Source organism: Arthrobacter sp. NA-172, from assembly GCF_043952055.1.
Lineage (GTDB): Bacteria > Actinomycetota > Actinomycetes > Actinomycetales > Micrococcaceae > Arthrobacter.
In genome coordinates, this window is sequence record NZ_JBINOT010000003.1 from 333,427 (window position 1) to 388,493 (window position 55,067).

Below are 55,067 nucleotides of genomic sequence, written 5' to 3' on the forward strand. Positions count from 1 at the left end.
GGGCAAGTTCCCGGGCGGTGCTTTCCTGCGGTGAGGCCACCGGGGCGGCCAGGGCCGTGGCGGCCTGAACGTATTCCGCGGCGAGCCTCGCCTTCAGTGCCGCGGTCCGGGCCTCCAGCCGGGCGACTTCGGCGAGGCCGTCCAGGCAATCATCGGCCAGACGCCGCAACGGATCGGACACCTGGAAAGAACCTGACTCCTCGAAGGAACCTGAATCTTGGACGGAATCTGTCGCTTCGAAGGAACCTGAATCTTGGGAGGAACCGGTCTCCTGCACCGAATCCAGGCCGGGCAGATCACAATGGTCCGCGCCGGTGCCTGTGAACGCGGCAAGCACAGCAACGGACGTAGCAACGGCCTCCACGGCCGCGCTGATTTCCGCACTCCAAGCTGTACTCCAGCCCGCGCTCCACGCTGTCCTTCGATCCATACCCACAGCATCGCAGGAGGCACCGACAATATTAGATCCAGGGGAATTTTGGGTCCAAAAGCATTCACTGCGCGGGCCTTCCCACATGATTCTTCGAATACGGCTGCGCGCATCTCCGCTGAGTCAACGGACCCTTGTCCATGCTCCGGCCCGGTGTTACTTTCAAGGAACCCTTGTAGAAGGTGGCCACGCGATGATCATCGATGGTGCGCAGTTGTTCGTCCGCTACGCTTACCCGCCGAATGCCCGGGGCAGTTGCGGGCCGCCGGACAGTGATGCGCTGCTCCACTACGGCCAATCCGGCGTGACCGATCAAGGACTGCGGCAACTCGCCAAGGGTTTCGCGGGGGCATGGCCTTACCTTGAGCTCATCGCGGGTGCCACGGGGATTGCTGATCCGCTCGATGCCCGCGTCGTTGAGGCGTACTGGGTGGGCAATAGTTTGTTGGATACCGTGGGGATGACGAACATTGGCAATTCCATGGAAGACCGGTTCCGTGCCCGGACCGGCCTGCAGTTTTCGCATCTGGTGGAAGGTGTCCTGGCTGGCGGAGTACCTCATCACAGCTTCCATGTGTTCGAGATTTATCCCTGGCTGGGACTGCTCCGTGACGAGCGCCGCTACGCAACCGCTCTGAACGTGCTCGACCGGTGCCGCATCCGGTGGGGTGAGGTCTTGGCCGTCACCGGCGACGAAGCCGTGGTCAGCTCGAGGCCGCTGGTATGGGACGGGGTGGCGCTCGGCGTCGGAGAGCCCGTGGTGGAGTCAGCAAAATTTGCCGTCAATGGAACCGGGTTCGTGGCTGGACTGAGCGTCGGCGACACCGTCTCGCTGCACTGGGATTGGGTGTGCGACCGGCTCACCCCGCACCAACTCCAGCAGCTGAAGCACTTTACGGTTCGCCACCTCAAGATCGCCAACACCGGCGTCGAACACCGTGGTGCGGCGATCGCGCTCGAACACTAGATGCTGAACGCAAACGGGTCCATAGTTCGGCCCAAAAAGAAAGGACTCGCCGTCCGGCGAGTCCTTTCCAAATTCATTTGTCCATAGGGGGAGGCTTTCGCCCGCAAGTCCTACAGCTCGTGTCACCCATAGTACGTTGTCCATATGACTTCCGCAAAGACGCCGGGTCTTGCAACCATGCAGGCAGTGCTATCTCAACCGCGCATGATGACATACGAGCGAGCGGCATGTAGCAACCCCGATCGAGCCGTCCGCTTGTATGAATGGAACGCGAAGATGGCGGCCGCGTTGATGTTCCCGATGCATTTTGCTGAAGTGTCAACGAGGAATGCAGTCTCTGAAGGAATCGAAGCTGTTTACGGTTCCAGTTGGCCGTGGAACCAGACATTCGAAAGGAGCCTGCCGGTGGCTCCGCGAGGGTTCAATGCACGTCAGGAGTTGGTTGACGTGCGAAGAAGACAGCCGACGACTGGCAAAGTCGTAGCCGAGTTGAAGTTCGTTTTCTGGCAGAAGATGTTCACAGGGCGGTTTGACGGCCGCCTCTGGAATCATCAGATTCTTGGCCTGTTTCCTCATTCCTCAGTCACGGACGCCGCCCAATTGCGGTCCCGAATCTACTCCGATCTCGAGGTAATCCGTCTCCTCCGCAACCGGATGGCCCATCACGAACCCATCTTTAGTCGGAACCTCAACGACGAGCTAACTCAAATATTGGATCTCGTCGAACTACGGTCTGTGACGTTGTCAGCCTGGGTGCGTGCGACAGAAGGAGCAACTGCACTGTTACCGACGAAACCGTAGTTCCCGCCATTGTTTCTCTAGGTAGTACTCACCCAGAACTGCACCCATGGAGAGGACCGGTGGGGTTGGGACTGCTTAGCCCGTCGAGCGGTAACGTTGGTCAAACGACGACGGCGGTTAACCCGCCCCACCCTCGCTTTCCCGTGGTTGGCCCATCAACTCCAGACCGCTCATAGCCCGCTCCGCGCCGTCGGCGTCGACTCGCTCCAGGGCGAACCCCATATGGATAAGGACCCAGGTGCCGGGCTCAAGGGGGCCTTCGTCCAAGAGCCCGATGTTGATTTTCCGTTGCACTCCGGCCACATCAACAAGGGCAAGCTGGTTGCCGTAGCCCTCAATGAGTTCGATGACCTGGCCCGGTATTCCTAGGCACATGATGGGTACTCCTTTAGGCCGTTACGGATGGGTTGTCGAGTGTGTGGCCGGTCAGAAGGGATACGACGGCGGCAACGGCCCCGGGCACCGCTGCGGTCACCGGATCCGACAAACCGATTCCCTCGCTCACATCTGCGGGCACACAGCCCACGACGTAAGTGGTCGGCAGCTCGCCGCCGAGCGTGCGAAGGCGCCCCAGCACAGCCGCGGGATTCATGCCGTGCGGGTCCAACGCGGCGTCGAGGTCCAAGTCTTCCTGCCGGATTCGCATCACCCTGAGGCTGCCCGCGGCCGCGTCAGCATCGGCGGATGGCACGGCGTCCACGAGGACCAGGACATCCACGCCGTCGAGCAAGTCATAGGCCAGATGCATCCCCCGGATGCCGTAGTCCACCACGCGGACGCCCGCCGACGAAGCACCAGCCGACGAAACATCAGCCGACGAAACGCCCGCCGCCAAGTCGCCCGCCGCCAAAACGCCCGACGCCGACAGTCGGGAATCACCCGCCAGGCGCCGGGCCACCTCGGGGCCGAAACCGTCGTCGCGCAGGAAAATGTTGCCCACGCCGGCTACCAAGACCCGGGCTGCGGCCTGCCCAAAACCTGCAGGCGATTCAATAGGCTCGACCCCGGAGTTCACATCCTCCGCACCTTCATGTATCGCTGGATATCCGGGATTGAACGCAGCCCGACGTACACGGCGCCGAGGCCCACAAGCGCCAACATCCAGACGGCGACCATTCCTATAGCCCTCATCACGGACCTTCCTTTCCCTCCTGCGTTTTGGGATCGTTGCCGGGCGGCAGCGGTTGACGCGGTCCAAGCGGTTCCAGCGGCTCCAGCGGTTCCAGCTCGTCCGGCGCGTAGTAGAAGGACCTGCCATAGCCTTCATGGAGGTCGGCCGCCGGGTCCTGTTCGAGCACCAAGCCAACGTGGGTGCTGCCGTCGACGTCAAAATGGACGCTGGTGACCCTGCCCGTCTGGCCCGCGAAGAACAGGTCTTGCGCATCGGCCCGCCTCCGGGGATTGACCCTCACCCGGCTGCCGCGCGCCACCGGAACGCCATTGATAACGACGGCGTCCGCGCTCGGCTGCACGCTTGCCTCCGCCTCCGGCGCCCACCAGGGAAGGTCCTCGCCAGCACCGGGAGTAAGTAACGTATCGACCGCTGGCCAGTCGAAGAGCGGTTCGTCAGGAGACGGCCCAGCCGCGGAAGCCGGAGAATCAAGCGAATCCAGCGAATCCAAGGAATGGGGATTGCGCAGGATCCCGTGGAGCTGCTGCAGTTCTTCAGGAGACATGGCTTCACAACGGTCGATGATCGCCGCCGCGCGCGGGTCCGTCGCCCTGGCCTCCGCTTTCTCTTCTTCGGTGAGCGTCAGCACCCGCAGGGTCAGGATTTCGTCGATTTCCGTGGAGTCGTAGAGGGCCACCGAACTCTCAGCCGCCACCGCGGGGTGGTCATACAGAATGATTGGCGAGACCAGTAGCACATCACGTTGCCCTTCCGGACCCGCAAGCACGGGCCAGCAACGGCGCTGGACGCACGATTGTGCAGCCAGCCGCGCCTCCTCTGGCGGCTCAAGCAGCGACACGAAATCTCCATCGCGGACGCCCAAAAGCAGGTGCGTTCCGATGAACGAACTGGCAATGGCTTCCTGCTTGCCTCTCGGCTCAGGCAGCGTGCCGGCCGTGTTCGCCGCGGTCACCCGCAACCGCACAAGACCGCTTCCGACGGCGTTTGCCTCCAGGCGCACTTCGCCCCGGAGCTCGTGGCGGCGACGCACCAGGCGCCCGGCCAACTGTGCGTCCGCCGTCGAGCCCTCGGCGCCGGCCCCCAAGCCCTCGACGTCGGTCCCGGAGGGAATCTCGACGGGCAGAACCATCGACCCGTCTCTGGCCGCCAAATCGGCGACGGAGAACGGCCCGAACGTGACCTCCTGCTCAATCGCCTCGTCCCAACTCAACCAACGCTTGGCCCCGAAACTGAGCTCATCCACAGGAGTGAACCCGCCGCCGTCGTCGGCTCTTTCCGCGGTGCGGGACTGAAGTTGCAGGAACCGAAGATGGATTTCCACTTCAGCCTGCGGGCCCGGGGCGAGGAGGCAATCGGCGAACATGTTTGGTTCTTCCCCCGTGCCGTCCAGAGCCGCTCCCGGCGGCCCCAGGATCCCGAACTGCCAGCGCGACTGGTTTTTCTGCGACGAAGCGCGGTACGGGTACAGCAAATAACCCTCGTAGAGGACGGCGCCCGCAACCGCGCGGGCAAGGCTCAGGCTCATATTCATGGCAACGGTTCTCCCGCCACCGCCGCGGTGTCGGAAAGCAACGACTCCACGGTTGCGTCCCAGGACGTCAATCCCCGCGCCGATTTGTATTGCGACAAGGCTGCCAGCACATCGCGGTCCAAGCGAATCCACCCCGCGTTGGGGAAATACAGGTTCACCAACTGACGCCAGACGGCCACCGGAAGCCGGTAAGAGGCCTCAAGATCCCAGGGCACTTGCTCCACCCCGAATCCGGTCTGTCCTTTGGTGAACACGGTGCCGGAGAAGAGGAACTCCAGGGGGATCTCGCCGTCGCGCAATGCATGGAGGTACTTCGCCGCAGCCACCTCGAAGTCAAAAGTGCAGGGAAGGGCGAGGTCGACGTCGGTGGCACCGGTGAAGCCCTGAACCATGATGCTGCACTGCAGCCAGAGGAACGACTTCAGCGTGGTGGGCCACCGGCCGCGCTCGCCGAACAGGTCAAGCAGGCCCGGTTCCTCCTCCGGGGCGTAGCCGCGGCGCTGGGGGAGGATGCGGACCTGGCAGCGCAGCGCGATGGCGTGCACGTCTGCCCCGCTGGACTCGGTCACCCGCAGCCTGGCCGTCAGCTGCGGAGCGGCGGCGTAGGGCTCGGGCTGAAGGTCGACGACGGCGAAGTTGAGTGCCGTCATGGTTGGCCTCCAGGCACTCCAAGCACTCCAGACGCACCGCGTACTCCCGGCACGGACACGCTGCCGCCGTCGTGCCCGCGGTTGTCCTCGTAGACGGGTTTGCTGCGGCGGCTGACTTTTTCGAAGAATTCGGTGAGCTGACCGCGGGCCTCTTGTCCGCCGTCGAACCCTCGCCAGACCCGACGCAAGTGTCCCACCAGCTCGTAACAGGCGTCCACCGGAACCAGATGGCAGTCGGCCTGGAGACGGTCGGGACCCGGGCCACGGATCAGGAGGGCCTCGGTGTCTGGAGCCGCCACGGATAGCGCGGGATTGCGCGCCAGTGCTGCGTCCCAAGCGACGAGGGGAAGCTCGGATTCCGTGGCGCCGGCTGGACCGGGGTAGAACGCGACTGTCCGGTCAAGCTTGGAACTCCGGAAGAAGAAGGCCAGGCCCACGGGAATCTCCAGCTCATCCCACTGGCCCGGACCGAGCTCGAAATCGGGGAAGGAGAGGTACCTGTCCGGAACGGAGCGGTAGCGCAAATGGGCGGTGCTATCGGTGAAGAGAAGGTAACAGGGCCGGCACGTGCACATCATGGCGTGGCTCTCGATATCCACCACATGCTGGTGCTCATCGGGGATGGGTTCCCCGCACATCTCGCAGCGCTCGCCAGCGGCCGGAGCCGGCCTGACAGAAGCGATCCTCCGCAACAAGGCAATCGGCAAGCCCTCCGCACCAGTCCCCGCCACGTCAGCCGCCTTGCCCGGAGGTTGCGGGAACCGCGATGGACATCACGCCGTCGCGGATCAGCAGCGGCAGGGGATCCAGGTGCAGGGCCTTGTCTTCAAGGCAAGCACCCGCCCTCCGGACGTCGAAGTGGCCACGGCAGGTGGGGCAGCGCAGCAGTCCGCCGCCGGTGGGTGCCGCGAGCGCGCGCTGGAGGGCCGCTCCAGTCATGGGACCCATGCATCGCGGGCAATAATCCCGGTATGCGTAGACGTCCTGGCCCGTCCGGCAGGCCAGGACCGGGTAGTCGCCCACCAGGAATCCCGCGACTTCGCCGGGCTCGAGGCCGGCGATCTCGGGTACCGGCTCCCACGAACCGGAGCCGTGCCGTCCGCCGCCCTGATGGTTGACCCGGACCAATAGTGCCTCCACAGGGATAAGTGCTGGCGTGGCGGCGTGCTTCTCCTCTTCGACCACTTCGATGGAGGTCACTTCGGGGGCTGTCGATTCGATCGCCTCCTCGACGGCGTACTTGAGCGTGACCGACGACGACGGGCAGCCCTGGCAGGTGCCGAGCAGCTTGAGCCGCACGACGCCCTCCGGGCTGATATCCAACAATTCCACGTCGCCGCCGTGGGACCCGAGGTAGGGCCTCACGCTGTCGAGCGCCGCCGCCACCCGTTGATCCAGGCCCTGGGGGTGCAACCCGTGGATGATCAGAAGCCCCGAGACGAGATCGTCCGCGGCGAGCGCACCCAACGTGTCGCCGTCGAGCTTTTCCCGGTCATCGAGGATTTCCAGAATCCGCTCAAGTCCTGCGCCGTAAAGATCAGTCACCTCCCGAACGAGGTCCTCGGCGCGTCCGCGGGCTACCGCTCCGCCGGCGCCGAGGGCGTCGAGGAGGGTGCTGATTCGCTCGCCCGCCTGCTGCGCCCGGTCCCCGCCGTGCATGGCGTCCTTACTCTCCGGTCAAGGTCTGGGTGGGGGAGTGCAGCTTGTCCAAGGTCTGTCCGTTGCCCAGATACATGTGGACACCGCAAGGCAGGCAGGGGTCGAAGCTGCGCACCGTCCGCATGATGTCGATTCCTTTGAAGTGCTCCCGGTCGTTTTCTTCGAAGATCGGTTGTCCTTGAACGGCATCCTCGTACGGTCCGGCGGTCCCTGAGGAATCCGTGGGGCTGGCATTCCAAGGAGTCGGCGGATACGGGTGATAGTTGGCGATCTTGCCGTCGCGGATCACCATGTGGTGGGACAGGACACCCCGGACCGCCTCGGTGAAACCGCAACTGATGACTTCGTCCGGGACCGTGAAGGATTCCCAGGTCTTGGTCCGGCCGGCCCGGATTTCCTCCAGTGCCTTTTCTGCAAAGTGCAGCGCCGCTGCGGCGGCATAGGCCTGGAAGTAGGTCCGGGCCCGGTTGCGTTCAATGGTGTTGCTCCATTGTGGAATGTTCCACTCGAAGGACACGGGACCCTTCAGTGCTGTCTTGGGCAGGTTGATTTGCACGCTCTTTCCAGTGGATTTGATGTAGCCGATATCCACCAGTCCGGCCAACGCCGTTGCCCAGAGGCGGGCCAACGGCCCACCGCCTGTGTCCAGTGCCAGGTTGTCCTGGCCGTCGAACCACCGCGGTGACATGACCCAGCTGTATTTTTCGGAGAGATCCCGTTTCTGCGGCCTCGGGTTAGTGTGCTGGTTCCACGGGTGGCGGCGGTCCACAGGGTTGCCCAGGGGATCGTGGGTGACGAACATTTCCTGATCTTCCCAGTCCTCGTAGTACGACGAACCAAGCATGATCCGGATGCCCAGGTTGATGCGTACCAGGTCTGTGGTGACCAGTTTTCCGTCTACGACGACTCCGGGGGTGACGAACATCTTCCGGCCCCACTGCGTCATGTCCTTGTATTCGAAATTGCAGTAATCCGGATCCTGGAGGGAGCCCCAGCAGCCTAGGAGGGTGCGGCGTAGGCCCACTTGTTCGTAGCCGGGAAGCGCTTCGTAGAAGAAATCGAACAGATCGTCATGCATAGGGACGACCTTTTTCATGAACTCGACGTAGCGCATGAGCCGTGTGATGTAGTCCGTCATCAGCTGGATGGTGGCCACCGTTCCCACACCGCCGGGGTACAGCGTTGAGGGGTGGACGTGGCGGCCTTCCATCAGGCAGAACATCTCGCGGGTGGCCCGGCTGACCTGCAGCGCCTCGCGATAAAACTCGCCGGTGAACGGGTTGAGGGAGCGCATGATGTCGGCGATAGTGCGGTAGCCGTGTTCGGCCTCGTGCGGTGCCCGCGTGTTCTCGGCCTTGGCCAACACGCCGGGGTTGGTTTCGGACACCATCTTTTCGCAGTAGTCCACGCCAACCAGGTTCTCCTGGAAGATGTTGTGGTCGAACATGTACTCGGCGGCTTCACCGAGGTTCACGATCCACTCACCCAGGTTCGGCGGCTTCACGCCATACGCCATGTTCTGGGCGTAGCAGGAACACGTGGCGTGGTTGTCGCCGCAGATTCCACAGATGCGGCTGGTGATGAAATGGGCGTCCCGGGGGTCCTTGCCCTTCATGAAGATCGAGTAGCCCCGGAAGATCGAGGACGTGCTCTTGCATTCCACAACCTGGTTGTTCGCGAAATCGATCTTGGTGTAGATGCCGAGGCTGCCGACGATCCTGGTGATGGGATCCCAGTTCATCTCCACCAGATTGTTGTTACCCGTTTCGCTCCCGGAATTCATGGGAATAGTGGAGGTCATTGTGCTTCGCCTGTCTGGAAGTTGGGATTTCTACCAAGTGCGCTTCGCGCCGGTAAGGAGTTCGCGTCCGGGCCTGCGCCACTTGGGCTCCTGGTCCAGGGTGTGGGTGGTGATGTGCCGGAGTGCCCTGATAGCGGTTCCATAGGGCTTGATGCTCGTGGTGGAAAGCTTGCCGCCTGGAGGTTCGTCCATGAAGGGCATGAACTTGTCCGGGAAGCCCGGCATGGTGCAGCCGATGCAGATGCCGCCGACATTCGGGCAGCCGCCGATTCCGTTAATCCAGCCGCGCTTGGGCACGTTGCACTTGACCACGGGGCCCCAGCATCCGAGTTTGACGATGCACTTGGGAGAGCCGTACTCGGTGGCGAAGTCGCCTTGTTCGTAGTAGCCGGCCCGGTCGCAGCCTTCATGGACCGTCTTGCCGAAGAGCCAGGTTGGCCGCAGCGCGTCATCCAACGGAATCATGGGGGCCTGTCCAGTGGCCTGGTACAGCAGGTAGGTGATTGTCTCGGAGAGGTTGTCCGGCTGGATGGGGCATCCCGGAACGCAGACGATCGGAATACCGGCTTTGGACTTCCAGTCGTAGCCCAGATAGTCAGGGACTCCCATGGCGCCTGTCGGGTTGCCCGCCATGGCATGGATGCCGCCGTACGTTGCGCATGTTCCTGCGGCGATGATCGCGGTGGCTTTCGGCGCGAGGCGGTCCAACCACTCACTCGTCGTTATTGGTTGGCCGGTATTGACGTCGTTTCCGAACCCGCACCAGTAGCCGCCGTCGTCGTGCAGTTTTTCATTGGGGATGGAACCCTCCACCACGAGGACAAAAGGCTCCAGCTCGCCGCGGTCAGCTTTGCGGAACCACTCAAGGAAATCATCGGCGCCTTCTTGGGGGCCGCACTCGAAATCGATCAGGGGCCAGTGCATGGCGATGCGCGGCAGGCCGGGCAGTGCGCCGAGCGCGATCTCCTCGACGCTCGGCTGGGTGGCGGCCGTCAGGGCGACCGAATCGCCGTCGCAACTGAGTCCGGCGTTGATCCACAACACGTGGATGAGGGCTTCTTCGGCCTTGAGGGAAGTTTCAGTAGGCATCGTTGCCTCTTTCAGCGCCCGAACCGGGCTCAATGTGCGTCTGATAGAGATTCGGTCAAAGAATCTGACCGGGATGTGGAGCGGTCGAGCCAGTCATACCAAGCGGCAAGGCCGTCACCCGTGGTGGCGGAGAGGACCAGGAATTCGGCGTGCGGGTTGACCTGCCGGATGCGCCGCAAGCAATCGACAACGTCGAACTCGACGTAAGGGAGCAGGTCCGATTTGTTGACGATCACCAGATCCGCCGCCATGAACATGTGGGGGTATTTCTGCGGTTTATCATCACCTTCCGTGACTGAAATGACGACGACTTTGGCGCTTTCACCAAGGTCAAAGAGGGCCGGGCACACCAGGTTGCCGACGTTCTCAACGAAGACCGTCGAGCCTGGCTGCGGATCGAGGGCATCGAGCCCGCGCTGGAGCATATCGGCGTCGAGATGGCAGCCGGCTCCCGTGTTGATCTGGATGACCGGACGGCCAACAGCCCGGATGCGGTCTGCGTCCAGGGATGTTTCCTGGTCCCCTTCGATGACGCCGGCCTGGAGCTGATCGCCAAGGTCCCTGAGTGTGCGGACCAGGAGCGTGGTCTTGCCGGCACCCGGGGAACTCATGACATTCAGCGCCCGTATTCCCCGGCCAGCCAGCCAGCCCCGGTTCCCGGCCGCCAGAAGGTCGTTCTTGGCGAGGAGGTTTTGCTCCAGCGTGATGGTTACGGGGTGGTGGTCGTGCTCGTGGGGGTGCTCATGCGGGTGGTCGTGGGGGTGCTCGTGCGGGTGCTCGTGCTCGATCGTGGGTTCAAGCCCATCAAGGGTGGAGACCCTGGTATTCGTCTCGTCGCCGCATCCGCATGTAGTACACATTCCTCAAGCCACCTCCACAGACAGCACCATGAGTTCACGTCCGCTCAGCACTTCGACGTCGGCGCTTCCGCATGGACAGAGCATGATCAGGTCAGTCAGTTCAAATTGCTCGCCGCATTTCTTGCAATGCGCCAAGCCTCGCGGTTCATCGATCCGCAGTTGCGCTCCGGCAAGCGGGGTATCGGCGGAAACAATGTCGAAGCAAAAGCGCATAGCGTCCGCTAGTACGCCGGAAAGCGGTCCGATTCGAAGATTCACAACGGTGACCGTCCGCTCTCCGGTACGGTCCAGAACGGCGTCAACAAGGCTCTGCGTGATTGAGAGTTCGTGCATGCTGGCACTCCTTGTTGCCAAGATAGGCTTGCTCCGGACAAAGCGCAACCACCTAACTTGACTCCGGCGTATACTTCCGCTAGATAGAGGGATTCACATGGAGAAATTCAATTTCGGGATTCTCCAGCGGGCAGTTAATCCGGCACCTCCATTGACGTGAAACATTGACGTGGGACCCGAGGCTCGAACCATGAAGCAAACGGCGGCTGCGCGCCCCTCCCGGATGGAGGGGTTCCGCCGCGGCCTGAGCGGACAGGAATGGGCCTCGATCGGCGGCATGGCCGTTTTTATCTTGCTCCTCCACGTCGCGGGGTGGGGTGTTTTGGCAGGCGTGACGGCACCCGGCAGCGCCCACGGTATTCCTGCAGGCGCGTTCGGGGTGGGCCTCGGGATCGCTGCGTATACCCTCGGACTGCGCCACGCCTTCGACGCCGACCACATTGCGGCGATCGACAACATCACTCGGAAACTCTGCAACGATGGCCGGCGGCGGATGTCCGTTGGATTCTGGTTTTCCCTGGGACATTCGAGCATTGTCTTCGCCATGTGCGCATTGTTGGCGGCCGGTATCCGAAACCTAGCGGACACCGCCACGGCAGGCGGCATGGAACTCCACTCCCTCATGGGCCTGCTTGGCACAACCGTTTCGGGGATCTTCCTTTACATCATCGGCATCGTGAATCTCGGTGTACTCCCTGGGGATCATCAAGTCGGTCCGACGCATGCGCCGCGGTGAGTACAGCGCCGTCGAACTTGAACAAGAATTGTCTGCCGGCGGTGGACTGTTGAACAGGGTGTACCGCCGGGTCACGCGGCTGATCAGCCGGCCTTGGCAGGTCTACGGTGTGGGATTGCTGTTCGGTCTGGGATTCGATACGGCCACGGAAGTCAGCCTGCTGATTCTGGCGGGTGGCGCCGCAGCCTCTGCTCTTCCGTGGTACGCGATCATGACGTTGCCCGTCCTGTTTGCCGCTGGAATGAGCTTGCTGGACTCGATCGACGGTGTTCTGATGAACTTCGCTTACGGGTGGGCGTTGTCGCGGCCGGTCCGCCGGGTCTATTACAACATCGTGATTACCGGATTGTCCGTCGCGGTGGCGTTGGGAATCGGTTCCGTCGAGCTGCTTTCGATCCTCGTTCAAAAGACAGGGATCAGCACGGGCCCGTTGGCCGCCGTCGGAGGCTTGGACCTCAACGCTGTCGGGTACGTGATCGTTGCACTGTTCGTTGTGACCTGGATTCTTGCGTTGGGCATCTGGAAATGGGCGCACATCGAAGAGCGTTGGTCCGGCAAGCCGCATAAGTGAGTGAGCGTTTAGGGTTGAGGGATGCCGTCGTTCCAGACCAAGTTGAAGATCACCGGGCTTAAGCCGGGCCATCCGCCGGAGTCAGTGATGGCGGCTGCGGTCGAGGCGTTGGAAACGCGGCACCACGTTGAGTCCAATCAGTTGGACATCGTTGGCGGGGTCCCGCAGATCAGCCTGCGCTTCCTTGTTGAGGCACGCGACTACCCGGGCGAGAACAGCGATGCCCGCACGTCGGCAGCAATGATGCGCGACGCCGTCGAACGCGTTGCGCTGACCGGGAACCTCTACGTGCTCCGCCGTATGCGGGGGAAATGGTCGCCGGTCTGAGGTTCCAGAGCGAAAACCGAAAACAGTCATAGGTGCGGCGGCTCGCTGGGCCCGTCGACGGGCGAGCGGTCGCCCCGGCGGCGTGTGACAATCACACCGACCACGACGCCGATCAGCAGCCCCACGCCGACGCCGATCAGTGAGCTCGCCCAGAACGGAAGCTTCGTCGTCGAGCCGGCAAAGTAGCCAAGCCCGGCTTGCCAAGTTGCCCACAATAGCCCGCCCAAGCCGGCGCACAGACTGAAGCCCCGTGAGGAAACCTCGGCGATCCCGGCGGCCGCGGACGCGGCAACGCGGCCACCCGGGATGAACCGTGCGCCGATGATCGCGCCGTAGGTGGACGAGCGGCCGGCTTTGGCGATAGTCCGGTGGATGCCCTGATGGACCCTCTGTCCCCAGACCCAGCGGTCCAGAACGTGCGACAGCCGGCGCTTGAAGAGCTGGAAGACGAGGAGGTCGCCCAGCCAAGAGGCGACGGCGGCCAACAAACCCACCAGCCAAAAGTTGACCTTGCCCTCCGCCGCCAGGGCGCCACCCGTGATGACCAGCATCTCGGAGGGGATGGGGGGGAAGATTGCGTCGCCCACCACCATGGGGACAATCCAGACATAGATCGCGGCTCCCCAGCCTTCGGCGGTGGTGATGTCCATGGGCACAAAGTACCCCACGTTGGTGCGTTCGCCGGAGTGTCGTGCAAGACTGGCGCCATGCAGCTGGAAATCCTCCAAGGCGACATCACTACACGCGACGTCGACGCGATTGTCAACGCAGCCAACTCATCTTTGATGGGCGGCGGCGGAGTCGACGGCGCCATCCACCGCGCCGCCGGTCGGGAGCTTCTGACGGCGTGCATGGAAGTCCGCGAGCAGCAGTATCCAGACGGCTTGCCGGTGGGCCAAGCCGTTGCCACACCCGGGTTCTCATTGCCTTCGCGATGGGTGATCCACACCGTTGGTCCCAACCGGCACGCCGGCCAGCGCGATCCTGAACTGCTGGCTTCGTGTTTCCGCGAGAGCCTTAAGGTGGCGGTATCGCTCGGGGCCAGGTCCGTTGCCTTCCCCGCGATCGGCGCGGGGGTCTACGGCTGGGATGCGCGCGAGGTCGCCACTGTAGCGCTCGACGCCGTCCGCCGGTTTGGCGCGGAAAAGTCCAGCGGGCTGGAACTCGTGGAATTTGTGCTGTTCAGCACGGAGACCACGGAAATCTTCCGAAGCGTGTTCGAGGCTTCTGCGGGCTGAGGAGTTTTGGCGCGAGGGTCAGGCCGGCTGCGCCTCAATCACCGTCTTCAGCTGTGCGAGCTGCCCGACCTCCGACTGCATGGTCTTCGTGATCATCGAGCTCATGAGCTTCATGAAGCCCTTTGGCTGAAGATCCAACGCGAAGCGCACCGTTGTGCTGCCGTCGTTCTCGTTCAGAGTGAAGGAACCTGTGGGTCGAGCGGGCCCGGCGGTCACCTGGAAATCGAGGCGCTTGCCCGGCTGGGCTGCGGTGATCTCGTAGTCGCCAGCGATCGTGCGGCCGCCGGGACCGGCCAAAGTCTGGGAGTAGACAGCTCCTTGGGTACCCGACTCGCCACTTGCGAGGGCGACACTCCGGACTGCCGGACGCCACAACTTATTGTTCAGCCCGTCGGCCAAAAAGGCGTAGACATCGTTTGCGGGGCGGTTGATCGAGACTTCGTTTTCAGCGTGAGCCATGTGGTTCCTTTTCGCGAGACCGAACACCGCCCGCAGTCGCGGAGCCGGCAAAATCGAGCATATACGCCCAGCTACCCTCACGCCCGCTCACATATGACGGACCCGTTTGCTGGGAAAGCGGTCGTCAGAGGCGGAGATGGAAGGAATTGGCGGCGATCCGGGGGCCGCTCAGGGCGTACGTGAAGGTGGTCTCTTCCCATGTGTGACTGGTGTTGAGTTTGAGGCTGAACTTCAGATCTCCGGCTTGTGCAGAGTTCGTGATGCAGCTGAGGTTGGCCGGATCGGCGGGTTTTGCCGTGCAGTTCCAACCGGCGGGGGCGGAAACTGACGTACCGTCAATCCAGGCGTTGTTATCGATTGAAAAGTCAGCTGTGGTTGTCCCGGGGCCGTCCGTACGGGACAGGGTGAAGATGACCTCTACGGTCGCCGTCGTCGGGTCTGTGCCGGAATCGGTCCTGCTCGCGGTACCGCTGACTTGGGCCAGTGTCGGGGCGGGCGTCGGGGTCGGTGTGGGCGAAGGTAACGGAGCCGCAGGAGTGTGTGGAACGGGACTCGGTACGGGCTGCGGGGTCAAGGCTTGTGCTGCGACGGGAGGTTTCTGGGTCGCCGGCGTAGCGTGCGCTGTTGGGCCGGCAGGAACCGGCAGCGGCGCGGGTGTCGTTGCGGTGGTCGCTGGGGGCGCGTGGGTAGCCGGGACTGATGATGGGAGTGCCGGTTGAGTGCTTTGGGTCACGATCGCGTGATAAGCGCCGGGGTCAGGGGCGCCGGATAAGGCAACCGCCAGGCCGATTGTTCCCGCTACCAGTCCCAGCCCGATGGCTACTGTCAGGGGCATCAACACGGCTGGGGAGATCCCGGCGAAACCTGAGGTAGTCGATGTTCCGGGGATTTGCCCCACGACGCCGAGTCCCGAGGCGCGCCCTGCCCAGGCAGCCAAGGGGACCCCGGTGATCAATGGCAGGAGCACGGCCCGCATGGCTCCTTGGACGTCATTGAGTTCGAGGAGGATGGCTGTGCACTTCGCGCAGCTGTCCAGGTGGTCCCGGACTTTTGCCTCAGCCGTTTTGGACAGACCACCGCGCACGTAGGATCCGAGCTGGGAGACGAACTCCGTGCAGTCATCCTCTGGGGTCTCTTTGACGTGCATTTGCAGGTATTGCCTGCGCAGTCCCTCCCGTGCCCGCATCCCAAGGCCGGAGACGGCATTGGGTTTGAGGCCCAGGATGGGAGCGACTTCGGCCGGTTTCATCCGTTCGACGTCCAGGTACCAGAGTGCCGATTGCCACCGTTCCGGCAATGCGCGGAACGCGCGGGCAATTGTTTGTGATTCGGAAGGCCTGGATCGCGGGATCGTCCGGTGTCATCTTGTGGTCGAGAATGGTCTCTTCGCTAGTAGGCAGGGTACGCCCGCTTTTGCGGTTCCTGTGGTGGGCAAGCCGAGTGACAGTTGACAACAAGTACGCTCGGAAAAACTGCTCTTGCCCTTTGCCCGCGGCCAGGCTTTGCAGCACCGACGCGAACGCTTCGGCGACGACGTCGTCTGCGTCGCTGGGGTTGTCGAGGTTCTTGCGGGCCACGGTGGAAGCGATGGAGGCGTGCCGGGCGTAGAGCCCGTCGTAGGCTTTCAAGCCACCTTCACGGACCATGGCGATGAGTTGACCGTCGCTGAGAGCACCGGTCTTTGAAGAAGCGGTATTAGGCGCCATTACCGATCCTGAAAGCGTTGAAGTTCTTGACCATAGCTATGTAGTGGACAATGCCTGCGAATCGTGACGCAGCTTCAATAACTATTCGCTCAGCTTGGGGACTCGGGGTCATGCCTTGCGCCGCCGTCGGTCCCAAAAGACGGCCGTCAGGAAAAAGGCCGCCAGGCCGCCGATGAAATACGCGACCCAGAACGGGAATCCGATGCTGGTTTGGTGTCCTGCGAGGGTTTCCTGTTCCGGCGCGTCTTTGGGGATGTCCGCGATACGGGTGGCGTGGACGAGGAGCCGGTGGGAGTTCACTCCGATGGGTGTGCACGTGATGAGGGTGATGAGGTCCTTGCCCAGAACGACTTTCAGGGAGGTGATGTCGTCCGGTTTCACGACCTCGATCTTGTCCACCCTGTAAAGGAACGTATGGTCCATCACCTCGGTGGAGAAGATATCGCCTATTTTGGCCTGGTGGAGTGGGTTGAAGAGTTCGGCGTTGGGGATTCCGGAATGTGATGTCAGGACACTGTGTGTGCCCGGACCCCCGACGGGCAGGGAAGATCCGTAGAGGTGGCCCACTCCCTTGGCCAGGACGTCGTCGCTGGTCCCGTGGAAAATCGGCAGGTCGATCTTGAGTGAGGGGTAGCGAAGTCTGCCGATCACGTCGTCGTTGGCAACATTCAGCTGGCTCTCGTAGTCCTTCAGCTGCCCCTCCAAGGCTGTGGTGGGGGTTTGGGCGGAGTAGGGGTCGCGAAGCTGGCCGGCGGGGATACGGGAGTTGTAATCGCGTGCCTTATCCAGAATTTTGGTCCGGGCGTTGGGTTCGAGTTGCTGGACGTCCTGGGCGTAGCCGGAAAGCTTGGTGTTGTGGTCAATGGAGCTGAACCAGTCCGCCGCCTGCGGGTAGAGGACCAGACCCCATCCAATGGCTGCGATGACCATCATCGTGACGAGCCTGCGGCCGGCCAGACCGGATCGGCTGCTGTTACGCGTTGGTGCAGTTCCGCGGGTCCGGCTCCGGCGCCGCGGCGAAGGGTCTTGTGAACTGGATTCGGAACCCCCCATGAGTTCGTCGAGGGTTTCAGCCATGGTGCGCTCTCTTGCTTGAAGGCGGAACGGGTATGGGGCACCCAGAGGAAGGATGCCCCATACCGCTCAGCAAAGGGTTCAGATCACAGGGACGTGGTCTTTTCGGCTTCGTTGCGCTTGCGGCGGCTCGTAACCATCAGAAGACCTGCACCAGCCAGGGCCAGGACGCCACCTGCGGTGAGCGCGAGGGTTCCGGGGCCGCCGGTGAGCGGCAGCTGGAATCCGGCGTTGTGCGGGACGTTGGTGACGGTGACAGTAACGACGGCGGGGTCGGAGCTGGTGACCGTGGTCTGGACCGGCTGGGCGAGCAGTTCATACCCGGCCGGGGCCTTGGTTTCCACGAGCCAGTACGCCTGGTAACCGGGCTGGCCCGGGCTCACGGCTGCGCCGTTGGCCCAGTTGGAGTAACGCAACCCGGAGATCACCAGGTTGCCGCTGGCATCGGTGGTCCAGGAACTGGTACCCGAGATCGTGATCGCGTTGGTGCCGGCCAAGGCATCAGCCTGGGTCGGGTAGACGGAGAACACGGCCCCTGCCAGGGCAGCCGAGGTCTTCGAGTCCTGTTTGTGCAGGACAATGTCGCCCCACTTGGTGATCACCGGGGGAGTCACGACGGGGCCGCCGGGCTGGCCCGGGGTGATGGTGAAGCTGGCGGCGTTCGGGTAGACGGCAGCCGTGTTCGAGATCTGGCCCACCGCGTTGACGATGGTGTTCACGGTCACCACAACCTTGGCTGTGGGGCTGGCGGCAAGGATGGCCCGGCCGCTGGCGGTGAAGTCGACCGTGAGCTTGTTCGTGGCCGCATCGAAGACGACGGTGTAGTCCGTGTTCAGTGTCAGGGCTGCACCGTTGGAAAGCGCCACGGTCGAGCTAGCGTAGCTCAGCTTGGTGTCGAGCTGATCAACGATCCGGTACCCGTCGATGGGGTTGACGTTGGGGATGTCACCGGTGATGGTCCACTGGACGTTGTCCCCGAGCTTGATCGCGGGGGCGTCCGTGACGGTCTTCGTCGCGCCGGTCACGGCGTTCTTCGGGTAGACGTTAACGCTGTACATCCAGTTGTTCTCGTTGACCGGGTCCGTCATGGGGAGCGTGACGAGGAACGGGGCAGACGGCGTGACACCGGCCGGGTAACCGGTCTCGGTGACGAGGTACAAGCCCAGGGGCAGGTTCGCCAGAGCGGCCGTTCCTGTCGCGTCCGTGGTCACGGCGGTACCGGCGGCAGCCTGCGCGGCGGCTTGTGCCGGGGTCAGGGCCGCCGCGGCAGTCCAGCCCGCATTGGTGGTGAGGTCAATGTTATTGACCTTCTGAACCGAGAACGTGACTCCGGCCATCGGTGTTAGGCCCGACAGCTGGGCAGGGGTCAGGGCCGTTCCGTTGTTGGGCAGGTTCGTTGGCGTGGCCGGGGTCTGGTATTTGTGGATGGTCAGCGTAGCGGTCTTGGTCGCGTCGATGTTTGCAATGTTCGCGGCATAGGCGCCCCCGGCCCCGAGGGCGAGCATGCTTGCTGAGGCGATTGCGGCCAGGGTGGCCAGTATGCCCCGTCTTACCTTCGATGATTTCATCGTTTTCCTTTTCTTAGTTGTCCCCAAGGAAATGCGCGGAGCTGCGCTCAGCAATCGCTTGGTTCGTGGGGTTCTGTCCGCTCGCCGGTGTGCGATGAGTGCGAGCGAAATCATGAGGAGGAGAATCCCGAGAACAGGAATCCCCCAGAGACCGGCGGTACCCGGTCCGCCGGCGGTGGGAAGCTTGACTGCCGCGGCGTCCAGGACCGTGATCGTCGATCCGCTGACGGTCACGGACGTTCCTGCGGTGGCCGGATCCAGGGTGATGGCGCCGTTGGCCGCAAGGGTGAATTTCACGCCCGTGGCCAGGAGCGAGTAGCCGTTCGGTGCCTTGGTCTCCAGCAGCCAGTAGGTTCCCGCGGCCAGGTTCTGGACCTCGATGAGCCCGGGGGATCCGGTCACCGGGCTGCTCACACCGGTCACCGTGGTCCCCATTTGCCCGGCGGCATCGTTGTGGATCTCGAAGGTCGAGCCGGTCAGCGGGGCGGTGGAACCCTGGGTTGGGCCCGGACCTGTCTTTTGCACGAACAGGTGCCCGGTGGTGGGGTGCGTGGTGACACAAGCAGGGTCCAGTGGTGCTGCGCTGCCGGTGACGCACCGTACCGGGGGAATGAGCCCGTTGCCGGTGGCCCCGTTCTTCAAGGTGACCAGCCACGCCGTGGAGTTCACGGTCACCGAATACGTCAGGACAGCCGTTCCGTTGCCCGGAAGCGTGAACGCCGGTGTGGCGAGCTTGCTGTTGGCGCCGGGATCCGCCACGGCAACCGGGGCGCCGCCGTTGATGCTCAGCTTCGCGGAGCCTGGCGTGAATACGGCGTTGTTGAGTACCTGGCTGAGGTCATCGGTGAGGATGACACCAGTGATGGCGTTGGGGGTGGAGTTGGTGGCGGTCACCGTGTAGGTGATGGTTCTGGCCGGGCCGGGATCGCCCGGGTTGATCGCGGTCCCGGACGCCGGGGACGCCGTCTTGGCCAGAGTCCACGAGCCCACGGGATTGACCGTGCACGTCGTGCTCCCGGCAGGGCAGGTGGCTGGCGGTGTTGTGATGGTCGCGGGCGTCAGGTAGTTCGCAACCGAAGCGTTGCCCAGGCTGCCGAGGTTCTTGACCTTCACCTGATAGCTCACAACGCTCTTCGCGCCCGCGGCGACCGTGCCCGTGATCCCGAGGGTCGGCGGTGCCGCACCCGCATTGTTGGCCACCACCAGGGCAGTCCCGCCCGTAGTGGTGGACGCGATGGAGCCGCCCACGAGGGTCGAGTCATCCAATACGTCCCCGAGCCAGTCGGTATAAGCCACGGGAGCCGGGGCGGTACCGGAAGTGTTGTCGAAGGTCAACGTGTACGTGAGCACCTGGCCCGGCTGGACCATGGTCCCGGCCACTGGATCCACACTCTTGGAAACCACCAGATTGGGCAAGAGTGCCGTGTTGACGAATCGGCAGGTCACTTCTGTGGAGACGGTGCCCGTGGAAATCGGAATGTCGGTGCTGTTGACGTTGAACGAGGTTCCTGTGCCGCTCTTGAAGGGTGCCGCGGTGAGGTCCGGTGTGTTCCAGCATTTCCAGGTGGTGGTGTAACCGCCGGTGGCCGTGGTCTGGCTTTCGGAGAAGGTGTAGTAGACCCCGGCCGTCTGGGCCAGCACGGCGGCAGGACCCACTTGGTTGGGCTGCAGCCCGGACGCACCGCCGGTAGTGGTGGTGGTTCCCAGGACGGCCCCATTGGCCGCGGTGTCACCTCGTTTGATGGACAGATTGAACTGATCGTTGGGACTGACCCTGCCTCCGGCGATGTCCTTCTGCAAAAGCACATGCGGTGGAGCCGGCTGGCACGAGGCCAGATCAATACCGCTGGCGTAGCCCAGTGCTGTCCTGGTCCCCAATGGCTGGAATGTGTTGGGGTCATAGACAGTGACGTTGGTACTCGTGCCGATGTTGTAGCTCTCAATGATGAGAGAACCATTGGAGTCGAAGGCGATGCCGTTGTAACCAGGATCATTGGTGGCATTGCCAACCAGGATGCTTCCGGAGGAGTTGGCCAGCGTGCCACCCGGAGTTGCACCCACGCCGGTAATGGTGAGGATCTGTGCCGTTCCCGGATATGCCGTTTGTGCGTTGTCGACCTGGGAAAGGATGGTGTAGAGATTGCCTTGGCTGTCAAACGCAAAGTCGCCGTTGCGTGTGGCCGGGACGGGGTCCCAGGAGTTCGTTGCGGGGTTGAAGTTGTAACCCAGATAGGCGTTCGAGGAAACCTGAAGGCCGTTGACCACAAGGGCCACAGACCCGGACACCGGATCGTAGCGCCAGATGTACAGGTTAACCGTCCACCGCTGCGGGTTGCTTCCGGCAACAGGAATGTCCTGGTAACCGCCGAAGTAGTACGCGCCGTCGGCCGGGTTGACCGCACCGGCCACTACACCGTCACCGACCAGCGAGGTATCGACATTTGTCTTGACAAGAACAGGGGCCCCGGGAGTGGTCGGTTTGGGATCGTAGGCATAGATGTTGACGGATGAAGGTCCCGTGGGTCCGTTGGAGAAAAGATCGGTGAAATACAGGATCCCCGTCTGGCTGCTCACGCCCAGCGCGTTCGCATTGTTGCGTATGGCAGTGGTGTTTGCCATCTGGTAGTCCAGCACCGGGTTGTTGCTGGAATTTACGTGATTACGGTAGATCCCACCGCTTCTACTGATCGCGTAGAAGGTGCCCGGTGCGCACACCTGACCGGTGGTCATCGCCATCGGCAACGCCATACCCTGATTCGCTGGGACGGACTGGGCGGTGGCACCCGCAGTGGATCCGGCCGCGTTCGCGGCCGCGGGCATCACAACCAGCTGCATCAGGAGGGCAACGATCGCCGCCACAGCGGGGACCGTCCAGGACCGGGCGCGGGACGCCGTCGTGGACAGCTTGGTTGAGGGATTCCTGGAGACCCCTGGGAAAGTCAGGACGGTCATCAGGAAGTGATCCTCATCCCATGCCCCGCAACGGTAAATCCGTCCGCTATCACCCGAAAACCTCACTAGTTAGAAACGACCGGGCCCGAAGCCGGGACCCTGCACCTGCCTAGTAAGTGGCTGCACGTTCCGGAACGTGACGACGGTCTTGGTAGGAAACTCTCAAATATTTTTCGGGGGCTCCGGAGACCGCAACGGGTACCGGATCAGGCCAAGGGTGTGATGGCGTCGTATTCGTCCCAGAGACTCCGCCCGGACGCGGTAACAGCCTCGACAGCCATGGCGCTGATGAGCTCCCCTGTGTGGCTGCGGTCGTTTTCGGTGACGACATAAGTGAAGGCACATTCCGCTTGCTCTCCGGCCGGCAGCGGGCCGAAACAAAGGACGGAAGGCCCGGTGGCGTAGCTCAGATCTTCCAGCCCGGAGTTGGTGAAAGACCGCGGTACCAGGGTGACGCTGGTGAGGTCCTCCCCGGTCTCGTTGATGATCCAGACGGAATAACTCAGAGTGTCGCCAGGTACTGCAGTGACCTTGTCCGCGAAGTGCAGCAGACGCAACCCGGTGCAGTGCTCCAGGCACGTCGAGAAGCCGCACGCGGTGGCTGAATCCGATGGATGCCACCGTGTGCCACGGGCCTGTTGCTCAATTTGTTTGTCCGGATCGCCTGGTATCTGCAACATCAAGACCTCGCTGGGGAAAAGCGTGTACAGCCATTGGTTTCTCACCGGTTCCGCTCTCCGGCGTCCCCGGGCAGGTACCTGGGTGGGGACATCTGTAGCAAGAGGTGCCTCCGGGGCCGGCAGGTAGACCTCGGAGGAGGCGAACCGCCGTGTACCGGTACCGGGGTCCCGTTCATCCGCCGGGGTCTGTCCTTGCAGATTGAGAACGGCATCAACGATGGCGGTAAGCCGTGGCGAATCCACGTCCACGCCTCCTGGGATGCCTGCCGACGAGGGGACCCGCTTCGAGGAAACGTCGTTAGCCGTCATCGTGACTGCCGCCATTCCGCGATGCTTCGGAGCCGGGCCATGAGGTCCATGGCTTCGCTATCAGTCGACGGGAGCGGCTGGTACCGAAGCTCGCAAGGTCCAAGGGCCCCGTTTCTCAGCGACTCGAACCGCTCCTTACATCTGGCCGCATCGGCAAGATTCGCCGGTGAACATTGAAAAAGAAAGTCCACCCGGTCCCGGCGATACATCTGAACCGCTGAATCGTCGGTGAATTCCTGGCCGCAGATCCGGCCGACCTCGGCTGAAAGGGTCCATGAGCCGTCCAGCCGTTTGTCCATGAGAGGAAACCGCATCGTCCCCAAAACGAGCTTGCCCGCTCCGTCCGCCGTCCGGAGCGCTTCATGGATCACGCGTTCAAAATGGGCCGGTGTTGCCAGCCCCGTTGCCACATCAGTGCAGGACGAAGGTTGTTCCTGCTCACCGGCCTCCACCCAGCCGACGGCGATTTCCTGCAGTGCGCGGTGATTATCAGGCAACCCGGAAACCGTAAAGAGAGACCGCAGATCGGCCATCGTTTCGCCAATGCCCACGCCATGGAAGGAACGTGATGCACCCAGACGCCGGGCCGCCCCGCCAGAGGAAACCCCGTTGAGCAAGGTGAGAGCCATTGCCTCGACTTCGGGCACGAACCAATCACGGGCAAACCGCCAGCCGTCGGCAAATGTCTGGTCCTGCCATCGGACCAGAAGCAAAGAAAGGCCGTTTCCAACGGGCATCTCAGGAGCTGTTTGAATCTTCATGCCTAATGTGTGGAGGCAGGACACGATTCATGACGGCAAGTGCCAAAAACGAGGGATGGTTGCCGGGCGCGGCCGCTCGGTCACGAGAGGGGGTATATGAAGGAGGGGTGGGGGAAGGTGGCTATACGTGAGCGGGGGCTATACGTGAGCGAGCGTCACAGCCGGGCTTCGCTCAGCTCGAGCCGGCTACGGTATTCCACGGCTTGTTTGCTGATGGGGTCAATGAATCGAATGCCTCGAGCCAGCAGTTGCAAGGGCTTCGAGTAGTCGTCCGGGGCCTTGTCCAGGAGTTCGGGGTAGAACGCGTCGTTCACGATTCCCAGCCCGAGTGATGCCATGTGCACCCGAAGCTGGTGGGTCTTTCCGGTGTGCGGCTCAAGCCGGTACAGCGCCTGCCGCGCCGCACCGCCGTCGTGAGTGCCGCCGTCGAACGTCCTCAACAGTTCAATGCGGGTCTCCGCGTTGGGTTCGCCGTCGATCACCTCAGCGAGAAGGTAGCTGCGGGACTTGGTCATGCGGTTGCGCACGACGGCGGGGAACTCGACGCGGGGAAAGCCCGCGGTGGGTGCCGCTGCCGAGACGCACTCGTACTCTTTCTGGACCTGGCGCTTCTCGAAGAGCACCTGGTACTTGCCGCGGGTCTCCGGGTTGGTCGAGAGCAACAGGACGCCGGCGGTCATGCGGTCGAGGCGGTGCATCGGGATCAGATCCGGGAGATTCAGCAGGTTCCTGAGCCGGACGAGCGCGGATTCCTGGATATAGGTTCCGCCCGGTGTGGTGGGCAGGAAGTGGGGTTTGTCCACCACGAGGAGGTGCTCGTTCCTGGTGCAGGATGTCGATATCTACCGGCATCCGGGTCTCCGGCGGGAGGGTGCGGTAGTACCAAATGAAGGTGTGGCGGTCCAAGGGGGTGTGGCGGTCAAGGGGTGCGCCGCCCTCGCCGACGATCTCGCCGGCGTCGAACCTGTCCTCGATGCCCTGGGGGTCGATATGGCCCCAGCGGTGCATCATGTAGTCCATCGCGGTGTCCCACGGCCCCTCGTCCGGGAGGCGCAGGCGGGTGGCATTGACGCCGTCGCGCACGGGAAGGGGGGATTGCATCACCGGTCTATTCTACCGGCCTAATAAGTGGCGCCCCCGGGGAGGATGACGGGCTTGGCGGGCGCTTGGTTGAAGTTGAAATCGTTCACCAGATCGCCCAGCTGGGGGTTGGTCTCCCGGACATCCGGGCGGGGATCAGGCCGTCCATCGGTAGCAGGGTCAAGGCGTTGGCCGTGGAGGAAGTCGTCTTCAATGAACTTGGCGTAGGCGTCGTGGCTGAGGGTCTGGTGGTCGATGTTGCCCTGTTTGGCGTAGGGGCTGATGACTATTCCCGGGACCCGAAGGCCGTAACCGTTTGCGTCTACGGTGGGCGGCGCGACGTGGTCGTAAAATCCTCCCCAGTCATCCCATGAGAGGAAGATCGCTGTGCTGTTCCAGTCCGGACCGGACATGACAGCGTTGATCAGTCCCGTCACGTAGGCCTGCCCGGTGCTGATCAGGGCGGGCGGGTGTTCGCTGACGGCTCCGGTGGGGTCGATCCAGCTCACGGCCGGCAACGTGCCTTTCTTGGCGGCATCGTAGAAGTTGCTCAAGGACTGGATGTTGCCCAGTTGTCCGTCCTGCTTCACCGTGTCGAAGTACGGGAGGGGATTCCAGATGCCCGGTGTCTTCGCGTTCTGGGCTACGGGAGCGCAAACCATGGCTGAGCCATCTTGGCAATCGGGTTCTGTGCCGTTGAAGACGTAGTAAGCCCAGGGCACGTTCTGTTTGTGCAGTAAGTAGGTCAGATCGGTCCAGGCATAGTCGGGTGGGGCCAGCTGTTTGGCCGCAGACAGCAGCTTTTGCTTGAGGGCCTGGGGGAGTACCGCTTTGTCGATCGCGACCTGGCAACTGGTGTACGAATCTGCCCCTGCGCAGTTTTGCGAAAAGAGGGTATGCAATTGCACGGCGATGTCCGGCGTGATCCCAGCTGCGTTGAGGGCGTCCTGGCAGGCCTTGTTTTGCAGGCCGGTGCGGCATTTCCCGATAAGTGTGGACTGAATCGAGGAGGTAAAGTCCGGCGGGCTGCCGGGATTTTGAAGGGCATTCACGCACGATTGGGGATCACCGGCCCGGCTGCATCTGGCGGACCATTCCGAGACCATGTACAGATGTTCCGGCAGGCTCCAGGATGCGTTGGGTTCAAACATGTGATCCTGCAAGGTGAAGTCCTTGGCGTACGCCCAATAGTTGGGCAGGTCGCGGGCGTCGTGGTAGCCCATCACATCGCTTTGGCGCCCGCCCGCACAGGAGGGCGCATTCGGCGCGCAGTTCGTGGAGGCTTTCTCGGCCTGGGCAATGAAGCCGTCCATCTTTCCGCCGTTAATGTCCGCCGTGGCGTTGTTCTGGCTGTGCGGTCCACCGGAATTCCGGTCCAAGGGGTTGTAATACGGTTTCACACAGGAAGCATTGGCCGGATCCGGAACGCACACCGTGGGGGAGCCATTCTGCATCGGTATCCCGTCCGCTCCCGGGAACGTCCCGAAATAGCTGTCGAACGAACGGTTCTCCTGCATGATGACGATGACATGTTGGATCTTCGAAATTCCCGTATTCGCTGAGGGGGCCGCCGTCGAGGTGACTCCGGCAGGGCTTGAGGACCGGTGCCAGGAGACGCCGATAATGGCCGTAAAGCCGAGAAGCGCGAGAAGCGCGAGGACCGCGAGAACCGATAGGACCGCCAGGCCCGGGCGCCGGACCGCCCAGGCACGCAACCGCCCCCTGCGACGCCGGGCCGGACGCTCAGGTCCCGACCGCATGGGCGGCGAATTGAACCTCATCTTGACACCTCACGAACGGTGATAACCGCAGGCTACTCCGTTGCTGACTGCGGCGGTACTGGACCAGCAGCAGTCCTCAGGGATAGTGCACCGACGAGAAAAAAGTTCTTGACAATAAAAGTTGTCGGTTGGCATAATCGAAGCATGTTGGACATCGAAGTGATCGAGGATCCCGCAGCGGCGGAAGCGTCGCTGGACCCGATCCGCACGCGAATTCTGCAGGAGCTGGCAGAGCCGGGTTCCGCCACTCAGCTGGCGGTCAAGGTGGGCCTGCCCCGGCAGAAGGTCAACTACCACCTCAAGGCTCTCGAGCGGCATGGGCTCGTGGAGCTTGTGGAGGAGCGGAAGAAGGGCAACGTCACCGAACGGGTTTTGCGCGCGACGGCGGCGTCCTACGTGATCTCGCCGGTGGCACTCGCGTCCGTGGCTCCGGACCCTCGGCGCTTCTCGGACCGTTTTTCCGCCTTTTGGCTGTTGGCCCTCGCGGCCCGGACGGTCCAGGAGATGGGCACGTTGATTGCCGGCGCGGCCGCAGCCAAGAAAAAGCTTGCAAGTTTCGCGATCGACGGCGAAATCACCTTCCGTTCGGCGGCGGACCGTGCGGCTTTTGCCGAGGAACTCGGCGTTGCGGTGACTCGGCTCGTCGACAAATACCACGACGGCGGAGCGGCCCTGGGCGGCACCGCGGCTGCCTCAAGCGGCGCATCGGTAGGCGGCGCACGCAAGCACAGACTCGTCGTCGTACTTCATCCCGCACTTAAGACAAACACTTCAGAAAAGGAACAGGACAATGACTAACAACCGTGAATTCGAAATCGTGGCTGATACCGAGCTGCCCGGCACGCCGGAGCGCGTCTGGGAGGCCGTGACTAAGGGAACGCAGGCCTGGATGTTCCCCACCGATCAGTGGCCGGCGGTGAAAACCGTGGACGAATACCCCAGCCACCTCGTGTCCCGGATGGATGGTCCGGACGGTTGGTTCAACCAGCTGGAGCACGTGCTGGAACCGCTCGACGGCGGCCGGGCCAAGCTGCATTACGTCCATAGCGGGATCTTCGCGGACAACTGGGACGAGCAGTACGACGGAGCCAGCAAGCACACCGAGTTCTACCTGCACACCCTCGGCCAGTACCTGCAGTATTTCGATGGCAAGCCCGTGGTCTTCACCGACATCCAGGGCCCGGCCGCTTCGCAGACGCCGGACGGCTTCGTCGCCTTGAAACGGGCCCTCGGCGTTGACGGTGTGGCGCAGGGTTCAATGGTGGAGGTTGATCTCGACGGCGTCGGGCGGCTGAGCGGAGAGATCGACTTCTCGAACGAACACTTCCTGGGCCTGCGGACGGCAGACACGCTCTATCGCTTCTTCGGCCGCAACTCCTTCGGGGCTCCGGTAGGCATGACCGTGCACGATTTCAGCGGCGCCGGCGACGCGGAACTGACGGCCAAGGCCTGGGGCGGTTTCCTCGAGAAGGTGTACGCCTAGCGTCGCTAGCCCCACCTAACCCTGCGCTTCACCCCACCCAACTAACTCGCAGTAGCTGTCGTTCTGAGCCCTCATAGCGACACCTACAGCGGGTTGTTTGGGTTAATGGGGGTGCGCGTTAGGCCCAGCCGCGGGTGACGGCGTCGAGTGCTTCTGAGTAGAAGGACTCCCAGTCGGTGGTCGGCGGGCCAAGCTCTGCGAGTTCGAGGCTTACCAGGCCATGGACCTGGCCCCAGATGGCGATCGACACAGTTTCTACCGGGACGGCGCGGATTGAGCCCACCGCTTGCGCCGCGGCGACCGCCTCGATGAGGGGGGCCATGGCGTCCGAGGCGACGGCCGGCGTCGGCGCGCAGTTGGCATAAGCCGCAAGTGCGCCTCCAAACATGAGCCGATAAAGAGCCGGATGGCTCAACGCCCACGCCCGGTAACTCATCCCTAGTGCCCGGAGTCCGCCGTCGGCGGCTGCGCGCTGGGAGTCTCCGAACGAGCGGAAACCGCTGTCGACGACGGCGGTAAGCAGCTGCGATTTCCCGCCGAAGAGGGAGTAAACCGCCGTGGTGGATGTCCCGGCTTCTGCTGCCAGCTCGCGCAGGGTTACTCGCGCCGGGCCAATACGGTCGACAAGATCAGCGGCTGTGTCGAGGAGCCGTTCCTTTAGCGAATCATCATGCAGTACGGGTCTTGCCATGTGATCCATTGTTTCATAACCTTGTTTCGTAACGTCGTTACAAAACAAGCCAACAGGAAAAAGTAGGAGCAGTCATGGTTCAGGAAGTCTTCCCGGGGCGCTTCACGGCGGAACCGGGGCGCGATTCAGTGACCGTATTTCTCATCGGAATGCGAGCCAACCGTTGGTGGAAGATCGGCAAAGTGGCTCGCGTGGCCTCGGCCATGCCCACCATGCTGCGCCACCTTGCAGCGCATCCCGAGTCCGGAATGCTCGGGTGCGAACAGTGGTTCGGGCGCACCACCATGATGCTCAGCTACTGGGAGAGCCCGGAGCATCTGCGGCGTTTCGCGGCGGACCGGGATTCGCCCCATTTGGCGCCTTGGCGGCGATTTATGAAAGAGGTCGCCGGGGGCGGTGACATCGGCGTGTGGCACGAGACTTACCAGGTGCCGACGTCGGGCATTGAAGTGGTCTATAACGGAATGCCGCTTTTTGGCCTGGCCAAAGCCACGTCGCATGTTCCCGTCGGCCCCGGCAGCAACACTGCCAAGCAGCGAATGAGCGCCGCGCGGCCCACCTAACTGACAGTTGTTATAGGCCCCTAAACGAATGCGAGCCAGTTGGGTGGGGCGGGCGCTTGGGCTAGGCGACCGCGGCTGGTTCATTCGGTGCCTTCAGGGTTCTCCGCAGCTGGGGTGAGGCGTCGAGCCTCGACTGGGCGTCCCGCAATGCGAGCACCGCTGTCTCAAGTTGGGCTGGCGCGAGGGTGTACGGGACGCGCATGAAGTGCTCGAAAGCCCCGCCGACTCCGAAACGAGGGCCGGCCGCCAGCCGCAAACCGAAATCCGGGGCGACGACGGTGAGCGCAGTACTCGACGCGGTGGGCATCCTGCACCATGCTGTGAGCCCGCCGCGCGGACGTTCCACGTGCCACTCCGGAAGGTGCTCGGCCAGTAGTCCAAGGAGCGCTTCCCTGTTTCGCCGCAATTCATCAAGCCGGACCTGCAGCGGCTCAGTGAAGGCGCGAACCAGTCTCGCTGCAGCCAACTGTTCGACGACGGGTCCGCCTAGATCCATGGTGGTCCGGGCTTGAACGAAGCGGCTGATCAAGTCTTCTTCGGCCCGAATCCATCCGGTCCGGAGACCCGCCCAGTGCGATTTGCTGAGCGAACCTATGGTCACCACTGCAGGACTAAAGGCCGCGAGCGGCGAGGTGTTGACGGCGTCGAGGTTTAACTCCCGCAGTGTCTCGTCCACAACGAGGACAGTGCCGGTCCCTGCCGCCTCGCGGACCAAGCGGCGGCGCTGAAGATTGGACATGATCCGCCCCGTGGGGTTGTGGAAGTCCGGCACGAGGTAGGCCATCCCGGGGCGTTGGTGGCGCATCGCCGCCACCATGCTGTCGATATCCCACCCGGCGCCCGCGGCCGGGTCCTCGCCAAGTTCCTCGCCAAGTTCCTCGCCAGATTCCTCGCCAAATCGAGTGTCACGTCGAGTGCCACGTTCCGTGTTAGGCGGCATCGGCACCGGAACGGTCCGCGAACCCGAGGCGCGGATGGCATCGAGCGCGTTGGGGTAGGTGGGGTGTTCAACGAGGACCTTTTGTTGCCGCCCGGCCAGGGTTCTCAGGATGATGTTCAGTGCGTGCTGGGCCCCCGACGTCACCAGAATCTGCGCGGCGGTGGTGGGTATGCCGGCTGCCGTATAGCGGTCCGCGATAGCTTCCCGGAGGGACGGAAGGCCGATGGCGTCATATCCAAACCCGGGCAACAATGCCGGCAGGTCAGTCAACGCATCCGCAAAAGCCCGGTGCACCACCTCGCCCGTGGCGGGCAGCGAGGCATAAGCAAGGTCAAGAATCCCGTCTGGAACAGCGAGGCCCGGTCCGCTGACGGGAACCGTTCGGTGCGGAATGCCCGTCCGGCCCCGGCTACCCTGCCCGCCGCTCAAGAACCCTTGTTCGCGCAGGCTCGCGTAGGCGGCCGTGACGGTGGTCCGGCTGACACCCAAAGTGGCGGAAAGTGCGCGTTCGCTGGGCAGTGCGACGTCCAGCGGGATGCGTCCGTCCATCACCAAAAGGCGTACGACGTCGGCAAGCTCGCGATAGGCGGGAGCGGCACCAGTGTTCCAGGGGCCGAGGAGACGCGCCATGGCCGTGGTGTTCAGGGATCCGGGCATAAGACCAGTATTGCAAACTGGCTATGGAAAGCAATGCCAGTTTGTTGGAGCATGGTTTCATGATGACCCGCAGAATCACCCAGCTCTTGATCGGCCTCGCAATGTATGGGGTCTCCCTGGCCATGTTCATCCGGGCTGGCCTTGGCTTGGACCCTTGGGACGTGTTCCACCAGGGCGTCGCGAGCAAGATCGGGTGGAGCATCGGCACGGTGGTGGTAGTGGTCAGCTTCCTCGTTCTGCTCCTCTGGATCCCGCTGCGGCAGATGCCCGGCGTCGGAACCCTGGCCAACGCCGTGCTGGTAGGTGTCTTCGCGGACATCGGCCTGGCCCTGATCCCTGCGTTTTCGCACTTGGGTGGCCAGATCGGCATGCTCGCCGGTGCCGTGATACTCAACGGCATTGCCTCCGCTTGCTACATCGGCGCCCGCCTCGGTCCGGGTGCCCGCGACGGGTTGATGACAGGTCTTGCGCGTCGCACGGGCTGGTCGGTGCGCGTGTCCCGCACGTTGATCGAGGTGGTCGTGCTGGCCGTTGGGTGGCTGCTGGGCGGTTCCGTCGGCGTGGGAACTGTTGTCTACGCCCTGGCCATCGGGCCCCTCGTTCAGCTGTTGTTGCCGATGTTCACGGTGCCGCAGAGGGCTCCCCAGAGTTCCGTGGAAGTGGTGCCCGCCGCTCCGTGACGCGGATTTTTCCTGGCGCTGCGGATAATCCCTGACGCCTCCGAATTCCCTGTGCGTCAGGTATTTTGCGCGTCGCCAGGAGGATGTCGCCAGGAGGATAGGGCGTCGCCAGGAGGGTAGCGCGTCGTCAGGAGGCGGGCTGGCACATCGGGCAGAAGTAGATGTCGCGGTCTTCCAATCCCGACGCCGGCCCCAGCACCTCCCGGCGAATGGGCGTACCGCAGCGAAAGCACGGCTGGTGCTCGCGGCGGTAGACCCAGTAGCCGGGCCGGGGAATCCCCCGAACACCGGGGAAAGGCGTACCCCGCGTGGTCCGTGGGCCGGGTCCCAGATTGGCCTCGAGCAGGACTTTGGCTTCCGCAAGCATCCCAGCTAGATCCGGGACGGCCGATACCGGTGTGGCTGGATGTATTCCGGCCAGGAAACAAGCCTCGCAACGGTAGATGTTGCCGATACCAGCGACGTTTCGCTGGTCCAAGAGGGCGACGCCGATCGCCTCATCGGGGCTGGATTCCAGCCGTCGTACGGCCTCGCCGGCATCCCAATCCGGCCCAAGCAGGTCCGGGCCGAGATGCCCTACCGCGCGGTGTTCCTCTGGTGTCGGGAGCACTTCAAGGATCCCCAAAGAGAAGCCGACGACGTCGGTGGCCGCCGTGCGCAGAACGCACCTCGCCGTGTGGCCGGGTTTCCTCCACCGACCACCGGGGGCATAGACCTGCCAGCTTCCCTCCATTTTCAAGTGTGAATGGATAGTCAGGGCGCGCCTGCCTGATGCACGCCGGCCCGGTCCGGGTCCGTCCGTTGCCGGCTCAGCCCCGGCCGCCGGCTCACCAGTGGCCGCAGCCGCCGGTTCCCCAGTGGCCACGGCCGCCGGCTCCCCAGTGGCCGCAGCCGCCGGTTCCCCAGCTCCCGTATCAGCCCCGGCCTCCACCGGTTCCAGCAAACGCATCAGCAAATGCTTTCCCCGTGGAACCACTTCGGAGACGGTCCAGCCCGCCAGGTTCAGTGTGGCGAACCGCGGCACGCGGAAGTCCGAGGAGACAAGTGTCTGGCCTCCGAGGGCCTTGTTCAGTTCCGCCGCAGCCCGCCAGATCGAGTCGCCCTCAGGCACGGATCCTCAATCCCTTGGGGGTGGAATAGGCCCCGGCTGCCGCAAGCGCATAGGCCACGGGCGTATCCAGAAGGTCGTGGCCGTTGACCTTTTCCATGATTAGTTTGTCCACGGCTCCCCGGCGCACCACGCCCACGAGGGCCGCAGCGGCAGCCGCCAGGACGGCGTCGTCATGGCTGAAGGTCAGTAGGGTCTTCCCGCCGCGCTCAACGTACAGAACCAAGGCGCCGTCGACGATCACCACCAACGCGCCGGCCTTGCGCCCCGGACGGTGACCCGATCCGGCGTCGACTGCCAACGCCGGCCACGGGAGGGCAGCACCATACGGGTTGGCGGGATCCGTGGCGGCAAGGGCCAAGGCGACAGGCTCGGCCTTGGCGAGCTGGGCGTCCTCGGTGAAAGAGCGCAATCGGTCCACTGTGGCGGGCACCGCGAATTGGGCGGCTCCGAGGTGCTCGATGAAGTAACCCCGGCGGCAACGCCCGGCTTCTTCGAGGCGCGCAAGGACCTTGTACATCAGCCCGAACCCGCCCACGATGTTCTCGGCCATGACCGACCCCCGCGTCACCACGCCGTACCTGTCGAGAAGCAGTTCAGCAGTGCCACGGGCATGGATGGTGGGATCGAGCTCGGGCGCGGGGAGTGCCGACCAACGCCCAACAGCCAGCGGCGGAGTGGGTGCCGTGCCGGCGGCCGAGCCGTAGCGTCCGCCGCTCAGTCCCGGAGATCCCATGAGGCCGGTGCCGTGAGAGCGGCCGAGCCTGCTCATACGCAGGGACCTGGCACGCGGCGGCCGGGCCGGCTGCTTGTGCGCTGTGCGGCCGCCGGAAATCATCGCCCGAACAGGGGCGAAAGTGTCTCCTGTGATGCGCCCGGCCCAAACGAGGTCCCACATGGCGGCCACCACGGCATCGTCGCTGAGCACCGCATCCATGCCGCCAGCAACCTCGGTGAGTTGCCGGAAGAAATAGGCGCCCCCGCCGGACTGCAAATATTCCAGGAGGCGGAGCTGGGCGTCGCCGGGCTCGAACTCAGGATCCGGGTTGAGCGTCAGCTCCGCGGCTTCGGCCACATGGAGGCTGATCCAACCGTCGTTCCCCGGCAGCGAACCGGCTCCGGACCACAGGACTTCGCCGGCGGCCATGAGCTCGTCCAACATTGCTGGTTGATAGTCGGAAATCCGGCCGGCGAGCACTAAGGGCTCCCATGCCGACGCCGGAACGGGCACGCCGGAGAGCTGATCGATGGCCGTCATGATGCCATCCAGCCCACGTAGTGCCGGGGCGCCGCGGGAACGGCCGGCCGCGGGCACGGACACGTTTTGCCAAGCGGGTAGGAACCGTCCGTAGGCGGCAGCGTCCACCGGCTCCACTTCGGCGCGCAGAGCTGCCAGGGAACGACGCCGGAGCTTGCGCAGCACTTCGGCGTCGCACCACTCGCTGCCCGGGGGAACAACAAGGACCGCCGGCGCTGGCACCAAGGGTTCCGCATCCGGCGCTGTGGGGTGCGGGCGGAACTCGCCCTCCACAACCCGGCCGTCCGCCGCCAGGCGTTTCAGCGCAGTGCTCACGACGGCGACGCCTAGTCCCAGCCTCGCTGCAGATTCCTCTGCGGTGAAGGGCCCGTGGGTCCGTGCGTAGCGGGACACGAGATCCCCGAGCGGATCAAGGACCGGTTCGATGAATGCCAGTGGCACGCCCATGGGCAACGGAACACCGATGGCATCCCGGAGCCGGGCCGCGTCCTCGATGGCCGCGAATCGTTCCACGCCGCTCAGGGTCACGGTGAGGGCGCGATTTGCCTTCCTTAATGCGGCCAGGTGCTGTGCGGCCAAATGCGCTCCCGCCGGCAGCGCCACCGGATCCGTGGAGACCTCCAGGCCTTCTTCGGTCTGCAGGCGCGCAGCCACTTCCTCCACGCTCAAGGGGCCCAGCAAGCGCAGCAAGTCCGCGACGCCTTCCATACCGCGGACCCGGCGGTCAGGGGCCAGCCTTTGAAGCTCAAGCTCGGTGGCCTCAATGACCTTGGCGTCCAGGAGTTCGCGCAGTTCCACCGTGCCCAAGAGCTCGTTCAGGAGGGTGGAGTCGAGGGCCAAAGCCGCGGCCCTGCGCTCGGCGAGCGGGGAATCGCCTTCGTAAAGGTACTGCGCCACATAGCCAAAGAGCAGCGACTTAGCGAAGGGGGAGGGCTGCTGCGTAGTGGTCTGTACCAAGCGGAGTTCGCGGCGCTCGATCGAAGCGGCTATGTCCTTCAACGCGGGAAGGTCGTAGACATCTTGCAGACACTCGCGCACTGTTTCGAGAACAATCGGGAAGGAGGGGTACTTCTTGGCGACGTCCAGCAATTGCGCCGACCGCTGCCGTTGCTGCCACAGAGGCTGTCTTTTCGCCGGGTTCTGCCGCGGCAACAACAAGGCGCGCGCAGCGCACTCACGGAAGCGGGAGGCGAACAAGGCACTCCCGCCCACCTCCGCCGTCACGATCTGCTCGAGTTCGTCCGGGTCAAAGAGGAAAAGCTCGGCTCCGGGCGGCTCGTCTTCCATCATTGGTACGCGAAGCACAATGCCGTCGTCGGCGGCCATGGCGGAACCGTCCAGCCCGTAGCGCTGCTGGAGCCGCTGCCCGACGGCGAGTGCCCAAGGCGCGTGAACCGGCATGCCGAAGGGGCTGTGCAGCACTACGCGCCAGTCGCCCAGCTCGTCATGGAACCGTTCGACCACGAGGGTCCTGTCATTTGGTACGACTTCCGTGGCCAGTTTTTGCTCGCCCAGATACTGGAGCAGGTTGCTGGCGGCGAAGTCGTCTAATCCACTGGCCTTGCAGCGTTCGAGGGCTGGCCCTTGGTCCGACGCTGAAAGCTCGCGCACGAATGCTCCGAGCGCGCGGCCAAGGTCGACTGGCCGGCCGAGGGAATCGCCCTTCCAGAAAGGAAGTTTTCCGGGCTGGCCGAAAGCTGGCGAGACCAAAACACGGTCGTGCGTGATGTCCTCGATTTTCCAACTGGTGGCGCCCAGCGCGAAGACATCACCCACGCGCGACTCGTAGACCATTTCTTCGTCGAGCTCGCCGACGCGGCGGCCACCTTTGGCAGCCCGCGACGCCGGACTGGGAGCCTGCCCGGACGCATCGCCGGCAGAGCCACTGCCCCCGGAAGAACCAGTGCCTTCGGTTTCGGTGCCGATGATGTAGACGCCGAAGAGTCCGCGGTCCGGGATGGTTCCGCCCGAGGTCACGGCAAGGCGTTGCGCTCCCGGACGGCCTTCGATGGTGCCGGCGTTCCGGTCCCACACGATGCGCGGCCTGAGCTCGGCGAATTCGTCCGAAGGATACCGCCCGGCCAGGAGATCCAAGGTGGCTTCGAACGCGGAGCGGGGGAGGGTGGCGAACGGGGCGGAACGGCGTACGGTGGCGAACCATTCCTCCACATCGATGCTGCCCAGCGCAGTAGCGGCGACCGTCTGCTGGGCCAGGATGTCCAAGGGGTTGGCCGGAACATGAAGGCGCTCAATTTTGCCGCTCAACATCCGCTCCACCGTGATGGCGGTGTGGACCAAATCTGCCCGGTGCTTAGGGAAGAGCACACCTTCGGATATCTCACCCACTTGGTGGCCGGCGCGGCCCACCCGCTGCAGGCCGCTGGCCACCGACGGCGGGGACTCGACTTGGACTACCAGGTCCACGGCACCCATGTCGATGCCAAGTTCCAAGGAAGACGTGGCCACGACGCAACGCAGCCGGCCGGATTTGAGGTCGTCCTCGATGAGGGCCCGCTGGTCCTTGGACACAGAGCCGTGGTGCGCCCGGGCCAGGACCGGATCGGCACCGCTGGTGCTTCCGGCCTGGGCCATCATGTGCGCGGGCGTCGCCGTCGAGGACGGGAGCCCAGAGGACGGCAGCCCCGGCGACGGCAATCCAGACGATGGCACCCCAGGCGTCGGCACCCCAGGCGACGGCAGCCCCGGTGACCGCGCCCCGAAGTCTTCCGGAACCGAATCCAACCCCGCACCGGAGAACACCTCCACCGCCATCAGTTGGCGCTCCGCGTAGATCTCGTTCAGCCGGGCCGTGAGCCGCTCCGCGAGCCGCCGCGAGTTCGCGAAGACGATGGTGGACTGTTTCGACAGGACAAGATCAACGATCTTCTCCTCAACATGCGGCCAGATGGATGCTTGTGGTTGCAGTCCGGAGGCCGGGCCGGAATCGAAGGCGCCGGCTGCCCCGGCCAAATCCGACATGTCCTCCACAGGGACACTGACGCTCAGGTTCCAATTCTTGCCGGACGGCGGTGCGACGATTTCCACTGGCGCCGAGCCGGCGAGGAACTGCGCCACGAGTTCGCGCGGCTCCACCGTTGCCGAGAGCCCGATCCGTTGCGCAGGTTTGGGGAGCAATGCGTCGAGCCGTTCCAATGACACCGCAAGGTGGCCGCCACGCTTGGTACCCGCAACTGCGTGGACCTCGTCCACGATCACGGTGTCTACCTCGCTGAGCGTCTCGCGGGCCTTCGATGTCAGCATCAGGAACAAGGATTCGGGCGTGGTGATGAGGATGTCCGGCGGGTGGCTGAGCAGCGCGCGTCGGTCCGCCGTCGTCGTATCCCCGGAACGGACGCCGACGCTGACCAAGGGTGCAGGCAACCCGAGCCGTTTTGCGGTCTGCGTGATTCCGATCAGCGGCGAGCGGAGGTTCCGTTCGACGTCGACGCCGAGTGCTTTGAGCGGTGAGATATACAGGATGCGGGTCTTGCGCTTCGGGATCTTGGCCCGAGCGCGGCTGGAGGAGCCTTCAAGTCCAGGCAAAGCCTCATCCGAAGCATCCGGAGATACCGACAAGAGCCGGTCCAGGGCCCAGAGGAACGCGGCGAGCGTCTTGCCCGAACCGGTGGGCGCCACCACCAGGGCATGCGAGCCCGACGAAATGGCCTTCCACGCGCCGTCCTGGGCCGGAGTTGGCGCAGTGAAAGCGCCGAGGAACCACTCGCGCGTGGCGCGGCTGAACCGGTCCATGGCCGAGTTGCCTGAACCATCCGGCGGCGCCTGCTCCTGCATTCCTCCATCATGCCTCAAGGCACTGACAGGATAAGCAGGATCAGGCGCGGGAGCCCCTCTTACCCTGCCTGGAAGGCCTGGATGCTCAGGAGGTTGATGGCGGAGTTGCTGCAGGCGTCGTGTTGCTGCGGGATGAACAGCGAGGCAGTATCCTCGGGCGGGTAGACGCGGAAACCCGCGGCAGGAACGCGCGTGCAGTCGGGGTAGTTGCCGGCCTGGGTGTAGCGAAGCTGGGCGACGCCGGCTTGCCCCGGGTTCAGGACTACCTCGGCCACCGCCACGGTGTCGTCGCGTGCGGCGGCTGCGCCGATCGGGTCGCTGCTGGGTCCCGCGGCGAGGGAGACGCCAGGGAAGCCCTTAAGGAGGCAAGGTTGCGTGCCGGAGTTGGTGAGGATGAGCTTCTCGTAGAGGCTGCCCGCCGCGCCGCCGCCCGTGGAATCGGCAGACGCAGTCAAAGTGGCCGCCTTGCAAAGGGCGACCCCGGCCGACGTCGTGGTCCCGGTGCTCGAGGACGTGGGGCTACTGCTCGCGCTAGGCGTGCTCGATGAAGGGGAGGCCGAGGCTGAGGCCGAGGACGTCACGCTCGGAGTGGTGGTGCCCTGGGTCTGGACCTGGCTTTGGTAACAGCCCGAGAGCAGGAATACCGAGGCTGCTGCCATCGTGAGCAGGAGACCGTTGACTCGCATATTCGTCATGCCCACAGCTTTTCGTCGTCATTTGCCGGAGTCAACTGCGGCGCGGCAGCCGCGCCGTATTGGCGTCCGGATCGTAATGTTCCGGACGCCAATCCGCGGAGCTGTTACTCGGACACCGTTACCTTGGTAGAGCGGCGGCGGAAGAAGGCTGCGCCACCCAGCCCCAGCCCCGCCACCCCGGCGATCAGGCCGGCCCAGCTGCGCACCTGCGAACCGTCGTCGGTCACGGAAGCTGCTTGCTCCGTGGAGATCGAAGCAGCGGTGTGGCCATCAGTCGCCGCGGCATTCGCGGCCGTAACGGACACCGACGGAGCAGGAGCCTTCAGCGAGTGCGCGTCCTGTCCGTCCTTGGGGATTTCAGCCCAGTTTGTCTGCCCCTGCTCGCAGTTCTGGAGTGTGGGGAAGTAGAGAGTCTTGCCAGCGGTGTCAGGCAGCTTCACGGACAGGACCAGCGCGTCGCGCAAATGCGGATCCAGCGGGGCCTTGGCCGTGTAGACGACCTGGCTGGTCCGCTTGGTGATGGATGTGCCGTCGGCCAGCTTTTTCGGTTCAGGCAGGGTCTGCGTGACCTTTTCGACTGTCCAGTTGGGATTCACCGTAGGCGTGGCGTCCGTCAGTTCCTCGGGCAGGTTGATGGTCAGCTTGGTGGTGCCGGAGGTGTCGCAACCGTGCGGGACGCCGAACGTCAGCAGGGCGTACGAGTTGGCCGTGGTCTTGTCCGGGTTGACGGAGACGTGCGCAGATGCCCCTGCGAGGCCGGCCATCATCAGTGCGGCGGTGCCGCCGGCGATTGCGGTAGCGGCGAGGGTACGGCGGAGTGAGGACTTGTTCATGGTTGTGCCTTTCAACGGGCGCGCGGAAGCGCCAAAGTGCGGGGATGTGCCCGTCACCAGTTGAAGGCGGTGCCGGGCGGAGTCAGGAGGGTACGACGACGGCGGGCGGGCCGCGTCTGCTGTCTTGCCTGAGGTTCCGCCAGGGTCGGGGGATGAATACGGCAGGTGCGCTGAACGCAACAGCCGAGCTGCCGGCGTCGGGCCTGAAGATCAGCCGAATGAGCTGCAAAAGGGGACGGAGCCAGGCCGCGAGCTGCCACAGCGCCTGCTCGCCCTTGGCCAGGAGCAATGCCGAAGCGGCGGTGGCGAGGGCGTGCCCGGCCAGCATCACCCAGCTGAGGGGAGTGTCGACCTCGTGAAAATGCACTGTTTCAGCACCCAGCGGCGGGGAAAGGTGCTCGGCCGCCAGGTGGTGTGCCGGCGACCCCGGAGCCGGAACGGTGAGTGGACCGAAAGCCGTGAATGCTTCGTGCAGGGCCATCTGGCCGGCTCCCAGAAGCGCGGCAATGATGGCGAAACCGAGCTTGAAACGGGTGGCAAGTGTGGTGACGAGTCCGGTCAATGCGAGGACGGCCAACAGGATCGGCGCGACGGGCAGCGTGCCGCCGGAGAGGACGTGGGCCCCAGCCGCGAGGGCAACAATGGCGACCGCCAGGACCCCCGAACGCATGGCATGGAAGGGTGTCCGGGCATGCGATGCGCGCACGGTTTCCTCCCTCGGTAGCGTTCCAGCGGGCAGTTGGCGGTCCAGTTCCGGCCGCTCAACCCCCGTGATTCTACCGGTTGTTCGTGGCCGGGCGGCTATCGGATGGGTCAGGGTGACGAGACTGCCTTCCTCAGCGTCTAACGGACAATTCACGTCGAAACGCGAAGGTGAATTGTCCGTTAGCCGGGGTGAGCCGGACCCTAAGCAGTCGCCGTCGAGCCGCCTGTGGACGGCTTGTCCGCCGGTTCCGGCGTCGCCTGCGAAAACGTGCGTGCCGCCCGCGAACCCGCGATGGTACTTGCCCCGATGCTGATGAGGGCACCGAGGATCATGGCGGCGGCTTCTCCGGGTTCCAGCAGATGCAATTGGGAGCCGATGGTCGCAGCCGCGACGGGTACTCCCAACTGGGATGCGGCGAGGACCGCGAGCGGCAGGGGCTGGCCGAGGATCCGCAGGCTTCCATGCACCAGCACGGTTCCAAGGCCAAGGCAGATGCCGAGGAGGATCATCTGTGGGCTGCCCGCAAGGGTCCGCAGGTCGAGCGACGCACCAAGCCAGACGAAGAACACCGGACCCAGGAAACCGTCGCTCACGGCGAAGAGCTGGTGCGCCAGCCGCCTCGGCTCGCCCACCGCCGAGACCACCAGGCCGAAGGAGAACCCTGCCAGCATGATGGAGACGTGGCCCAGGACGGCGAGTCCGGAGAGCGCGAAGAGCAAGGCCAGTTGGATCCGCAGCTCCAACGCGAACTTCCGGACTTCGGAAATGTCATGCAACCGTCCGCGGTTGCCGCTGTTCTCCAGCCAGCGAAGCACGAGGAACAGGACCGCCGCGCAAACCGCCACGACGGCTGCCCCCACGGCTGCCCGGCCGGCATTGGGAGGGTCAACGGCTAACGGAAGCGCCACGATACAGGCGATGTCAGCGATTGCCACCTGCGCCGTCGTCGTCAGGACCTTCGGTCCTGTCAGCCGGAGCGAGTCCACGATCGGCAAGACCAAGGCGGCCGAGGAGGAAGCGAGCAGGACGATATAAAGGGGAGCATGTCCAGTGCCGAAGGCAAAGGCGATGACGATTCCGACGACGGCGGCCAGCACCGCCGCGACGCCGGCTCGCAGGGCGCCGCTACCCAGTGCCGGACGGATTGCTTTGTCCCGCACTGGAACATGCGTCCCGGCGACGAACATGATGAGGGCGAACCCGACGTCGGCCACGAAGGTGAAGGTGGGATCCGAGGAGTCCACCAGGCCCAGGCCAGTGCGTCCGATGGTGATACCGGCCAGCAACTGGCCCAGCACCACGGGAATGTGCCACTTTCGTGGCAGCGCGAGCAGCGGCCCGAGGAGCGCGACCGCTGCGATCAGCGAAAGCTGAAAGAACGACACGCGTTCCTCCTTCTACCGGCGTTGCGGTGGGTAGGCTTTGGTTACCGGGGCGCGTCAGCCAGTTTGAGCGGAATGTCGGTGTTTTCGTCGGTGTAATAGCTGGCGCACACCCGGTGGTAGCCATCGGCCACCTGCGCGGGAATGCCGCGGGCCAGGTCGCCCTTGACTATCAGGATGGGCGAAAGTTTCTTGCCGTCCTTGATCTTCTTCAAGTCCGAGGCCACGTGGGCGTTGTCCTCGGGCAGCAGCGGGAGCCCTGCGGCCCGGAGGATGTCCTTGGCCTTGCGGTGCTGGATGGGCGCATCCTTGAGCGAGGCGACCACGGAGGTGACGACGTCGTCGGACTCCAACAGGGACAGGTAGTCAGCCGCGCTCGGATAGTCCTGGTCTTCAGGTTGCGCCAACCAGCGGACTTCGTCCTTGTTGTCATCAGGCATGCGTCGTACTCCTTGGCCAGCGGTATCGGCTTGCAAACGTGGGCGGCGAGGGGCGGGGGACTTTGGACAGGTCCGTACCGGGCCGCCGTCGCCGTAATTCAAGAGCGAGGCTTTCCTGACCGCGGGCCATTGCCCAATGATGGTTCGCGGAAAAGGCGGGCTTGAGCAGCCAGCTTAGCCGCCGGAGCATCGGTTTCGAGGCACTGACCCGCCAGTGGTACGTGATGACCGTTTCCGGCCCATCTTGTTCGAAAATCCAGCGCCCGACGCCGTTCAGGTCACCGCTCGCTGAAATCGCGAATCCTCGCTCCGTGATGGGCTCGGTGACAGTGAATCTCCAGCGCAGCGTGTACGGCATCCAGCCCTTGGTGAGGAGGAAGAACGCCTTTCCGGTGCCGTCCGGGGTGCCGGGATCCAGCGGAACGACCCTCAGGTATACGGAGGGCCACCATCGGGCCAGGGTCCCGGCATCGCCCAAAATATCCATGACCTCATGAGGGGTTCCCGCGACGCGCCAGACGGTCTGGAATTCGTAGTCGGTTGTGCTCTTGGAAGTGCCGCCCATAGCTGCCTCCACGGCGCGGATGGATAGTGGATTCACAGTACTCACGCCGTTGCATGCGGTCAACGGCGCGGGCGTCTTACTCCCGGACCGTGACGGTCAGCCGCTGGATGTCATTGTTTCCCATGCCGTGATAATTCCAATCCGGGGCCTCGGGCTGCGTCTGGCCGGTGGAGTCCGTGGCACGGCATGCCAGCTCGTGGGATCCGGGCGTTGCGATCCAGGTGAACGTCCACCCGCGCCACGCATGCCGGCTGGCTGGCGCTTGGAGTTGGGCCTGCTCCCACACACCGTCCACGCAGACTTCAACGCTGTCCACGGTTCCGTTCCCGGACCAGGCCCGGCCGCTGAGCTGGACCGGCCCCGCGTCAACAGTGCGGTTCCGCGTGAAGAAATCGGGAACGCCGGGAGGAGCCATGAGGGCGCGGACTTTGACCCGCTGGACGGGTTCGCCGGGATCGTCCGCATCTTGGCTGTATCGGTAAGAATGGAGCTGCTGGAAACCGTCGAAGCTGTGGTCGATTGCCTCGATCGATTGCAGCCATTTGACGCTTGTCATGCCGTACCAGCCGGGGACCAGCAGCCGGACCGGGTAGCCATGCTGCGGTGGCAGGGCTTGGCCGTTGACCTCGTAGGCGAGCAGGACGTCGTCGGACATTGCTTCTGCCAGCGTCAAGCTGCGCGCGTACTGATGCTCTACGCCGCCCTGAATCCCGCGGTCCGCCCCCGTGAAGACGAGCTCGACGGCGTCGGGTGACACCTCGGCGTCGATGAGCAAGGGAGCGAGCGGGGTGCCGGTCCACTCGGCAGTGCCAACTCCACCTTGGTCCCAGGGCTGGCTCACGGGCCTCGGATCCAGCCGCGAGCGGCCGTTGCCGGCGCACTCCATTGTGACGGCCTGGGTGCGGCGCTCGCGGTGCTGGAGGTCATGCAGGGTGTATTCGTGCGGATGGTCCACAAGTCCGCCGATATTAAGCCGCCACGAGACGGGGTCGATTTGGGGGACGTCGAAATGGACCAGAAGATAGTGCATGCCCAGCGGTGTGATGGGCCATCGAAGCATCTCCAGGGGCATGGCGTGGTTGCGCGAAGCGAGCTGCAATTCTTCGCGGGTGATGGGACCGGTGGTCGGTGTGGCGGGTGCGGTTGCGGTGGTAACGGCGGCGCCCTCCGCCGTCCGGCCGGTATTGACGCTCATGATCCCAGTATGGGCGCGAGGGGCGGCGGTGTCACTGAGGTTTGACTTCTAGGAACGCCCCGGTCGACCCCTCGGTCGGCGCGGCGGGCGCCTTCCCGGCCGACGCCGTCGGGCGCCGCTGTTCGGGTACGGGGAGTATTCTTCAGTTGCGTTAATCTTCGGGATTCGCCTCAGTCTGACGATCGCCGTCTGCCCTGAGTGCCGGGCAGCCTCAGTGACGAAAGAAGGATTACCCGCATGAAGATCCGAGCCCCACGGCTGGACGTGAGTGGTGTCTCCCTTGTGTGGGCCCTGATATTCGGGCTTTGGCAACCCTTTGTGTTGTGGCGGGGGATCGCCGCAGCCGTCTTCCTGATCATTGCGGTATGGGGCTTTGTCAGCTGGTACCGACGTCGTCCAACGCGGAGCCGCTAGCAGTTAGCGGGTTCCTCAGTATCTGAGTAGGCCCCTGAGATTGCTCGGGCGGGAACACAACGGTGAACCCTGAACCAACCCACAACCCTCTCGCGCAAAATCCGCTCGCAACTACAATGGGAAATATGCCGGACATTGAGCGGTGGCCTACGGGGCGCTTGTTGTCGACAGCGGCCCGGCTGGTGGAACATGCTTGGGATGAGAGTCTCAGGTCGATCGGACTTACCCATGCCGGTGTCATAGCCCTGGAGGTCATTGCGGCCACCGGCCCCATCACCCAGACTGCGCTGGCGCAGATCGTGCGCGTCCAGGCCCAGACCATGGGCCAGACTCTCAACAGGCTCGAAGCCCACGGCCACGTCACCCGCCGTCGAAGTTCAGAGGACCGCAGGGTCCATATCGTTTCGCTGAGCGATGCCGGCAGGCAAGCGCTTGAGCTGGCGGTCGAATCGGAGCAAGAGGTCCTCGCCCAATTGTCCATCGATACCTCGATGTTCCGTCAGGAATTGAAAGTACTCGTGCGGGCGCTGGCAAACCGAGAAGCGCCCGAGGGAGTCACTTACGCGTCCGCAGGGCGCGAAGACTAGTCGCCGCGCGGAGATGAAAAGTCGACGGCGGCCCAGCCTCCATGACCGCCCAACTCGCCGCGGGTCGTCCCTCCGCCTCGCGCAGCCAGCTCGTCCATCACCGCGTCGTACCAGGACTTGACGCCGAATCCGGGTTTCCCTGCGTCGAGAAGCCGGAAGAGTGCGTCAGCCAAAAAGGTGAGCTCGGCTTTCGACAACCTTGCGAGCCCTTCGACTGGATCCATCTCGCCTTCCAAGCACGAGGCCAGCAGCGCGTTCATAGCCCGGCCCCGGGCTTGGCGGCAGCCGACAAGGAATTCGTGTAGGGAGTTTGCAACTCGCGCTTTAGGCGAACTGCAGTCACAGCACCGATCATGGGGTCACTCCATGGAAAGAGTTCCAAGGGCCAGCTGCATAACCCATAACGATGCTACCTATGTTGTGGGTTATGCAGCAAGCATCTCTAGAAGCCTTTTCCGTGCCGGCGGACCTTCCACGCGATCAGGGCCAGGGCAGCGGCGGCGCTTACAATGCACGTGCCTGCGAGCGGGGCGGAGGATTATTCGTGGCCTTGTTTTCCGGGAGTTACTCGGACGGAGTGTACCGCTGCTCTGGCTCAAAGATGGCGTCAGCGCCGGCGTCGAGCTCGATGTATTTGACCCCTTCTGAGGCAGCCCCTTCTGAGGCGGCAAACACGACGACAATGCTGCCGTCCGCTGGAACGCGGTCCGGGGAGGTTCGCATTCTGGCCTTGACTTTGTGTTGACCGGCCGGCGAATCGTAAGTGACGGTGACGTTAAGCTCAGGGGTATTTCCAAGCCAGAAGGAGATCTCGCCGAGACGGAGCCGCCCGCTGTATCGACGCCCTTCCCGGCGGAGCAGTTCGATGGTTGACTGCCGCTCATGCGCGTGGCGAAGTGCACCCGGCAGGCGGGTTGCCACGGTGAGCGCCCAGAGTGCGCCAAGCGACGCCACAATCGCCGAAATGGCGAACGCTTCGGTGCCCACCATGCCGTCAATCGTCTGTCGGATCACCCTGGGCGGGTCGGAGGCCACGGCGGCAGCGGTCGCGATGCCGCTGCCGGCAGTGATGCCGGCAAGGAGTGGGGCCGAGCAGAACAACGAGGCTGCCCGGCACTGTCCGAGCCGCTCCCGTGCTCGCTCGTAAAGGTCCACCGCGATGTGGAGGGCCGCATAGCCGGCCAAGACGAAACAGACAATCGTCAACCATCCTTCGCCGACATTAACCATGCAGCTCGAGGACGACGCGGCAGTGGCGCTGCACAACCAGGAGGAGCCGAACAAGGTCAACGCACTCCAAACCGCGAAGCACAACACCGCCGACGCCAAGAGCCGAGCTGGGACGCTCCCCGGAGGCTCGTTAGGGGCGAGCCCCGTGATTCGAGCGCCCTTGTCGCCAACCGAAAAGACCGGCCGGTGGTCCCACCAGTCCCTCGAATCGACGTCCCGCCTTGTCACCGCATCTGTCATTTCTGCGTCTCCAGCCAGTAGGCCGAGCCATCCGCCGTGCGGCTTAACAAGCCGGAGTCCACGAGGTACCGCCGGAGCATTGGCACGTCTCCGGTAAACCGGGCGAGGCGGTCGTTCAGCTCCCGCTCTGCCACGCGCTCGCTGGCGATCAGTATGCGCCCGGCGATCCAAGCGAGCAGCTGGAGTCGCTCCGTCTCCCGGGCGGGATAGCGATCGATCCGCCCGTCCGCGGTCAGGAAGCGCTCGACGCCGGACGGGCTGGGTCCTGAGGATAGGCTCTCCAGCGCGTCCCGGAAGACATTCTCGCGAATGCGGTAGCGAACGCTGCCTGCGGTCTCGATTGTCTCGACAAGCCCCGCCTGGTTCAGGAGCGTGAGCGCCCGTGCGAGTTTTGCTGGCGCGAGCGAACTGCCCGGAGTTCCGCCAATGCTGATCTCAGCGAACACACTCCGGGCTTGGGCGTTTGCTAGTGCCGCGAGGAGGCGTCGCGCATCCGGCGTTGTCGATGAATCGCTCCTCATGGGCCCAGCATAGGCGCAAACGGGGATCCCCTGCCCCTCGCAGTTCGCTCCTGGGGGCGGCCCGCCGTCGTGACCTTCTTTGGTTTTGGAAAGCGCTTGCGACACGGCGAGTCGCGTCATTCAGGAGCATTAATGGGTCAAACAAGGTCAGGACGGCACTTGCCTTGCTGTCAGCCCGCCCTGCAGCCAGGAGCACTTCACCCAAACGGGGGGTTGACGATGGGGACGGTGGGGCGGCTCATGACAGCCCGCCGGATCCGTTGGGTTGGCTGTTCGACCGCCGCGCAGCTGAGGAAGCCGAGGGGCCACGCCGCCGCGAGCGCGAGTGCAGCAAACCCGAGCACCGGAACGTGTGCTGGCACGTGGGCTGCGGCGAGGAGCTGTTGGATTGGCCATCCGTAGACGTAGATACCGTAGGAGATGTCGTAGCGAGACCCGACGGTGGACGCGCTGCCGACTGTACCGATCGACAGGATGAGGTACGCGAACGGCAGCGGGGCGAGGGCAGTACCGTAGCCCGTGGTGAGAGCGCCCCAGACGGCCAGTGCAGCGAGCAAGCTTGGCACGGCACCGACGCGGATCCTGTGCCTCTGGGTGGCAAGGAGGGATCCTGCCATGAAGATTGCAAGCAACGGGAGGACGAATTCGGTTCGGTTCGGCCCAAAGCCGCCTGCGAGGAGCTTTCCGAGCACTGCGCCCGTGCATGCTGCAAAGGCCATGAATATTGCAGTGGCCGTCCCTCGCCTGCTCCCTGGAATCCTGCGGAGCAGGAACACGATTGCAGCGACGACGACGTAGCAAAGCCCTTCCCAGGCGAGAGTCCACAGGGGACCGTTCCAGTCAACGCCGTCGTTGTTGCCCCAGAGGGACGTCCCGATGGCGGGTGTGTCCATGACACCGATGCTGAGCGTCAATGCCGCGCCGAGGAACGCCAGAGCTCCGCGCAGGTCGTAGGTCCCGTGTGTCAGGAGAGCGCCAACCGGTGCTGCCACGAAGGCAACCGTCAGCGCAGCGATCGCGAGCGCCGGATAGATACGGGTGAGGCGGGCGGCGGCGTACTCCAGCACTGTGTCCGAGCGTTCCGCGCTGACGGTGATGAGATAGCCGGAGATGGCGAAGAATCCCATGACCCCTGCGGTGCCGAGCTTGATCCCGTAAAGCGAGGGTTCCGGGCCGTAGCCGCCCAGCCACCACGAGTGGGAGACAATCACGGCAGCGGCAAAGACCAAGCGCAGGGCGTTCAGCGAGTTTCGTCCGGAGCCCAGCGCGCCGCCCAGCGTGCGGGCGCCAAGCATGGCCACGCGCTGACCGCCTCCGGCGCTCGTTGGGGTCTTCATGACCCGGTCATCACTTTTCTCGGGCGCCAAGGAATGTTCGAGCAACCTTCCTGGGTGTGAGGTGGCTAACATTTTGATTAAATCTACACGAGTAGATTCTTGGCGACAAGGGGGAGTGGAGGAGCTCAGTCGGATAGTGAGGGCTGCTTATGCAGCCGAGTCCTACGCCGAGCGGTCGCCTTCCTTGGTGTCCGCTTGGGGATCCTCACGCGGGACGACTCTACGAGCCCAATGGCCGACGACGTCGGGGTTGCTTTGCTCGAGCGGCGTGCGGTGCTTTTTCAGGGCCGTTCTTCATAGCCAAGCGACGGACAGGGGGACTTCTCCTGAAACGTGGACATGGATCACGTGTATCAATGCTTATTCACTTATCCATTGCTATGGCCGTGACTACGGCGCCGACCTCGTGCGTGCCGTCCTTGAGGTATGGCACGAACCTGGTTGTCGCTGACGGTAGAACTGCTCGGCGGTCGTCGCGAGGAGCTGTGGCCGTGGCCCGGGCGCATCTTCGCGGTCGGACCGTCGCACACCTTCATGGATCTCGCTAAGGCCATCAACGATGCCTTCGGCCGATGGGACCGCTCATATCTGTCAATGTTTACCCTGGCCGACGGCCGGTTAATCACCGACGAAGAGACGGGAGCCGAGATGGCCGGATCGATCGACGGGCCGATCCACTTTCGTGAGCACTCCTCTCACTGTCCGCTGAGGGATCGGCCAGCGAACAGACTGTGGCGCCTCGCCACTGGAGCTAATCGCTCCGCCTTGGTAGCTTCAACGCATGGCCATCAAACTTGAGAACGTGGGTATCGCAGTTCGCGACATCGAAGCAGCGATCGCCTTTTTCACCGATCTCGGTCTCACAGTCATCGGCCGTGACACGGTCAGCGGCGAATGGACCGATACTGCCGTTGGACTGGATGGAAACCACGCAAAGATAGCTATGCTCCAGACCCCAGACGGTCATGGTCGACTTGAGCTCTTCGAATACATCCATCCCGAGGCGATCGAGTCGAGCCCGACGCGTCCCAACGACATTGGCATGCACCGCGTGGCCTTCTCGGTAGATGACATCGATAAGGCCCTCGAGGTAGCTGCAAAGCACGGATGCTATCCGTTACGCGGTGTGGCGACCTACGCCGACGTCTACAAACTCACGTACCTCCGCGGTCCCAGCGGGATCCTCGTGATGCTCGCCGAGGAACTGAAGAAAGACTGACGCTCGAATCGGCCCGTCAGCACCAATGCGCAATTGGAGTTAGTGCTCCGCTTCTGCGGCAGCCTTCTTGGCGTTTTTCTCTGCGTCCTTCTCGGCGCGCAAAGCCTCGGTGTCGTGCTGTTCCTCGGCTTTTTCCTTATGGATGACCTCTGCGAAGAGCTTTTCCATCTCCTTGGCCACGCCGGCGGCTGAAGCCGGGTTCTGGCCGGTCACCAGCCGGTCGTCAACCACCACCTTCTCCTGAAAGACATCAGCGAAGACGTGGGTGGCTCCTTGTTCCTCAAGTCGGTCTGCCAAAAAGAACGGGATGACCTTGTCCTTCCCCACGGCAACCTCCTCGTCGTTGGTGAAGGCGGCCACTTTCCGGCCCTCGACGAGGCGAAGCCCGTTGTCCAATTCCACGTTCAACAGGCCGGCCGGACCGTGGCACACCGCCCCAACCAGTGCCGCCGGCGTTGTAGACGCTGGCCACGAGGTTCTGCAAGCCTTCGTTGTCCGGGAAGTCCCACATGGTGCCGTGGCCGCCCACGAGGTAGACGGCGTCGTACTGGTCAGGATCGACGACGTCGACGCGGGCAGTGTTGTAGAGACCGGCGCGAGTGGCCTCATCCTTCGTGAAGGCAACCTGGATGGGATCTGCTGAGTCCACCTCGTCGCGCGGGGGCTGGCCGCCCTGGATCGACGCGAAGTCGACGAAATGCCCGGAATCTTTGAAGACCTTCCAGGGATGGGCAGCCTCGGCCACGTTGTAACCCGTCTTCTCTCCCGTATCGCCGATCTCGGAAACGCTGGTCAATACCATGAGAATTTTCTTCATGACTTGCTCCTTTCGTCCAGCTTCCACCCTACGCCCAGGCCCATTTGGCGCCGGAGGGCTTATCCGGTACCCGTCCTCATGGACGTGATTCAAATGGCTGCCCCCGACCGTTGTCTGTTCCAAAGGGGGGAGCCTAGAATCGGGCTACCACCCCTCTCGGGGAAATCTCCAGAACCCTTCCTCATCGCATGAACTGGGCGTGCGGACGGGTTCGTGTTCTGGGCTCAAGCAGAACGGGAATCAATCATTTCCAAATATTTGTTCCAAGGAAACTACGTGGGCCAAGGAATCAAGGGCCTGATGGAGGAAGGCGGATCCAAGCGACGGGACGCGGTCGTCAAGGCCTTGGAGTCCGTTGGGGGATCACTGGATTCCATCTACTATGCGTTCGGCGAGACGGATGTCCTGGGGATTTTTGACATACCCGATCAGCCAAGCGCCGTCGCACTTTCGCTGTTGATCAACTCCACCGGAACCGTGAACCTGCGCCTCACACCACTCTTGACGCCTGAAGATCTTGACACCGCGGCAAGCAAAACACCTTCCTACAGGGCGCCCGGACAGTAACGAGGCAGCGTCGGGACGTGAAGCGTTACAGTGATTGCCAACGGCAAGCACTTCAGGAGATGACATGTCCCTCGTTCGCGTGCATAACTTCTCGGTCTCCCTCGACGGCTTCGGCACCGGCGAGGGCCAGCAACTCGACGCTCCGTTCGGTCATGCAGGGTCACGGCTAATGGAGTGGGCTATCGAGACGCGCACGTTTCGCGAGATGGGAATCCACACGGAGTCGGCGGGATCTTTCGGCGTCGACGAGGCGTTCGCCAGCAAATGGGGGCCCGGGATCGGCGTGGAGATCATGGGGCGCAACAAGTTCGGGCCTCAGCGCGGTCCGTGGGAGGACGAGGAGTGGAAAGGATGGTGGGGTGATAACCCTGTCTTCCACACGCCCGTCGTTGTTCTGACACACCATCCCCGACCGGTACTCGAAATGGAAGGCGGAACAACCTTTCATTTTGTTGACGCCGACCCCGTCTCGGCGCTCAAGCAGGCTCGCGCCCTGGCCGGGGACCTCGACGTCCGGATCGGTGGCGGCGTCAGGACGATTCGACAATTCCTCGAGGCCGATCTGATCGACCACATGCACATCGTCGTCGTACCGATCGTCCTGGGCCGGGGCGAACGGCTCTGGGATGGACTCGAAGGACTCGAACAGCGCTTCCACATCGAAGCGGCTCCCTCTCCGTCCGGAGTCCTCCACCTGATCTTCTCCCGTCGCGCAGCGGGGTAGGCCGGCTCGGCGCGATCGCCCATGAACGATCGCGCCGTGAGAGACCTTGCTAAATCGAGGCCCTTACCACCCGCCGCGCGTCGGCGTGTGTCCCTTTCGGGCATCGTCAGGCATTGCCATTTCGGCGCGCAGACCGAGGAGCCGGATCGGGCGGCCAGCTTCGATTGCGGCTGCGAGGTCCAGAGTCCGCGCGACGATTTCGTTCCGGTCGAATGTCTCGGGAATCTTCCTCGCGTGGGTCGTGGTGAAGAACGGCGCGTACCGAATCTTGAGGGTCAGACCAACCACGGGCCGCCCTTCGGCCACAACATCCTCAAGGACACGGGCTGCCAGCTCCCGCACGGCGTCGTCCACTTGGGCAGGCTCGGTCAGGTCGTGCTGGAAGGTTGTTTCCCGGCTGTGTCCGCGGGCAACCCACGGGGTGTCGTCCACAACGCTGGCGCCGTCCCCGCGGCCGAGCTCCGCGTACCAAGGACCCATTCTGGGGCCGAACTCCGGGACCAAATCCTGAGGGTCGGAGGCTGCGAGCTCGGCAACTGTCTTGATACCGAGTTTGGCCAACCGGCCCGACACCCTGGTTCCGACGCCCCACAGGTCCTTGGTGGGCCAGCTGCCCATGACGTCGAGCCAGTTCCCGGCAGTGAGACGGAAGACTCCGGCAGGCTTGCCGAAACCGGTGGCGACCTTGGCGCGGACCAGGGTGTCGCCGATGCCCACGCTGCAATGCAGCTGGGTTCGCTCCAGGACCGCGGCCTGCACCTGCCGTGCGTAGGCTTCCGGATTGTCTGTCTCAATGCCTATGAAGGCTTCATCCCAACCGAGCACTTGCACCGTAGCGCCCGGCTGCGCGCGCAGGGTAGTCATCACCGCTTCAGACGCCTCGAGGTAGGCTTCTTGATCGACCGGCAGGATCACGGCGTCGGGCACTTTCCGGGCCGCAATCCGCAAGGGCATTCCGGAACCCACACCGAACGCCCTGGCTTCGTAGGATGCGGTGGACACCACGGCTCGTTCGGTGGGGTCGCCGCGGCCCCCGACAATGATCGGTTTGCCCGCAAGCTCCGGCCGTCGGAGCACTTCGACCGCCGCGATGAACTGGTCGAGATCGACGTGCAGCACCCACCGGATTCCGCTCACGCCACCAGTTTGCCCTAAACATTCCCGGGAAGCATCGGCTCCACCGGGGTTGATGGCTGACCCGGGCGGGAATCCGGACAAAGCAAAGACCCCCGTCCCTTGTAAACAAAGGGAAGCATGGGGCTTTTCATTTGGCGCGGGTATTACGAATTCGCTGGATGCCGGTCACCGTCATATTTGATGAAGTATTTCTCGAAGTGCCCTGGGTGAACGCGGTGGGAGTTCTTTCCCGTTGACGACATCGAACTGACCTACCAGCGTTTTTTTGGCTTGGATCTTTTGAGAAGCGTGAGAGAAGGACACGCGAAATATAGTGTTGGTCGACAATTTTAGATTTATGTTCGTCGTTCATCAGATGTACGTCTATGCTTCGGTGGCTCTGCGAATACCGCATGGACCTCGGCGACGGCGCTGCTCGTTTCTCCGAGCGATGTCGATCCACAAGTCATACGGCCACTCGTTGGCCGGGGCACCAATGGGCAAATCCCACGGCTCGGGTTCTCCGACGGGGCAGTAGCCCCAGGTAAACCTCACCCAGCGTGCTGACCAAGGGATACCTGATGTGGTCTGCCTGAAACGGCGGGTGGCGTGTTTGTGAGGAGCTGTGTGTATTATCCATGCAAGCCACCCAAGCCACCGCGCCCTCACGATCCGTTGGGTCAACTTGGATCGAAGAGTGACCGGTCGTGGTCTTGCTCGCCAGAGCTGCCCGTCGAAAGTGGTTTTGATCCAGGTGACGCCTGCCCCGTCTGTAAAATTTAGAACGAGATCTGACGAGTGCAGGTATGCGCCGTCATAGATCAAAACCTCGGCGGGAAGGATGCTCAACCCGAACGGTTGTGAGACTGACTGCGGAAATTGGACTCTCTCGAACAAATAACGTGTTCGCCGCGCAAACGGATCGGAGTGTTGCAGCCATTGCGAACGGTGAAATGTCTGAACCATTACTTGGGTGATCGGAAGATCAGAGTCATTGCGAACGGTGACGTTCGTCCCGAGGATGGTCCAGGACTCTGCAAATCCATGGCCCTCTTCGCGAGTGCGCTCGGATTTTTCGTGACGGAGCAGGCTGATTTTTGAGAAAAACAAGCGACCCCTTTCAGTCGCCACCCCATTCTAAAGGTGCCATTGCGTCGGTTGGCGGTCGGTACGTTCAAGGCCTACCAGCGTCCCGTAGGCACTCCGCACTGGGCGCCCGCAACACGCGCTGCGGGTGACTTGTTGTCGCCCTGCTGGGCCAAGGAGGTGCTCAGCCACCTTGGCGAGCTGCCGAGTTCAAACGGCGCCTTGCTTTCAGCGTCCCTGAGGGAAGTGTGTGAACGAGAGTTCTGTCACTGCTGCGTTACCACTGAACCCTGTGGGCAAAACAAAGGCCCCCACACCCTTGTAAGCAAAGGGAAGCAGGGGCCTTCTACGTGGCGGTGACGGTGGGATTTGAACCCACGTTGGCTTTTACACCAAACAACATTTCGAGTGTTGCACCTTCGGCCGCTCGGACACGTCACCAACTGAAATAGGGTACCGGAGTTGGGCCCCGTTCCCCAAAACGGCCAAGCGCTGTCCAATCAGTAAGTAACCTTCTCTTCCCCCAACGCGGCTGCACGGCTAGATTCTCAAGAATGAATCTCCCGCAGCACCCGAATGGACCTGAGCACTCACGTACGGCATTGGCCTACTGGACCGTGGGCCCGTGCCAAGGTGAACTGCGGAGTGAAGGACTTCCGGAACCAGGGCAGGGCGAAGCTTTGGTCCGTACCTTGTACTCCGGTATCAGCAGGGGCACCGAACTCGTCGTCCATGAAGCGCACGTCCCCGCTCGGATCGCGGAAGCGATGCGCGCGCCTCACCAAACCGGTGACTTTCCGGCCCCCGTGAAGTTCGGATATCTATCGGTTGGCATCGTGGAAGAAGGCCCCGGAGACTGGACCGGCCAGCACGTTTTCTGCTTGCATCCGCACCAAGACCGCTACATCGTGCCGGTCAGCTCTCTCACCCGGATTCCCGGCGACGTTCCGGCCCGGCGTGCCGTGCTCACCGGCATCGTTGAGATCGCAGTCAACGCCCTTTGGGAGGCCGGTCCCCGCCTCGGTGACAGGATCGCCGTCGTCGGGGCCGGGTTGGTGGGCGGCATGACCGCAGCGCTGCTGCGGCGCTTTCCGCTGGAGCGCTTGCAGCTGGTGGAAGCGGATCCAAGAAAGCGCGGATTCGTGGACTCCCTTGGCCTGGAATTCGTTCTTCCGGACGATGCGCAGCAGGACTGCGACATCGTCTTCCACTGCTCGGCCACGGATGCAGGATTGGCGCGCAGCCTGCAGTTGGTGGGTGATGAGGGCACGATTATCGAGATGTCACTGGTTCGGGGACAGGGCTGTCTCTCTGCCGCTGGGGGAGGACTTTCACGCCCGGCGCCTCTCCATCCGCGCCAGCCAAGTGGGGGTGGTGGCGCGTGCGCGCCGGCACCGCAGGACCTCCCACGAGCGCCTGGACCTGGCAGTGTCCTCGCTCCGGGACCCGATGTTCGACACCTTCCTCACGGGAGAATCACAGTTCGAGGATCTACCCGAGGTCTTCGAAGGCCTGGAGAGCGGCGAACTGGACGATCTATGCCGCGTCATCAACTACCCGACGACCAAAGAAAAGGGATAAGGCAAAATGTTCACCCTCACCGTCCGCCGGCACTTCATGATTGCGCACAGCCTCCCACGGGAGATTTTCGGGCCCGCACAGGGACTACACGGAGCCACGTTTGTGGCCGAGGTGACCTTCCGCCGGGCGGAACTGAACGACGACG

At 63.6% G+C, this 55,067-nt stretch carries 55 protein-coding genes, 1 tRNA gene and 4 pseudogenes (2 of these 60 only partly in view); 20 read left to right on the top strand and 40 right to left on the bottom strand.

Translation table 11 applies throughout. From position 1 onward, the window contains the following. Positions 1-430, bottom strand: a pseudogene (locus ACF0H6_RS15530) (DUF222 domain-containing protein) (it extends 1,373 nt beyond the left edge of the window). Positions 431-623: 193 nt separating this feature from the next. Here ACF0H6_RS15530 and ACF0H6_RS15535 point away from each other — a divergent pair. Both ACF0H6_RS15535 and ACF0H6_RS15540 read left to right on the top strand, forming a co-directional pair. Then, complete coding sequence (locus ACF0H6_RS15535) at positions 624-1,397, top strand: DUF6390 family protein (RefSeq protein ID WP_395250476.1); 774 nt, start codon at positions 624-626, stop codon at positions 1,395-1,397. A gap of 144 nt (positions 1,398-1,541) precedes the next feature. Further along, a complete protein-coding gene (locus ACF0H6_RS15540) occupies positions 1,542-2,198 on the top strand; it encodes a hypothetical protein (RefSeq protein WP_395250477.1) in 657 nt (218 codons plus the stop codon). Positions 2,199-2,315: 117 nt separating this feature from the next. Here ACF0H6_RS15540 and ACF0H6_RS15545 read toward each other — a convergent pair whose 3' ends face one another. The 11 genes from ACF0H6_RS15545 to ACF0H6_RS15595 are packed head-to-tail and all read right to left on the bottom strand — an operon-like array spanning position 2,316 to position 11,253. Next, the gene (locus tag ACF0H6_RS15545; protein ID WP_395250478.1) at positions 2,316-2,573 is read right to left on the bottom strand and encodes a HypC/HybG/HupF family hydrogenase formation chaperone; all 258 of its coding nucleotides are present in this window, start codon (positions 2,571-2,573) and stop codon (positions 2,316-2,318) included. Positions 2,574-2,586: 13 nt separating this feature from the next. Beyond that, positions 2,587-3,213, bottom strand: coding sequence for a hydrogenase maturation protease (locus ACF0H6_RS15550; protein WP_395250479.1), 627 nt, complete (start codon positions 3,211-3,213; stop codon positions 2,587-2,589). Further along, positions 3,210-3,329, bottom strand: coding sequence for a DUF6893 family small protein (locus tag ACF0H6_RS15555; RefSeq protein WP_395250480.1), 120 nt, complete (start codon positions 3,327-3,329; stop codon positions 3,210-3,212). Before ACF0H6_RS15555 ends, ACF0H6_RS15550 begins: the two co-directional genes overlap by 4 nt. Then, positions 3,329-4,861 carry a hypothetical protein gene (locus ACF0H6_RS15560; protein ID WP_395250481.1) on the bottom strand — a complete coding sequence of 511 codons (1,533 nt, stop codon included), beginning with the start codon at positions 4,859-4,861 and terminating at the stop codon, positions 3,329-3,331. Before ACF0H6_RS15560 ends, ACF0H6_RS15555 begins: the two co-directional genes overlap by 1 nt. Further along, positions 4,858-5,511: a DUF6084 family protein gene (locus ACF0H6_RS15565; protein WP_395250482.1), complete on the bottom strand. Its 654-nt coding sequence runs from the start codon at positions 5,509-5,511 to the stop codon at positions 4,858-4,860. Before ACF0H6_RS15565 ends, ACF0H6_RS15560 begins: the two co-directional genes overlap by 4 nt. Next, positions 5,508-6,242 carry a DUF5947 family protein gene (locus ACF0H6_RS15570; RefSeq protein WP_395250483.1) on the bottom strand — a complete coding sequence of 245 codons (735 nt, stop codon included), beginning with the start codon at positions 6,240-6,242 and terminating at the stop codon, positions 5,508-5,510. Before ACF0H6_RS15570 ends, ACF0H6_RS15565 begins: the two co-directional genes overlap by 4 nt. 1 nt (position 6,243) lies before the next feature. Further along, positions 6,244-7,170 (bottom strand): NifU family protein, encoded by a 927-nt coding sequence (locus ACF0H6_RS15575; protein ID WP_395250484.1) that lies wholly within the window; start codon positions 7,168-7,170, stop codon positions 6,244-6,246. A 7-nt stretch (positions 7,171-7,177) separates the two neighbouring features. Further along, a complete protein-coding gene (locus tag ACF0H6_RS15580) occupies positions 7,178-8,971 on the bottom strand; it encodes a nickel-dependent hydrogenase large subunit (protein ID WP_395250485.1) in 1,794 nt (597 codons plus the stop codon). A 30-nt stretch (positions 8,972-9,001) separates the two neighbouring features. Beyond that, the gene (locus ACF0H6_RS15585) at positions 9,002-10,060 is read right to left on the bottom strand and encodes a hydrogenase expression protein HypE (protein ID WP_395250486.1); all 1,059 of its coding nucleotides are present in this window, start codon (positions 10,058-10,060) and stop codon (positions 9,002-9,004) included. A 29-nt stretch (positions 10,061-10,089) separates the two neighbouring features. Further along, positions 10,090-10,920, bottom strand: coding sequence for a hydrogenase nickel incorporation protein HypB (gene hypB / locus ACF0H6_RS15590; RefSeq protein WP_395250487.1), 831 nt, complete (start codon positions 10,918-10,920; stop codon positions 10,090-10,092). Between the two features lie 3 nt (positions 10,921-10,923). Continuing rightward, positions 10,924-11,253, bottom strand: a complete 330-nt coding sequence (locus ACF0H6_RS15595) for a hydrogenase maturation nickel metallochaperone HypA (RefSeq protein WP_395250488.1) — start codon at positions 11,251-11,253, stop codon at positions 10,924-10,926. Between the two features lie 190 nt (positions 11,254-11,443). Between ACF0H6_RS15595 and ACF0H6_RS15600 the strand changes: the two genes are divergently transcribed. The 3 genes from ACF0H6_RS15600 to ACF0H6_RS15610 are packed head-to-tail and all read left to right on the top strand — an operon-like array spanning position 11,444 to position 12,887. Next, positions 11,444-11,989: a hypothetical protein gene (locus ACF0H6_RS15600; protein ID WP_395250489.1), complete on the top strand. Its 546-nt coding sequence runs from the start codon at positions 11,444-11,446 to the stop codon at positions 11,987-11,989. Then, on the top strand, positions 11,940-12,560 hold the full coding sequence (locus ACF0H6_RS15605; RefSeq protein WP_395250490.1) for a HoxN/HupN/NixA family nickel/cobalt transporter: 621 nt from the start codon (positions 11,940-11,942) through the stop codon (positions 12,558-12,560). The genes ACF0H6_RS15600 and ACF0H6_RS15605 overlap by 50 nt, the downstream gene beginning before the upstream one ends. A gap of 21 nt (positions 12,561-12,581) precedes the next feature. Continuing rightward, the gene (locus tag ACF0H6_RS15610; RefSeq protein WP_395250491.1) at positions 12,582-12,887 is read left to right on the top strand and encodes a hypothetical protein; all 306 of its coding nucleotides are present in this window, start codon (positions 12,582-12,584) and stop codon (positions 12,885-12,887) included. 26 nt (positions 12,888-12,913) lie between these two features. Here the strand turns inward: ACF0H6_RS15610 and ACF0H6_RS15615 are convergent, their stop codons facing one another. Further along, positions 12,914-13,537, bottom strand: a complete 624-nt coding sequence (locus tag ACF0H6_RS15615) for a DedA family protein (protein WP_395250492.1) — start codon at positions 13,535-13,537, stop codon at positions 12,914-12,916. A gap of 57 nt (positions 13,538-13,594) precedes the next feature. Between ACF0H6_RS15615 and ACF0H6_RS15620 the strand changes: the two genes are divergently transcribed. Then, the gene (locus ACF0H6_RS15620) at positions 13,595-14,125 is read left to right on the top strand and encodes an O-acetyl-ADP-ribose deacetylase (RefSeq protein WP_395250493.1); all 531 of its coding nucleotides are present in this window, start codon (positions 13,595-13,597) and stop codon (positions 14,123-14,125) included. Between the two features lie 18 nt (positions 14,126-14,143). On the opposite strand, the gene ACF0H6_RS15625 is transcribed toward ACF0H6_RS15620, so the two are convergent. From ACF0H6_RS15625 to ACF0H6_RS15635, 3 genes are all read right to left on the bottom strand, one after another. Further along, complete coding sequence (locus tag ACF0H6_RS15625; protein ID WP_395250494.1) at positions 14,144-14,584, bottom strand: SRPBCC family protein; 441 nt, start codon at positions 14,582-14,584, stop codon at positions 14,144-14,146. 124 nt (positions 14,585-14,708) lie between these two features. Further along, entirely contained in the window at positions 14,709-15,770 is a 1,062-nt protein-coding gene (locus ACF0H6_RS15630; protein WP_395250495.1) for a zf-HC2 domain-containing protein, read from the bottom strand. Next, entirely contained in the window at positions 15,703-16,161 is a 459-nt protein-coding gene (locus tag ACF0H6_RS15635; protein ID WP_395251327.1) for an RNA polymerase sigma factor, read from the bottom strand. The genes ACF0H6_RS15630 and ACF0H6_RS15635 overlap by 68 nt, the downstream gene beginning before the upstream one ends. On the opposite strand from ACF0H6_RS15635, the gene ACF0H6_RS15640 reads away from it, so the two are divergent. Continuing rightward, the gene (locus ACF0H6_RS15640; RefSeq protein ID WP_395251380.1) at positions 16,063-16,269 is read left to right on the top strand and encodes a hypothetical protein; all 207 of its coding nucleotides are present in this window, start codon (positions 16,063-16,065) and stop codon (positions 16,267-16,269) included. The two genes, ACF0H6_RS15635 and ACF0H6_RS15640, sit on opposite strands and share 99 nt — an antisense overlap. Positions 16,270-16,398: 129 nt before the next feature. On the opposite strand, the gene ACF0H6_RS15645 is transcribed toward ACF0H6_RS15640, so the two are convergent. From ACF0H6_RS15645 to ACF0H6_RS15670, 6 genes and pseudogenes are all read right to left on the bottom strand, one after another. Next, the gene (locus ACF0H6_RS15645) at positions 16,399-17,367 is read right to left on the bottom strand and encodes a class C sortase (protein WP_395250496.1); all 969 of its coding nucleotides are present in this window, start codon (positions 17,365-17,367) and stop codon (positions 16,399-16,401) included. Between the two features lie 83 nt (positions 17,368-17,450). Then, a complete protein-coding gene (locus ACF0H6_RS15650; protein WP_395250497.1) occupies positions 17,451-21,884 on the bottom strand; it encodes a SpaH/EbpB family LPXTG-anchored major pilin in 4,434 nt (1,477 codons plus the stop codon). Positions 21,885-22,090: 206 nt separating this feature from the next. After that, on the bottom strand, positions 22,091-22,888 hold the full coding sequence (locus tag ACF0H6_RS15655; protein WP_395250498.1) for a hypothetical protein: 798 nt from the start codon (positions 22,886-22,888) through the stop codon (positions 22,091-22,093). Further along, positions 22,870-23,634 carry a hypothetical protein gene (locus tag ACF0H6_RS15660; protein WP_395250499.1) on the bottom strand — a complete coding sequence of 255 codons (765 nt, stop codon included), beginning with the start codon at positions 23,632-23,634 and terminating at the stop codon, positions 22,870-22,872. Before ACF0H6_RS15660 ends, ACF0H6_RS15655 begins: the two co-directional genes overlap by 19 nt. 155 nt (positions 23,635-23,789) lie before the next feature. After that, a pseudogene (locus tag ACF0H6_RS15665) lies at positions 23,790-24,735 on the bottom strand (pseudouridine synthase). A gap of 20 nt (positions 24,736-24,755) precedes the next feature. After that, positions 24,756-26,495: an alkaline phosphatase family protein gene (locus ACF0H6_RS15670; RefSeq protein ID WP_395250500.1), complete on the bottom strand. Its 1,740-nt coding sequence runs from the start codon at positions 26,493-26,495 to the stop codon at positions 24,756-24,758. 144 nt (positions 26,496-26,639) lie between these two features. On the opposite strand from ACF0H6_RS15670, the gene ACF0H6_RS15675 reads away from it, so the two are divergent. After that, positions 26,640-27,293, top strand: a complete 654-nt coding sequence (locus ACF0H6_RS15675; protein WP_395250501.1) for an ArsR/SmtB family transcription factor — start codon at positions 26,640-26,642, stop codon at positions 27,291-27,293. Further along, positions 27,286-27,978, top strand: coding sequence for an SRPBCC domain-containing protein (locus tag ACF0H6_RS15680; protein ID WP_395250502.1), 693 nt, complete (start codon positions 27,286-27,288; stop codon positions 27,976-27,978). Before ACF0H6_RS15675 ends, ACF0H6_RS15680 begins: the two co-directional genes overlap by 8 nt. Before the next feature lie 118 nt (positions 27,979-28,096). On the opposite strand, the gene ACF0H6_RS15685 is transcribed toward ACF0H6_RS15680, so the two are convergent. Continuing rightward, positions 28,097-28,669, bottom strand: coding sequence for a TetR/AcrR family transcriptional regulator (locus tag ACF0H6_RS15685; RefSeq protein WP_395250503.1), 573 nt, complete (start codon positions 28,667-28,669; stop codon positions 28,097-28,099). 74 nt (positions 28,670-28,743) lie between these two features. Between ACF0H6_RS15685 and ACF0H6_RS15690 the strand changes: the two genes are divergently transcribed. Continuing rightward, a complete protein-coding gene (locus ACF0H6_RS15690) occupies positions 28,744-29,232 on the top strand; it encodes a DUF4188 domain-containing protein (RefSeq protein ID WP_395250504.1) in 489 nt (162 codons plus the stop codon). A 61-nt stretch (positions 29,233-29,293) separates the two neighbouring features. On the opposite strand, the gene ACF0H6_RS15695 is transcribed toward ACF0H6_RS15690, so the two are convergent. Further along, positions 29,294-30,829: a PLP-dependent aminotransferase family protein gene (locus tag ACF0H6_RS15695; RefSeq protein WP_395250505.1), complete on the bottom strand. Its 1,536-nt coding sequence runs from the start codon at positions 30,827-30,829 to the stop codon at positions 29,294-29,296. A 59-nt stretch (positions 30,830-30,888) separates the two neighbouring features. Between ACF0H6_RS15695 and ACF0H6_RS15700 the strand changes: the two genes are divergently transcribed. Then, a complete protein-coding gene (locus tag ACF0H6_RS15700; protein ID WP_395250506.1) occupies positions 30,889-31,509 on the top strand; it encodes a YitT family protein in 621 nt (206 codons plus the stop codon). Positions 31,510-31,636: 127 nt separating this feature from the next. On the opposite strand, the gene ACF0H6_RS15705 is transcribed toward ACF0H6_RS15700, so the two are convergent. Genes ACF0H6_RS15705 through ACF0H6_RS15715 form a run of 3 tightly spaced genes read right to left on the bottom strand, consistent with a single transcriptional unit; the run spans position 31,637 to position 38,122 of the window. Then, positions 31,637-32,620, bottom strand: a complete 984-nt coding sequence (locus ACF0H6_RS15705; RefSeq protein WP_395250507.1) for an Fpg/Nei family DNA glycosylase — start codon at positions 32,618-32,620, stop codon at positions 31,637-31,639. Continuing rightward, entirely contained in the window at positions 32,613-37,667 is a 5,055-nt protein-coding gene (locus tag ACF0H6_RS15710) for a DEAD/DEAH box helicase (RefSeq protein ID WP_395250508.1), read from the bottom strand. Before ACF0H6_RS15710 ends, ACF0H6_RS15705 begins: the two co-directional genes overlap by 8 nt. A gap of 59 nt (positions 37,668-37,726) precedes the next feature. Next, entirely contained in the window at positions 37,727-38,122 is a 396-nt protein-coding gene (locus tag ACF0H6_RS15715; RefSeq protein WP_395250509.1) for a DUF4232 domain-containing protein, read from the bottom strand. Position 38,123: 1 nt separating this feature from the next. Between ACF0H6_RS15715 and ACF0H6_RS15720 the strand changes: the two genes are divergently transcribed. Next, positions 38,124-38,291: a hypothetical protein gene (locus ACF0H6_RS15720; protein ID WP_395250510.1), complete on the top strand. Its 168-nt coding sequence runs from the start codon at positions 38,124-38,126 to the stop codon at positions 38,289-38,291. 175 nt (positions 38,292-38,466) lie between these two features. Here the strand turns inward: ACF0H6_RS15720 and ACF0H6_RS15725 are convergent, their stop codons facing one another. From ACF0H6_RS15725 to ACF0H6_RS15750, 6 genes are all read right to left on the bottom strand, one after another. After that, on the bottom strand, positions 38,467-39,195 hold the full coding sequence (locus ACF0H6_RS15725; protein ID WP_395250511.1) for a YcnI family protein: 729 nt from the start codon (positions 39,193-39,195) through the stop codon (positions 38,467-38,469). An 82-nt stretch (positions 39,196-39,277) separates the two neighbouring features. After that, positions 39,278-39,901, bottom strand: coding sequence for a hypothetical protein (locus tag ACF0H6_RS15730; protein ID WP_395250512.1), 624 nt, complete (start codon positions 39,899-39,901; stop codon positions 39,278-39,280). 200 nt (positions 39,902-40,101) lie between these two features. Next, the gene (locus ACF0H6_RS15735; protein ID WP_395250513.1) at positions 40,102-41,286 is read right to left on the bottom strand and encodes a cation:proton antiporter; all 1,185 of its coding nucleotides are present in this window, start codon (positions 41,284-41,286) and stop codon (positions 40,102-40,104) included. A 41-nt stretch (positions 41,287-41,327) separates the two neighbouring features. Next, entirely contained in the window at positions 41,328-41,723 is a 396-nt protein-coding gene (locus ACF0H6_RS15740) for a hypothetical protein (protein WP_395250514.1), read from the bottom strand. Continuing rightward, on the bottom strand, positions 41,716-42,288 hold the full coding sequence (locus ACF0H6_RS15745; protein ID WP_395251328.1) for an SRPBCC family protein: 573 nt from the start codon (positions 42,286-42,288) through the stop codon (positions 41,716-41,718). The genes ACF0H6_RS15740 and ACF0H6_RS15745 overlap by 8 nt, the downstream gene beginning before the upstream one ends. 76 nt (positions 42,289-42,364) lie before the next feature. After that, positions 42,365-43,483: a sulfite oxidase gene (locus tag ACF0H6_RS15750; protein ID WP_395250515.1), complete on the bottom strand. Its 1,119-nt coding sequence runs from the start codon at positions 43,481-43,483 to the stop codon at positions 42,365-42,367. Positions 43,484-43,720: 237 nt separating this feature from the next. Between ACF0H6_RS15750 and ACF0H6_RS15755 the strand changes: the two genes are divergently transcribed. Further along, positions 43,721-43,897 carry a hypothetical protein gene (locus ACF0H6_RS15755; RefSeq protein WP_395250516.1) on the top strand — a complete coding sequence of 59 codons (177 nt, stop codon included), beginning with the start codon at positions 43,721-43,723 and terminating at the stop codon, positions 43,895-43,897. Between the two features lie 125 nt (positions 43,898-44,022). Beyond that, on the top strand, positions 44,023-44,484 hold the full coding sequence (locus tag ACF0H6_RS15760; protein ID WP_395250517.1) for a MarR family winged helix-turn-helix transcriptional regulator: 462 nt from the start codon (positions 44,023-44,025) through the stop codon (positions 44,482-44,484). On the opposite strand, the gene ACF0H6_RS15765 is transcribed toward ACF0H6_RS15760, so the two are convergent. From ACF0H6_RS15765 to ACF0H6_RS15780, 4 genes are all read right to left on the bottom strand, one after another. Beyond that, positions 44,481-44,708, bottom strand: coding sequence for a hypothetical protein (locus ACF0H6_RS15765; protein ID WP_395250518.1), 228 nt, complete (start codon positions 44,706-44,708; stop codon positions 44,481-44,483). The two genes, ACF0H6_RS15760 and ACF0H6_RS15765, sit on opposite strands and share 4 nt — an antisense overlap. Positions 44,709-45,048: 340 nt before the next feature. Continuing rightward, positions 45,049-45,690, bottom strand: a complete 642-nt coding sequence (locus tag ACF0H6_RS15770; protein ID WP_395250519.1) for a hypothetical protein — start codon at positions 45,688-45,690, stop codon at positions 45,049-45,051. A gap of 260 nt (positions 45,691-45,950) precedes the next feature. Further along, a complete protein-coding gene (locus ACF0H6_RS15775) occupies positions 45,951-46,475 on the bottom strand; it encodes a DUF2087 domain-containing protein (RefSeq protein ID WP_395250520.1) in 525 nt (174 codons plus the stop codon). A 197-nt stretch (positions 46,476-46,672) separates the two neighbouring features. Beyond that, positions 46,673-47,812, bottom strand: a complete 1,140-nt coding sequence (locus tag ACF0H6_RS15780; RefSeq protein ID WP_395250521.1) for an acyltransferase family protein — start codon at positions 47,810-47,812, stop codon at positions 46,673-46,675. A 426-nt stretch (positions 47,813-48,238) separates the two neighbouring features. Between ACF0H6_RS15780 and ACF0H6_RS15785 the strand changes: the two genes are divergently transcribed. Next, positions 48,239-48,610 (top strand): hypothetical protein, encoded by a 372-nt coding sequence (locus tag ACF0H6_RS15785; protein WP_395250522.1) that lies wholly within the window; start codon positions 48,239-48,241, stop codon positions 48,608-48,610. After that, a complete protein-coding gene (locus ACF0H6_RS15790; protein ID WP_395250523.1) occupies positions 48,594-49,031 on the top strand; it encodes a VOC family protein in 438 nt (145 codons plus the stop codon). The genes ACF0H6_RS15785 and ACF0H6_RS15790 overlap by 17 nt, the downstream gene beginning before the upstream one ends. Positions 49,032-49,070: 39 nt before the next feature. Here the strand turns inward: ACF0H6_RS15790 and ACF0H6_RS15795 are convergent. Next, positions 49,071-49,848, bottom strand: a pseudogene (locus ACF0H6_RS15795) (type 1 glutamine amidotransferase domain-containing protein). A gap of 213 nt (positions 49,849-50,061) precedes the next feature. Between ACF0H6_RS15795 and ACF0H6_RS15800 the strand changes: the two are divergent. Together ACF0H6_RS15800 and ACF0H6_RS15805 are read left to right on the top strand one after the other, a co-directional pair. Then, a complete protein-coding gene (locus ACF0H6_RS15800; RefSeq protein WP_395250524.1) occupies positions 50,062-50,415 on the top strand; it encodes a GYD domain-containing protein in 354 nt (117 codons plus the stop codon). Between the two features lie 64 nt (positions 50,416-50,479). Continuing rightward, a complete protein-coding gene (locus tag ACF0H6_RS15805) occupies positions 50,480-51,139 on the top strand; it encodes a dihydrofolate reductase family protein (RefSeq protein ID WP_395250525.1) in 660 nt (219 codons plus the stop codon). Between the two features lie 63 nt (positions 51,140-51,202). Here ACF0H6_RS15805 and ACF0H6_RS15810 read toward each other — a convergent pair whose 3' ends face one another. Together ACF0H6_RS15810 and ACF0H6_RS15815 are read right to left on the bottom strand one after the other, a co-directional pair. After that, positions 51,203-52,258, bottom strand: coding sequence for a DNA polymerase IV (locus tag ACF0H6_RS15810; protein ID WP_395251329.1), 1,056 nt, complete (start codon positions 52,256-52,258; stop codon positions 51,203-51,205). Positions 52,259-53,692: 1,434 nt separating this feature from the next. Beyond that, positions 53,693-53,782 (bottom strand) — tRNA-Ser (locus ACF0H6_RS15815). Between the two features lie 113 nt (positions 53,783-53,895). On the opposite strand from ACF0H6_RS15815, the pseudogene ACF0H6_RS15820 reads away from it, so the two are divergent. Together ACF0H6_RS15820 and ACF0H6_RS15825 are read left to right on the top strand one after the other, a co-directional pair. Continuing rightward, a pseudogene (locus tag ACF0H6_RS15820) lies at positions 53,896-54,922 on the top strand (zinc-binding alcohol dehydrogenase). Positions 54,923-54,928: 6 nt separating this feature from the next. Beyond that, positions 54,929-55,067 carry the start of a 6-pyruvoyl trahydropterin synthase family protein gene (locus ACF0H6_RS15825; RefSeq protein ID WP_395250526.1) on the top strand. It continues 260 nt past the right edge of the window, so 139 of the gene's 399 nt are visible here — the first part of the coding sequence; its start codon is at positions 54,929-54,931; the stop codon falls past the right edge of the window.

Coding starts and splice junctions, on each gene's coding strand:
- ACF0H6_RS15535 (WP_395250476.1), top strand. CDS start 624: ATGATCATCGATGGTGCGCAGTTGTTCGTCCGCTACGCTTACCCGCCG.
- ACF0H6_RS15540 (WP_395250477.1), top strand. CDS start 1,542: ATGACTTCCGCAAAGACGCCGGGTCTTGCAACCATGCAGGCAGTGCTA.
- ACF0H6_RS15545 (WP_395250478.1), bottom strand. CDS start 2,573: ATGTGCCTAGGAATACCGGGCCAGGTCATCGAACTCATTGAGGGCTAC.
- ACF0H6_RS15555 (WP_395250480.1), bottom strand. CDS start 3,329: ATGAGGGCTATAGGAATGGTCGCCGTCTGGATGTTGGCGCTTGTGGGC.
- ACF0H6_RS15560 (WP_395250481.1), bottom strand. CDS start 4,861: ATGAATATGAGCCTGAGCCTTGCCCGCGCGGTTGCGGGCGCCGTCCTC.
- ACF0H6_RS15565 (WP_395250482.1), bottom strand. CDS start 5,511: ATGACGGCACTCAACTTCGCCGTCGTCGACCTTCAGCCCGAGCCCTAC.
- ACF0H6_RS15575 (WP_395250484.1), bottom strand. CDS start 7,170: ATGCACGGCGGGGACCGGGCGCAGCAGGCGGGCGAGCGAATCAGCACC.
- ACF0H6_RS15580 (WP_395250485.1), bottom strand. CDS start 8,971: ATGACCTCCACTATTCCCATGAATTCCGGGAGCGAAACGGGTAACAAC.
- ACF0H6_RS15585 (WP_395250486.1), bottom strand. CDS start 10,060: ATGCCTACTGAAACTTCCCTCAAGGCCGAAGAAGCCCTCATCCACGTG.
- hypB (WP_395250487.1), bottom strand. CDS start 10,920: ATGTGTACTACATGCGGATGCGGCGACGAGACGAATACCAGGGTCTCC.
- ACF0H6_RS15595 (WP_395250488.1), bottom strand. CDS start 11,253: ATGCACGAACTCTCAATCACGCAGAGCCTTGTTGACGCCGTTCTGGAC.
- ACF0H6_RS15600 (WP_395250489.1), top strand. CDS start 11,444: ATGAAGCAAACGGCGGCTGCGCGCCCCTCCCGGATGGAGGGGTTCCGC.
- ACF0H6_RS15610 (WP_395250491.1), top strand. CDS start 12,582: ATGCCGTCGTTCCAGACCAAGTTGAAGATCACCGGGCTTAAGCCGGGC.
- ACF0H6_RS15615 (WP_395250492.1), bottom strand. CDS start 13,537: ATGGACATCACCACCGCCGAAGGCTGGGGAGCCGCGATCTATGTCTGG.
- ACF0H6_RS15620 (WP_395250493.1), top strand. CDS start 13,595: ATGCAGCTGGAAATCCTCCAAGGCGACATCACTACACGCGACGTCGAC.
- ACF0H6_RS15625 (WP_395250494.1), bottom strand. CDS start 14,584: ATGGCTCACGCTGAAAACGAAGTCTCGATCAACCGCCCCGCAAACGAT.
- ACF0H6_RS15630 (WP_395250495.1), bottom strand. CDS start 15,770: ATGCGGGCACGGGAGGGACTGCGCAGGCAATACCTGCAAATGCACGTC.
- ACF0H6_RS15645 (WP_395250496.1), bottom strand. CDS start 17,367: ATGGCTGAAACCCTCGACGAACTCATGGGGGGTTCCGAATCCAGTTCA.
- ACF0H6_RS15650 (WP_395250497.1), bottom strand. CDS start 21,884: ATGACCGTCCTGACTTTCCCAGGGGTCTCCAGGAATCCCTCAACCAAG.
- ACF0H6_RS15655 (WP_395250498.1), bottom strand. CDS start 22,888: ATGGCGGCAGTCACGATGACGGCTAACGACGTTTCCTCGAAGCGGGTC.
- ACF0H6_RS15660 (WP_395250499.1), bottom strand. CDS start 23,634: ATGAAGATTCAAACAGCTCCTGAGATGCCCGTTGGAAACGGCCTTTCT.
- ACF0H6_RS15670 (WP_395250500.1), bottom strand. CDS start 26,495: ATGAGGTTCAATTCGCCGCCCATGCGGTCGGGACCTGAGCGTCCGGCC.
- ACF0H6_RS15675 (WP_395250501.1), top strand. CDS start 26,640: ATGTTGGACATCGAAGTGATCGAGGATCCCGCAGCGGCGGAAGCGTCG.
- ACF0H6_RS15680 (WP_395250502.1), top strand. CDS start 27,286: ATGACTAACAACCGTGAATTCGAAATCGTGGCTGATACCGAGCTGCCC.
- ACF0H6_RS15685 (WP_395250503.1), bottom strand. CDS start 28,669: ATGGCAAGACCCGTACTGCATGATGATTCGCTAAAGGAACGGCTCCTC.
- ACF0H6_RS15690 (WP_395250504.1), top strand. CDS start 28,744: ATGGTTCAGGAAGTCTTCCCGGGGCGCTTCACGGCGGAACCGGGGCGC.
- ACF0H6_RS15695 (WP_395250505.1), bottom strand. CDS start 30,829: ATGCCCGGATCCCTGAACACCACGGCCATGGCGCGTCTCCTCGGCCCC.
- ACF0H6_RS15700 (WP_395250506.1), top strand. CDS start 30,889: ATGATGACCCGCAGAATCACCCAGCTCTTGATCGGCCTCGCAATGTAT.
- ACF0H6_RS15710 (WP_395250508.1), bottom strand. CDS start 37,667: ATGCAGGAGCAGGCGCCGCCGGATGGTTCAGGCAACTCGGCCATGGAC.
- ACF0H6_RS15725 (WP_395250511.1), bottom strand. CDS start 39,195: ATGAACAAGTCCTCACTCCGCCGTACCCTCGCCGCTACCGCAATCGCC.
- ACF0H6_RS15740 (WP_395250514.1), bottom strand. CDS start 41,723: ATGCCTGATGACAACAAGGACGAAGTCCGCTGGTTGGCGCAACCTGAA.
- ACF0H6_RS15745 (WP_395251328.1), bottom strand. CDS start 42,288: ATGGGCGGCACTTCCAAGAGCACAACCGACTACGAATTCCAGACCGTC.
- ACF0H6_RS15750 (WP_395250515.1), bottom strand. CDS start 43,483: ATGAGCGTCAATACCGGCCGGACGGCGGAGGGCGCCGCCGTTACCACC.
- ACF0H6_RS15755 (WP_395250516.1), top strand. CDS start 43,721: ATGAAGATCCGAGCCCCACGGCTGGACGTGAGTGGTGTCTCCCTTGTG.
- ACF0H6_RS15760 (WP_395250517.1), top strand. CDS start 44,023: ATGCCGGACATTGAGCGGTGGCCTACGGGGCGCTTGTTGTCGACAGCG.
- ACF0H6_RS15765 (WP_395250518.1), bottom strand. CDS start 44,708: ATGGATCCAGTCGAAGGGCTCGCAAGGTTGTCGAAAGCCGAGCTCACC.
- ACF0H6_RS15775 (WP_395250520.1), bottom strand. CDS start 46,475: ATGAGGAGCGATTCATCGACAACGCCGGATGCGCGACGCCTCCTCGCG.
- ACF0H6_RS15780 (WP_395250521.1), bottom strand. CDS start 47,812: ATGAAGACCCCAACGAGCGCCGGAGGCGGTCAGCGCGTGGCCATGCTT.
- ACF0H6_RS15785 (WP_395250522.1), top strand. CDS start 48,239: ATGGCACGAACCTGGTTGTCGCTGACGGTAGAACTGCTCGGCGGTCGT.
- ACF0H6_RS15790 (WP_395250523.1), top strand. CDS start 48,594: ATGGCCATCAAACTTGAGAACGTGGGTATCGCAGTTCGCGACATCGAA.
- ACF0H6_RS15805 (WP_395250525.1), top strand. CDS start 50,480: ATGTCCCTCGTTCGCGTGCATAACTTCTCGGTCTCCCTCGACGGCTTC.